Genomic DNA, 57,671 nt, shown 5'->3' with positions numbered 1-57,671 from the left:
TGCTGATTTAGAAAAGAAATTAAAAGAAAATGATAGTGTTAAGATTATTTATGTAATACCTAATTTTCAGAATCCTACTGGAAAGGCATGGTCATATAACAGAAGAAAAGAATTTATGGAAGTAGTCAATAAATATGATGTAGTAGTTGTTGAGGATAATCCTTATGGAGAAATCAGATTTAAGGGAGAATTTATACCAAGTTTAAAATCAATGGATACTCAGAACAAAGTTATGTACCTTGGATCTTTTTCAAAGATTCTATGTCCTGGGCTAAGAGTTGCTTATATATGTGCTGATAAGGCAATTGCAAACTATGCAGAGAAATTAAAAGAAGGTCTAGATTTACAATGTAACCAATTTGCTCAGCTTCAGGTATATGAATATATGACTACATATGATATTGACAAACATGTAGAGAAAATACAGCGTTTATACAAAGAAAAATGTGATGCAATGATTGAACACATAAAAAATGATTTTCCTAAATCAATTAAGTATACAGATCCAGAAGGCGGAATGTTTATGTGGTTAGAACTTCCAGAAGGTATGGATGCAAATTTATTATTAGATGAAGCTATAAAGCGAGGAGTAGCTTTTATTCCTGGTGCTCCATTCTATGCAAATGATGGAGCAAAAAATACTATTAGATTAAATTACACAGTACCATCTATAGAAGAAATTCACAAGGGGATGAAAATATTCTCAGATTTATTAAAAGAAGTCTGTAAATAGTTAACTTAGCGCGACTATGTATAATAAAGTTTACTTTCTTTTCTATGTCGCAAAGATTAAGGGGATGAAAATGGATACTGATACCAAAGTAAACATAAAAACACCATCTTTAATAGTTTCATTAATACCAATATTTGCAGTAATTATTTTATTGCTAAGTTCATTATTTGTATTTCATGTAGATATTCAAATACCATTGATAATAGCTACTGTGGTGGCTTCACTAATATCAGTTGTTTATCTTGGAAATTCGTGGAATGAAATTGAACAGGGGATATTTGATTCAATTCAATCTGCAATGCAGGCTATACTTATAGCTTGTATAATAGGTTTAATTATTGCTTCTTGGATTATTGGCGGTATTGTACCTACGATTATTTACTACGGATTAAAACTGTTATCACCAAATTTCTTTTTAGTTACATGTTTAGTTATAAGTGCAGTTGTTGGTATCTCTACAGGTTCGTCATGGACTACATGCGGTACAATAGGAATTGCTTTAATTGGTATAGGTATGGGATTAGGCATCCCACCAGAAGTAACAGCAGGAGCTGTTATTTCTGGAGCCTTTGTTGGCGATAAAATGTCACCATTTTCAGATACTACCAATCTAGCGCCTGCAGTATCTGGTACAACTTTATTTGTTCATATCAAAAACATGATGTGGACAACTATGACGAGCTTTATACTAGCTGGAATAATATTTCAAATTATAAATTTTCGATATACTGCAAGTAAGATAGATCAAGGCACAGTCGATTTGATTACAAGAGCTTTAGATAAGAGTTTCAATATTAATGTATTTTTAATGTTACCTGTAGTAATTATTATAATAATCATGGTAAAACAAGCACCGGCAATACCTGGATTGTTATTTTCTGTATTACTTGGATTGATATGTGCAGTTATTTTCCAGCATGCTGATATAAGTACTATTGGGAAAGCTCTTCAATATGGATATGTTGCTAATACGGGCAATAAAATGGTAGACAATCTCCTCTCAAGAGGAGGAATGCAGAATATGATGTGGACAGTATCTTTAATATTTTGTTCACTAAGTTTTGGTGGTGTTATGGAAAGGTCAGGCATGTTAAAGTCAATTGCAAAAGGAATAATGAAGCTTGCTAGAAATAATGCATTGTTAATAATTTGTACAATGGTAACATCAATTTGTGTAATATTAACTACTGGGGAACAATATTTATCAATATTAATTACTGGTAAAATGTACAAAAATGAATATCATAATAGGGGATTAGCTCCTCAAAATTTGTCAAGAGCATTAGAAGATGCAGGCACAATAACTTCACCACTTATTCCGTGGAGTACATGTGCTGTAGCAGTTAGTACTTATATGGGAGTTTCTCCATTAAAATATTTACCTTATTGCTTTATGAACTTATTAAATCCAATCGTTGCTTCTATATTTGCTATTGTGGGATTTAAAGTAATTAAATTGAATAAAGATCAAAATCAAAAAATTGGAGGGTATTATGAAAGACGACAAAATTAAGAAAACAGGTTCAATAAAATTAATTATTACTTTGTTGACATTAGGTGCATGCTGGTCGATTGTATATATTATACCGTTTCTTCAATATGTATGGTATGATCCATTTCAAGAATTTTTAGGATCTTCTAATACACAGATGGGTTTACTAATTACTATTTATGGTTTTGGTAATGTGTTCGGCGCACCTGTTGGTGGATGGGTTGCAGATAGATTTAACTACAAGATAGTATATGTATTGTCTGTTTTATTAAACGGAGTATTTTCTTTGGGATTTGTCCTTTATCCATCATACGGTTTTGCTATACTTATGTGGATTGGATTTGCAATAGCAAGTTTGTTTATGAACTATCCAACTCATATTAAAATTGTAAGGAACCTTACAACTGATGAAAATCAAGGTAAAATATTTGGATTTAATGAGACTTGTATTGGTATATTTAATATTGTTTTTAATATGATAATGATGTTCTTCTATGTGAAATTTATGGAAGGCGTTTCTGGAATGAAAGCTGCCATAGTTTCAATTGTTGTATTATCATTTATATTAACTATAATTGCTTGGTTTGTACTTGACAATCCAGTTAAAAAAGAAAAAGACAAATCAGAAAAAACTAATATTATTAAGGATTTCAAAGAAATTGGAGGAAATCCAGCAACTTGGTTAGTTGCAATTTCTATATTTGCAGTATATTCATTTTTAACTACAATGTCATATTTCACACCTTATTTTACAGATGTACTTGGTGTAACAGTTGTATTTACAGGATGGATAGCAATATTAAGGCAACATGGAATGACCTTGTTGGGTGCTCCAATTGGTGGATTTCTAACTGATAAAATAGGTTCACCTTCAAAAGTATTAATGGGTGTATATGTTGTTGGATTTTTAGGATTAGTTTACTTGCTAATAGCTACTAATGTAACAGCAGCAATAATAATTGTATTAACTGTTATACTTTCAGCAGGGGTATATATTGGAAGAGGCGCATATTATGCAACAATTACAGAATGTGGAATTTCACGAGACAAGACAGCTTCTACAATCGGTGTGGCGGCAGCGGTAGGATTTTCTCCTGATTTATTTCAGTTCGTATTATTTGGCCACTGGTTAGATAAGTATGGTAATACGGCATATTCCTATATGTTTATTTTCCAAGCAATAGTACTAGTAATTGGCTTTGTTGCAGCAGTATTAATTTTGAGACTTAAAAAGAAAAATCAACAATTGCAAGTAGCCGCAGGAAATAAATAAGTTACTTTTAGATAATCGATAATGAAAACATTTATGCATAGTTCCTAATTTTAGCTGTTTATAGGAATTATCATAAATGTTTTTTTGTTATGTATCATAATAGTTTTTATCTTCATGAGAGGTATTATAAGTGTTAATTTAGAAGTAATATGACATAATGGCGTCATATTATTAGTGGTATAATTATTTTAAATATATTTTAAGCACCTTATAGGAGGTAAATATGCACTATAAAAAAGCTAAAGCAATATTATCTGCTCAAAATGGTATGAACTTATATAGGGGATGTACACATGGATGTATTTACTGTGATAGTAGAAGTTCATGCTATAATATGAATCATGACTTTGAAGATATAGAGATAAAGTCAAATGCTATAGAATTGTTGGAGATGACACTTAGACGAAAACGAAAAAAGTGTATGATAGGTACAGGTGCTATGTGTGATCCATATATGCATGTTGAAAATGAGATAAAGCAGACGAGAAAGGCTTTGGAGATTATTGATAGATATGGTTTTGGATTAGCTATTCAAACGAAGTCAAATCTTATATTGCGAGATTTGGATATTCTTAAAAGTATCAATGCTAAGTCAAAATGTGTGGTTCAAATGACGCTAACTACATATGACGAAGACCTATGCAAAAAAATTGAGCCGAATGTTTGTAGTACAAAAGAAAGAGTTGAAGTTCTTAAGATAATGAATGAAAATAACATACCTACAGTAGTGTGGCTGTCACCGATATTACCTTATATAAATGATACTGAAGAAAATATTAGAGGACTGCTGGATTATTGCATAAAGGCAAAAGTATATGGAGTCATATGTTTTGGAATGGGATTGACATTAAGAGACGGCAATAGGCAATATTATTACTCAAAGTTAGACGAGCATTTTCCACATTTAAAATCAAAATATATAAAGAAATATGGTTGTAGATACGAAATAAGAAGTGATAGACATAATGAGTTACTAAATATACTTTTTTCGGAATGTAAAAAGCATGGTATAGAGACTGATATTAATAAGATATTTAAATATATGAGGACATTTGAGGAGAAAAATTCAGGGATACAGATGAGTTTGTTTGATAATATAGACGATTGATATGATTGAAAGTAATACTTTAAAGTGAAATTCAAGTGCTTAAAAAACAGGTATTAATAGAAAAATACCTGTTATATTTTACTTAATATTAATTCTTTAGTTGCAATAGCTTTTGGCATATCATCATGTGATATTAAAAAGATTATTTTATCAGAATGAATTATCAAAGGCACTTTCAGTATCGATATTACTAGTTACTTCGTCCAAGATAAGAACATCACTTTTGTTATATATACATCTAGCTAGAGCAATTTTTTGCTTTTCACCTCCAGAAAGATTAGCGCCATTTTCGGTTATTAGGGTATTTATATCTTTATTAACGAAAATGCTTGATAAGAGTTTACTATTTATTAATTCCTTTTCTAATTCTGCATTATAGGATTTATTAAAGAATAAATTATCTCTGAGACTACCTTTGATAATAGGTACATCTTGAGAAAGATAGTCAATTTTTTTTCTAATCGATTTATTTGTTATATTTCTAATGTCGATATTATTAACTAAAATCCTATTGATAGTACGAAATTTAGGAATTAATTTTACTAAAGTGGACTTACCGCATCCGCTGTTTCCTCTAATCCAAACCACATCTCCTTTTTTAAATACTCCTGATATATTATTTGCTAACAATTTATCTTTAATAGTTAATTTAGGAATGTCAAAAGTGATTTAATAAATTGATTCAACTGATAAATCTCCATTTTTTTCGCGATTACATTTCATATCGTTGACAAATTCTTTTGTGTTTATCATATCTCTTTTATTTAAATTAGCTCTTACAAGAGTATTTATGTTTGAGAAATAGAGAGGAAATATTATGCTGTATAGAATTAGGGAAATAGGGCTAGTTTTATTATTTATGAATTTATAGACGATTAAAGCCATAAATATTATTTGAACAATTTGATTAGTATAGGATAAGAGTTTGCTTGTAAGTTGAGCAAAGATATTAACTTCTGCCATTGAATTATAGATTTTATTTAATGGGGTATCTAATTGATTAATAACAGAATCATAGTTATTGCATTGTTTTAGATAATCTACTTGGCCAGTGATGCAGAGAATATCTTGCCATCCACTAGATGTGCAAGTTTGTAGTTTTTTAGAGCGTCGCAATAACTCTTTATTTAATAATTTATAGCCAAAGTAATTAATAGGTATAAGTAGCGCCATTAAAAATGACATTAATACATTTTGTAGAGAAATCAATATTAATATTACAGTGAGAATTAAAAAGGTACACCATATTGTAATAGCATCTCCGGTATAATATTTGTAAAAACTATTCACTGATATAGATATACGTTCAATATAGTTTATCGATCCAATGTCTTGTAGCTTATCATAGTCTATATGAAAAAAATCTAGAAGCATGTCTTTCGCTGTTTTTATATTAAAGTTTTTTGCAAATCTTTCTCTGAAGTATGTTAATCCAAGTTCTATGCAGAGCGTTAGTATTAATACAATAAATAAGACTAAAATTTTATCGAGTGAAAAATCACAGGAGTTTTTCATCCAAATATTAATTAATATTGGGCTAGTTAAAGTAGTAATGCTACTAACTAATACCATAAGTAGCATTACTAAAAAGAATCTACGATAACGCATTGTTAATACCTTCAATTAACCCATTTGCTAAATCTACATTTATTTTATACATTGTACCTTTATGGCTTTTAGTTGTTAATGTGGGACATACTATGCCTGATAACATCAATGTCTTAAGATGGTGATTTATTGTTGGTAGTGTTAACTTTGTAGCTTCTGAAAGCTGAGATGCAGTTTTAGGTGATGCTAGTAGTGTTTTTACAATGGTAAGTCTAGATGTATCACCTAGCGCTTTAAACAGTTTTAAATAATCTTCAAAACCATATTTTGTTCTTTTGTCCAAATCTACCATGTATCCTACATTTACAATAGCTCCGTAATCTCCAAAGAATGTAACTTCAACTTTGTCTTTATTTACTATGTTTATATTAGTGGTAATAGTAACTGAATTATCAAATTTTAAATTTATTAAGCTATTTATTATTTTAGGATCTTGTAGTTTTTTTAATAAAATCTTTTCTTTATCCTTAAAATCATCGGGTATTTGAATGTCAAAGCTATTGATTTCATTAATAATACTACTATCCAAATATAAAAATTCAATAAGTTGTTTTTTTTCAAGGTCGTTAAAATTACACTGAAGAATACTATCCAAAGTATTACTAATCGTGTTGTCTGCAACAAAACAATCAGCATCTTTCAGCATTAGATTAATAAAAGTAGTTTTTGAATCACCACTGAAATTTAGAGGTTCATTTTTTAAGATAAAATATGAAGCATAAGACTTTAAAAGACTTAAATTCTTTTGGAAAGGCTTGCATATACTAAGATTTAAATTTTTATTTTCGTACATACAAATTCTTTCGTAAGTATCTAACATAATATCATCTCCTTTTATGAATATATAATATAATAAATATAATTAGATGTCAATAGAATAATTTTTTAAATATTAGATATGCATGAAATAAAGTTAGATAGACATTAAAGATTTTAGATGATATCTAATAGTTATAGAACAAAGTTAATTAAGTCTGAAAAACTAACTATAAAGAATGTGAAAAATAAAATGAAAGTTAAACATAGAATGAGAAAATTAAAAAATAAAAAATATAAAAATAAAAAATATAGAACTAAAATATAGAACTATCAATTATAAAAAACACTAATCTATAACTCATAAAGTTAGATTAGTGTTTTTTACTTGAATAAACGATTAATTCATATTTTAAAGATTAATTATTAAGCTTATATTATCTTTTTCTAAACTGGCTCTCATGTCTTTTAAAGAAGTCAGATTTAGGTTCTAAGAACTTAAGTTTATGATTTTCTTTATCATCTATGAAACTTTCAACACCATCAAAGATGTAATCCCAATTCCATATATTTTCATTGAAGTTTAAGAAGTCTCTAACACCTTCACAACTTGTTGGTGCAACAAGATGAACTAAAGTAAGTACAAACAAGGGGAGGGTTCATTTGTTTGCATATAAAATCCATTTTAACTACAATAAGGACAGAAATTCTAAGTTCAAAAAATTTAAACATATACCTTTAGTATAGTTATTAAGTTGAACTTTGAGGAAACAGGTTAATAGTAAAAAATCAATAATGAAATACTTATGGAAGACCTCGGTTAATAACTTCTTTGATAGAAACTTGTCTTTTAATATTTTATATTTTATAATGTTGAGAAGGCGGTGATACACTGTGAGTTTATTTTCTAAACAAGCTTTAAGTCAATTTAGTGAGCTAGATTATGAGATTTATAATTTTATATTAAAAAATAGTGAGAAAATTGCCTACATGACCATTAGAGAAATGGCTAATGAAGCTCATGTTTCAACTACTACTATCACTAGATTTTGTAGAAAATTAAATTGCGATGGATTTTCTGAATTCAAAGTGAGATATAAGTTGGAAGCAGAGAAAAGTAAGAACCACCAAAGAAGATATGATTTTTCAATAGTCCTGGATTTTTTGCAAAGAGCAAATACACAAGCCTTTCAAAATCAGCTCGATAAAATTGCAACAATTATAGCATCAAAGAAATAGGTTTAAAATATAGAATTACAATATTAAAAGACTTTAAAAATTAGCAAATAAATTATTCGTAATATTTGAGCGTATTCATAGTATGCTATTGTATTAATTATGGGGGTTAGAACGACTTTTTCATTGTAATTACGCAGGGTAAGTGAGTGTGAGAAAATAGATGTATAAAAATTACATATAATAGTTTGTAGGATTTAATCCAGTAGGAGAATTAACTCTTACTGGGTTTTCTTTTTTAGGTTTAATATTACAAAATAGAACACCCAATAATGCTTTGTCTATATTTTTTTTAGTACTTAAATATTTTACAGCTTCATGTAAATACGTTGTATTCCAAACACTAATAGTATTGATAAGAATATTTAATGCACTAGCTAGTTGTAATTGAGCTTGCATATTCCTTTCTCTTAATTCTCCACGTTTACCAAAGAATATAGCTTATCTCTAATTCGTGGAGCGAATCTAAATCCTAAAAGATAACTAAGTCCAAATATTTGGTCAGTATAACCAGCTGTGTCAGTATAATGTTCTTCTATGTTCAAATCGGTTTCATGATATAAAACACCATTTTCTGAAACTGGATATCCTATGCTAAACCAGCATCCGTGTCATCAGGTGAAAACCCAATGGAAAATATTTGGAATACACATAAGCCATGGCTCTTAGGGTTCTATTTCTAAAACTGCCTTAGCGTTGTAAATCTGCATTTAGTGGTCTATATCCTCTAAAGAAGTATTTTCCAAATTTTTTAACTGAACAAAGTTTTTAAATAAAGCAAAAAGTATACATAAAACAATAAATATTATTATAAAGATTAATGACATAGATATCTGATCTGTTAAGTAACCAAAAAAGCTATAACTTAATGGTCTAAGGATTTCATTCAAGAAAAATATAATCGAGATAACACGTCCATAAAAATCTTTATTAATACTTCGTTGTAGGTATGAAAAAAATGCAACATTTAATGTTGTCAAACCTATTCCGTTTATAAACCCACCTAAAAGTAGAAGAGTAGTAGAGCTTGTAAAACTAAATTGTAGAAAACTTATAGCTATTAAAAAGATTCCATAGCATAGCATCTTTTTTTCTCTAGATGTATTACTATACTCTTTCCATTTTTTATTTTTAGATATAATAAAAGAAATAACCAAGCTTCCTAGCGCAAGTGCTGTTTCAAACATACCGTAATATTCAACACCAATTTCCAACTTATCTAATGAAATTCTTACCAGCATTTCTTGTGGAGCAATAAGAAAATTAAGAATCATAAAAATAAATATGAAATTTAGATAATATCTTCTATCTAAAACATACAAAAAACCATCTTTTATTTTATCAATAAATGATTGGTTTAATTTTTTGATAAATTTATAATTTTGAATTTCAAATGTAAATAATGTAGCTATAAAAAAAGTAAGAGAATTAATTATAAAGCAAATACCTGGATTAAATCGCGCTATTAATAAACCACCAATTGAAGGTAATGCTATTTGCGTAAAATTTTTAACAAAAATATGTATTGAATTCGCTTCTATATAATCATTTTTTTTAACAATATTCTGAATTAATGAGCTACGTGTTGTAGAACCAAGTGAGAACACTACCGATTGAATACTTAGTACAACCAACAAACTAAAAAAACCTAAATTATTTCTCCAAAAAAGAATAGTTAATATCAATATATTTATACCTGAAGCTATATCACAGAGAATTAAAAGTTTTTTTCTATCAAAACTATCTACTATTCCACCTGCGAAAGGCATTAAAATTATTCCAGGGATTATTACCAAACCATATAGTAATCCTGTTTTACTACCACTTCCTATAATTTTATACACTGTCCATATCATTGCTACTCTATGGATTGTATTTCCTAATTCAGAAATCATCTGACCATATATAAAATAAGCATAATCTCGATTAATAATTTTTATATTCATAATTTTTCACCTTTTTGTTATTTTTACAAGACTTTAAATATCTTTAAATCTTATTTTTGTAAAATGATAAGAGTATGAAACTTCTACATTATGCTGCTAGTAGTGTAAACTTTGTTTATAAAATATTAAATGTTTTGCAATTGTTATACTCTCATTTACTGTTTTATTGCAAAATATATTAAATATCCCTTCTTTTTTAAGCCGTGCAGTTGCATGTAACACAGGCTTCACATATCTCCTTATGTACACGCTCTATCTTTGAAATAAGCTCAGTTTCTTTTTTATATTCAGAGGTACCAACAGCATCTCTAGTTTAACTCTACTATATAAAACGATAGACTTCATAGTATTCTATGATGCTCTATCATTTTATATAGCAAAGTTAAGGCGGAAATGTTGACGGAACCCCTTGATTATTCTACAAACTTCTTAATCTAAAAAAGCTCTAATATTTTTGATGGAAATACATTTTTCTTAATTCTACCATCTAGCATAGCTTTATAATATTGTTGACATAAATTGAATCCTCCACAAATATCTTTTTCACGTATATATGAATCTAACCTACAATAACCAAAACAAATATTATTAACAGGACATTCAGCACAAAGACCTTTTAGTTGTTGAACATCATTTTTTCTCAATTTCTTAAATAATTCTGATTCTGTCCATATTTTATAGAATGAAGTGTTTAATATATTTCCTGCTACTAATTCAGGCAAACCAGAAGCTATTCCACAAACAGTAACATCTCCATTATGTAATATACCAGCAACATGATATGCCCAACCACATCCTGGATTGACAACAACATTAATATTTTCAGGGGTTAATAAAGGTGGTAGCGCCATTATTAGATTCTTATTTGTCTTTGCCATATCATTAACTTCATATATTATTTCATCAATTTCCTCAATACTAAGAGGAGCAATTTTCCCTTCACCATCATTAAGCGAATTATAGTAAAAATTTATGCGCGTAATAATGTTTTTTTCTTTAGAAATCTGATTTATATATTTAACCATATCTCGATTGTGTTTGCCAATTACACTGTTAAGTGTTACTTTTAAACCCTCACTTTTCAAAAGATTAATTGACTTGATTATTTTATTAAATGTCTTTGGAACTCTTGTTACAAAATGCATAACATCTTCATTTCCATCTAAACTTATTTGAATATCAGCTTCAAGCATTTTAAGCTTTTTAGCAGAATCTTCTGTGATCAATGTGCCATTTGAACTAAAAGATATTGATATGCCTGCTTCATAAAAAGCTTTTCCTATTTCAAACCAATCTTTATTAACAAAAGGTTCTCCTCCTGTAATACAAATACGTTTTAATCCTAATTTTTTAGAATCACGTGCAATTTCCTGATAGTTCTCTAATGATAAAGATCTCGTGTCCTTAGACACTCTAGATGTTTCATCATAGCAATACCGACATCTTAAATTACATTTATTCGTAATATTTAAATACATAAATGTTAAATTTCCTTTTTTTAGGTCATACTTTGAATAAATATCATGATAATCAGAATACATTTTATCCCCTACCTATCTCTTTATCTTATTAATTGTTAACTAAGTTTACAAAATAATACTATTTAGATAGTCTTCAAGTTATGCTTTGCTATTTTGAAAAAATGTCTATCAAATAAGATTACTTATTCACTTTTAATTTGAAATAAGTGCGTAATTTCTCTTTGAGAAATTACGCGCTCGTAAAAATTTTAGTCTGGGCATGAAGCGCCACAAGCTCCAGAAGCTTCACAATGAATCTTTGCACGTTTAATTAGTTTTCCTAATGCTTCTTGATTTGTTTTTAACATTTGTTTCTCACCTCCATAAGATATTTTATAGTAACGTGTATAATCCAAATACTAACTATAAAAGGGTTATATCACGAAACTTGCAAATTAAAGTTAAATATTCTAAACCAAATATAATAATAATTGTTCAATTTCCATTTTTTCCATTATAAAGTTTAGTTGCAGCATAGTAATTAGCTGCTTTTTTGTAAGGTAAGCTTGTAGTCTTCAACTTATAACCATATTTTTCTAGTGAGATAAAAACATCGTAATTACTGCACTTCTAATGCAATTTTGCAATTTATAAAAGTTATGTTGATATTTAAACGTAAATACAAATTGATTCTATCATATAAATAATGGAAAATTTGTAGAAAATTATTTAAAATAGAAATTGTAATATTAATGTAATTTTACTAAATAATCTGAATAATGTAAAAATTTTATAAAATTTAATTTCAGTAGTTATCAAAACTACTATAGAAATAATATGTAAAATAAATGATTTTGTTACTTTGTCCCAAGATGATTTAGTACCAGCTAAGCTATAAGCAGGGACAAAGTAGATTTTAATATAAGAAATTTTTACTTGAACTATAATTTTACAAAACAACAAATCATATAATTGTTGTTTTAAACCTTAAATTATTCTATACTCATAATTAGAGCTATAATAATAAAGCATAAAGCTACCAAACGAGCAAACTTATGGTTTAAGTCATAAAATCCACTTCGTTTTTTTATGTGCTAACAGTTCCAAAAACGAAGATTTTTCGGACTATTTGTAATAACGCTAAAAATATATGAAAAAGGTTGAAAATCAGTTCAAAAACTTATACTAAAAACAGAGTCCTATAACTTGACTTTCTAATTGAGTTATAGGACAATTTTATTATATTTTAAATAATCTGGAGGGAAATTATGAAATAGGATATGCTAGAGTTTCAACTAGAGAGCAAAATCTAGATTTACAAATAGATGCTCTCAAAAGTTCAGTATGCAAAAAAATTTTTACAGATAAAGTTTCAGGAGCTAAAGAAGAAAAACCGGGACTCAAACAAGCTTTTGAGTATGCAAGAAAAGGAGATATTATTGTTGTTTGGAAATTAGATAGATCTGGAAGATCATTAAAACACCTTATTGAAATTATAAATGAATTGAATGAAAAAGAAATAGGCTTCTTAAGCCTTAAAGAAAACCTAGACACAACTAGCTCAACAGGTAAATTAATGTTTCATATTTTTGCTTCTCTAGCTGAATTTGAAAGAGATATCATTAGAGAGAGAACCTTAGCTGGGCTTTCATCCGCAAGAGCTAGGGGAAGAGTTGTATCCATCAGAAATACATACTTTGGCATTTATTCAAGATAATAACGAAATCAATATGACTACAATTGCGCAAAGATTAGGTGTTACAAAAGGTGCTATTTTTAAGATAATACAAAAATTAGAGAAGAAAGAGTTATTAAGTCGGTATAAGAAACTTGAGAATAATAAAAATACATATTTTAAATTAACGAAAAGAGGATTATTGGCATATCAAGGGCATGAGAAATTTCATGAAGATTTTTTTGGTGAACCATCTGAAGAATTTTTAAATTTTATAAATGATAATGAAAGTATTATATTAGACATGTTTGACTTTACAAAACAATATTTGATAAAGTATATAAAAAAAATAGAGACAGAAAAATAACAGGATGGAGAGGGTGGTAATTATGTTAAAAAATAGTATTGACAACATTGCAAAACCATCAAGTGATATTAGTTCCAATATTAGTTTTAGTTCTTAGGAGGTTTTTAAATGCAGACAGTATCTAATCAGTTAATTAAGTTATTAGAACAAAATCCAGAAAAAACATGTTTTGTTTTGAAACATAATCAGATTGTTTTTACCTCTGAGCAAAAAGGAGTAAAACCAATGATGGATTATTATTCAAGTTATGGGTCTTCAACAGAGCCATTAACTGTTGTAGATAGAATTATTGGTAAAGGTGCAATCATACTTGCAATACTCATTGGAGCAGATCAGGTTATAACACCTATTATTAGTCAAGTAGCTCTTGATTTTGCGACTAAATCCAATATAAAAGTAAAATATTGCAAAATAGTTCCGTTTATTATCAATCGAACTAAAGATGGACAATGTCCTATTGAATGTTCTGTTACACATATAAATGATATACATGAAGGTTATGAGGCAATTCGAAAAACATTATTAAAACTTAATACAAACAAGGGGACGGCAGACTGCGTAAAAACAAACAAAATAAACAAACAAGGGGACGGTTCATTTGTTTGCATAAAAAACATATAACTACAATGATAGAAACTTGTCTTTTAATATTTAATATTTTATAATGTTGAGAAGGCGGTGATACACTGTGAGTTTATTTTCTAAACAAGCTTTAAGTCAATTTAGTGAGCTAGATTATGAGATTTATAATTTTATATTAAAAAATAGCGAGAAAATTGCCTACATGACCATTAGAGAAATGGCTAATGAAGCTCATGTTTCAACTACTACTATCACTAGATTTTGTAGAAAATTAAATTGCGATGGATTTTCTGAATTCAAAGTGAGATATAAGTTGGAAGCAGAGAAGAGTAAGAACCACCAAAAAAGATATGATTTTTCAATAGTCCTGGATTTTTTGCAAAGAGCAAATACACAAGCTTTTCAAAATCAGCTCGATAAAATTGCAACAATTATAGCATCAAAGAAACATGTGATATTTTTAGGTGTAGGCAATTCAGGAATAATTGCTGATTATGCTAGTCGCTATTTTTGTAATGTTGGGATTTTTTCTACAGGGGTTAATAATCCAATGTTTCCAATAAACCTTGAAGTTCCAAGTGAAACAATAATAATTACATTATCTGTTGAAGGAGAGATTGAAGCGCTAGTCAATAATTCAGAAATTTTGAAAAGAAGTAAGGCGACTGTAGTTTCTATCACCAACAGTAAGAATAGCACATTAGCAAAAATGACAGATTATAATATTTCATATTATATACAAAGAGAGTTAGCTTATGAGAATTCATGGGGCAAAGTAGATATAACTTCACAAATTCCCGCAATGTATATAATTGAAGCTTTAGCTAAATTAACCATGCTAAAAAAGCAAAGTATAAAAACAACTTCAGAGTGTTAAGAAACTCCTTTAAAAATTATTAAGGGGGTTTTTTGCTGTTTAAAAAACACTTTGTTTTTTAGGTGGAACATGTAACTAAATAATCCTCTTTGTGACTATAAGCGCTATGAATATTCTAATCATTAATAGTTTAAATTATAATGATTATAGAAACGGAGGGATGAATATGAAAAAGAATTTGAAAATAGTAACTATTGGTGGTGGATCAAGTTATACACCAGAATTAATAGAAGGTTTTATAAAAAGAAAAGATGAATTACCAATCAAAGAACTATGGTTAGTAGATATTGAAGCTGGAAGGGAAAAACTAGAAATTGTTGGTGCTTTGGCAAAGAGAATGGTTAAAGCAGCTGGGTTAGATTGGGAAATTAATTTAACATTAGATCGTCGTAAAGCACTAAAGGATGCAGATTTTGTTTCTACTCAATTTAGAGTAGGTTTATTAGATGCTCGCATTAAGGATGAGAGAATACCTCTATCTCATGGAATTATTGGACAAGAAACAAATGGTGCAGGAGGAATGTTTAAAGCCTTTCGTACAATCCCTGTTATATTAGATATTGTGGAAGAAATGAAGGAACTTTGTCCAAAAGCATGGTTAGTTAACTTCACCAATCCATCTGGAATGGTGACGGAAGCAGTTATGCGTTATGGGCATTGGGATAAAGTAGTAGGTTTATGTAATGTGCCTATTATGTGTAGCAAAATTGCAGCAGGAGCTTTAAAAGAAAAAGAAGAAGATTTATTCTTTCGTTTTGGAGGGTTAAATCATTTCCATTGGCATCGTGTGTGGAATAAAATAGGAGAAGAAAAAACTAAAGATGTAATTGAAGTTGCATATACATCACCTGAAAGATTGGCGAAGGCATTAGAAGAAATCAAGAGACCATTAAATCCAAATAATAATGTTGATGAAGGTGTTGAAGAAAAAGCTGGAGTTCAAAATATTCCTAATATTGGTTTTTTACCAGATCAAGTACGTAATCTAGGTATTATTCCATGTATGTATCATAGATACTACTATATTACAGATGATATGTTAAAAGAACAGTTAGAAGCCTTTGAGAAAGGTGAAACTCGTGCAGAAGTAGTAAAACGTACAGAAGCAGAATTATTTGAGCTTTACAAAGATCCTAACTTAAGCATAAAACCACCACAACTTGCAAAACGAGGAGGAGCTTACTATTCTGATGCAGCATGTGAATTAATTACTTCTATATATAATGATAAGCGTAGTCATATGGTAGTAAGTACGAAAAATAATGGTGCTATCTCTGACCTACCAAATGATGTAGTTGTTGAAGTAAGTTCTATCATTACTTCTAATGGACCAGTTCCACTTTCATGGGGTTCCTTTGACGTTTCAAGTAGAGGATTGTTACAACACATGAAAGACATGGAGTTAACCACTATTAAAGCTGCGGTAACAGGAGATTATAGCACTGCGTTACAAGCATTTACAATTAACCCACTTGTTCCAAGTGGTAAAATAGCACAAACAATTTTAGATGAAATGTTGGTTGCACACAAAGAATACTTACCACAATTTGAGGAAAGAATAAAGTTTTTAGAGAGCAAGAGTAATTAATTTTGCAAACAAGGGGACGGTTCATTTGTTTGCATAAAACAACAGATATACTACAAAAAGGATAAAAATGCTGGATGAAAAAATATCCAACATAAACCTTACAGCATACTTATTAAGGCGGTTCTTCAAATCGTCCCCTTGCAACTTTATTCTATTCTTCATGTAAAGATTTTAATCTATTTTCGTCAGTTACAACTTCCTTTTCAAGAGCTTTTTTATTTTTTTATATCTCTGAGAATGTTACTTATACTTATTTCATAAAACTAAGCTAGAATTAGGACCCAAATATAAGTTGCCATTGAGCATACGTGATGTTATATATTACTGTTTCGACGCTTCATAATAAATAGATTTGTCAAGACCACTAAATTAGTTTTTCTTGCCATATAAAATATGTTAATACATATTCAAATCTATTCTGCCTCTATCTTAACACTTATAGGTTCTTGCATGGAAACTTGTATAGGATTGTTATTGTTTATGTATACAGATCTATTATATTCATCAACTGATACGCTACTAATATCAACTTTCATTTCGTATTCAGTAGATATTGATTTCAAATCAACTTCCACTTCATTAGTATTTCTCTTTATATAAGCATTGGTACCTATAAAGTTTACTGCATTTTCTTTTAGCATTTTATTTAACAGTGTCATAAAATTTTCTTTGTTGAATTTCCCATTTTTTACTGAAATACAAATATAATTGTAAGCATCAATATCACAGATTATTCGTTCACCTGTAAAGTAAAAACTATTAACATCATAAATTCCCGGATTATTCTTTTCATCATTTGCAATAACACGCATAACAAAAAACCTCCATTTAAATAAAATATTTTATACAAAGATTCATATCGAATTCAATTGTCTTCCTGTTTGGTCTATTTTTAAAAAGTTCGATATTAATGTCCATATTATACCATGATTTATACAACGATTCTATAAATTACGACAAAAAGTGTGCTAAATAGCACAGGAAAATTATTTTAAAATTAGTATGTCATTAAATTTAAAGTATATCATGAATACTATGTTTTAAATAAATATGAAATATTTTAAAAACAAAACAATTAATATGATTGACTGAAAAAAATTTATTTCAGGAAAAAATATTTGCAATCAGACAAAAAATATTATATTATTATATTGGATAAAAAATTATCTGAAAAAAAATATTTTTCAGAGCAAAGTTTTACACGAAATATATTTGGATTAATGAGTCATGTAAAAAATCTCATCAAAAAAAGCTCCGATTATTTGAGCTTTTTAGAGTTTAATAAAGGATTTAAATATTTAATTTTTCAGTAATAAAAAAGGAGGTTATCATGGGAAAAAGAAGCAAAGAGGAAGTTCTAAAGGGTTATATCAAAACAACAGATTTCTGGGCCGATTTTCTAGGTAAAGAGTATGAAATAGTAATACATGATGTTGAGAGTGTTGAAAAATCAATTATTTATATTAGAAATAATTTTTCAGGAAGAAAAATTGGAGGATCAATTACAGATTTAGGTTTAAGAATATTAAAGGAAAATGAATATACTGATGATGAATATTTTGTAAATTATACAAGCAAAACAATTGATGGAAAGATTATCAGATCGGCAACTTATTTTATTAAGGATGATGATGATAAAATAATAGCCATGATGTGTGTGAATATAGACGTTACAAAAGCAAAGTTTTTTAGTGATTACTTACAAGAATTTCTTATAGGTCAAAAAGTAATACCGAGTTATAATTTGACATCAGTTCCAAATAAGAAGGATATATCTGAAGCTTTGTATGATTCCATCGAAGATGTTGCACACCATATGATAAATGAAGCTCTTTCACATATAGCTGTACCTGTTAATCGAATGACACTTGATGAGAAAAAGGAAATTATTTCTGAGTTAGATAAAAAAGGCTTTTTCCTAATAAAAGGAAGTGTTAAGGTTGTATCTCAGAAATTAGAAGTTTCAGAAACGACAGTTTATAGAAGCATAGGTTCCTATAAGCCTAATGAACTGTAAAGACAGGAAGAGCTAAATTTATATATTTATTAAATATTGAAATTGATATCAATAATTTACAATAGAATCAAGCTTCAATAAAATTTTTCTCAATAAGTAAACAATGATTTGTTTAAAAGGTAGTTGAGAGGAGGTGATGATTTATGTAAAAGATAAGAAACTGATTTTGTCCAAAAGTAGTAGGACCATATTTTTAATCTGCTAAGGTAAGAGATTTCTATTTACATAAGGTCAGATTGTCATTAATCCAGCAATGAAAAGATTGTAGGTGGGTTATAAAAGATTAGATTAGACAAGTAATTGGAAATCTTAAATTTACGTAGTGTAATAGGGTTTACTCTCAACGAAGTAATAAAATTAACAATATTTATAACAGATATAAATAATATTTCTAAAATAAATGAGTTATAAAGTATTTTAAGGAGAGTCAGTCAACTCGCACTTGTGTAGAAAAATAAGTAGATTACCTAAGACGCTTTAAAGGATTAATAAATTATAGTAATTTTTTTGGAGGTAGAAAAATGGAAAAAAAATTAGAAAACAAAGGGTTTGAAACTAAAATAATACATTGTGGTCATAGAGTAGACCCAACTACTAGAGTACTTGCTTCACCAATTTATCAAACTGCAACATTCGGTTTTGATACAGTGAAGCAAAAGGATGAATTTTGGGATGAAAATAATTATATGTATTCTAGAGAAGGCAACCCAAATTTAATTGAATTAGAGAAAAAGCTTGCTATTATTGAAGGTGGAGAAAGTACATTAACAGCTGCTTCAGGAATGGGAGCAATTTGCTCAACTCTTTTAACTCTTTTGAAGTCTGGAGATCATATAATATGTTCTGAAGGAGTGTTTTTCCATACTGACATTTTAATGAAAGAGTTACTCGTGAAGATTGGTGTGGATGTAACTTTTATTGATGCTACAGATCCAGGTAATGTTGAAAAAAGCATAAAAGAAAACACAAAACTAGTTTACTTTGAAACACCATTAAATCCTTCACTGGATTTAGTAGATATTGAAGCTGTTTCTAAAATTCTTAATGGAAAAGATATTTTATTAGTGGTAGATAGTACCTTTGCACCAGCTCCAATACAACAAGCATTAAAGCTTGGAGCAGACCTTGTTGTTCATAGTCTTACTAAATATATAAATGGTCATGGAGATACATTAGGTGGTGCAGTAATTGGTTCTAAAGAGTTAATTGATAAAATTAAAGATCCAGGTATGACTTGTTTCACTGGTGCTTCATTACCTCCTTTTAATGCATGGCTTATTATGAGAGGCATGATGACTCTAGATATGAGAGTAAGAAAACATTGTGATAGTGCTCTAAAAATTGCTACTTTCTTAGAAGGACATCCAAAGGTAAAAAATGTTATATATCCAGCATTAGAATCTCATCCACAACATGAATTGTTCAAAAAACAAATGAATGGATTGGGTGGAGGAATTGTATCCTTCAATATAAAAGATGGCTTAAATGGTTTGTCACAACATGAGGCTAGCTATAAAGTATTAAACAATTTGGAAATATGCACTATTGGTACTAGTTTGGGTGAAGCTCATACTTTAATTCAAGTAGAAAAAAGTGGATTGACAAGAATAGCAGTTGGTCTTGAAAGAGCTGAAGATTTAATAGAAGATCTTAAAAAAGCTTTAGATCAAATTTAAACAATTAATATCAAAAAAAGGTTGAATATGATCAGTATGTTAAAAATCTAATGGCATAGCAAATGTCAGAAGTTAAAGATAGAGAATGGAGATTGAAGATTGAGCTATAAACCTAAGAAGAAATTAACTATTGAAGAATTCTTAAAACCGCAAGCGTGGTTTAAAAATTTATTCAAAAAAAATGTACATCTGATTAAAGGAATCCAAAAAAAAGCGAATAAAAGATGGGAAAAACCTCTAATCAGATGCAATGTAAAATAAATACTATATGTTGATTGAGTCTGTAAATAATTTTAGGTCAGAGCAAAATTATTTACTGGCTCATACAATAAAAGTGTTGCCATGGTATTATATGCAAAAAATACATTAATATCCATGATTATTTTAACATACTAATTTTTCAAAGTCAAATGTTAAGATGATTTTTATAGAACAAAAATTATTTTTGGTTGGACACAAAGAAAGCTTCAACATAATTGAAACTAGGTTATTAAAGTGACATTATTGTTTACTTAATGACAAAATATAAAAAAGGAGAGAAAATTAATGGAAAATTTCGGAATGTTATCTTTACTTCCCCCAATTGTTGCAATAGCACTTTGTATTATTACTAGACAAGTAATAATATCATTATCAATTGGTGCTTTTGTTGGCATTATTGTTTTAGTTGGAGGAAACCCGATAATAGCCTTTGCAAATATAATAACTACTATAAGCGATACTGTGGGTAATAGCTGGAATGCCAGCATCTTGTTATTTACATTTTTATTGGGAGGATATATTGCTCTTTTAGGTAAATCTGGCGGCATGCAAGCGATAGCTCGTAGCGCTGTTAAGTTTATTACTTCACGTAGTCGTGGAACAATAGTAACTTGTTTATTTAGCTCTTTGTTGTTTTTTAGCGATTATACAAGTATGATTCTAACTGGCGTGGTAATGCGTCCAATTACTGATAGATTAAGAATATCTAGAGAAAAATTGAGCTATATTGTTGCTGGTTGTGGAACTGGAATTACTGCTCTATCACCTATTTCTGGATGGACCGCTTATCAGGTAGCAATTGTTGGTACCGCCGTTACTGCAGTTGGAATGAATGAAGGTGCATATACGTTATTTGTTAAATCTATTCCTTATCGTTTTTATGGTCTTTTCAGTGTTGCTTTCATATACTTTATTTGTATGCAGAATCGTGACTTTGGCAAAATGTATGAAGCTGAAAAACGTGCTATCACTACTGGACATACATTTCGACCAGATTCTACTCCAATGGGTGGTATAGATGATAAAGAATATTGTGCTCCAGAAGGTGCAACTCTGCGTGCTATAAATTTCTTTGTTCCAATGATTACTATGTTTGTAATTATGTTCATCGGGTTCTTTATTACTGGTGGCGGTATGGAAAAAATGGCTGCCGATGGTTTGCTTTCAGTTTTTGCTTCTGCTAGTACTCTTTGGATGATGACTGTTGGCGTACTTGCTGCTACTATTGTTCTTGCTATTATGATGCTTGTTCAAAAAATGATGACTTTTTCTGAAATAAATGATACTTGGATTGGCGGCATGAAGTCTCTCGTATTCACAATTGTATTCATGGTTTTAGCTTGGACACTTGCTAATGTTTGTAAGTCCTTGGGCACTGCTAATTATATTGTTACAGCATTAGTTGAGTCCAATTTCCCTGGTTGGGCTTTACCAACAGTCGTATTTGTTATTTCTGGCCTTATGGGTTTTGCTACTGGTTCATCTTGGGGAACAATGGCTTTGGTTATGCCATTAGCTATACCAGCTGCCACAGGTCTTGGAGCTCCAGTACTTGCGACAATAGGTGCAGTTTTCACTGCTTCTACCATGGGTGATCATATTTCACCTATTTCAGAGTCACTTGTTCTTTCATCTATGGCTTCTGGTGTCGATCATATGGACCATTGTATGACTCAGTTACCATATGCTTTGACCGCCGCTGGGGTTTCCATCATCTTTGGTTGTATACCTGCAGGATTGGGTGTACCAAGTTGGATTAGTATTACTGCTGGTTTAGTTGTTTGTTGGTTAATTATCCGCTTTGTGGGTAAAAGGACTGATGACGCTGCTTTTGGCGTACAACCTGTATCGGTGGAATAAATAGCGTAATATATAACTGACATTATTTTCTTGGTAGTAATAGTCTCTTAGACTATTACTACCATTTAATATCTCAAAAAATGAGAGAACGGTTAATGTTTTTTGTAAATGTCATATTATATACAATAAGGGTGAAAATATTAAATTGAAAAATACCAACACAAAACCTTCTGTTTAGTTGCTTAGTTAATAAGTAGAGACTTGAGAGGTTACTCTAAACCGTTCCCTAGCAATGCAATGTATGAGTATATGAAAAATTAGATTATCGTTTTTTTATTCTCAGATATAAACAAATAGCAAGGATATGATGATTTATAAAAAACTATGACTGTATATATTTCTGGATAAGTCTTACAGCTTTACTCTGATTTATTTTTAATGCTTCTGCAAGTTTTCTTGATGAAGGATTGTTTTTATATTTGGAGATAATTAATTGTCGTTCGAAGTTTTCCATTATATCTTTATGCGACAAGTTTTCTGTATCAATTTCTATTTCATCAGAACTTGGTCCAAAATTATAGATTCCTTTTGGAAGATCTTCTTCAGTAATTAGTACATTCCGTGTCATTATTACAAGTCGTTCAATTACGTGTCTTAGCTGACGGACATTGCCTGGCCATGAGTATTGGGATAATAGTTCTAAAGCTTCATTGGATAATTCATGAGTTACGTTGTAAATTTTGCAAAACTCATTTAGGAAAAAGTAGGTAAGTGCAGAAATATCTTCTTTTCTTTCTCTAAGGGGTGGCACTGTCATTTCTATTACACTGAGTCTAAAATATAAATCTTGTCTGAATCTATTTTGCTTAACCATTAAAGATAAATTTTTGTTGGTAGCTGTAATTATTTTTACATCCACTTTAATTGGTGTATTCCCCCCTATTGGAAGTATTTCTCCCTCCTGTAAAAAATGAAGCAACTTTACCTGTACTCCTTGGCTGATTTCTCCAATTTCATCAAGAAATAAGGTTCCACCATCAGCCGTTTTTATCAATCCCTCTTTTCCAGTAGCATTTGCACCTGTAAATGCACCTTTTACATATCCAAATAACTCACTTTCAATTAGTGTTTCAGGGATGGCAGCGCAATTAATTGCAACAAATTTCTTATCGCTTCTATCACTTCTTTCATGCATGTATTTTGCTAACATAGATTTTCCAACACCTGTTTCTCCGTACAGAATACATGGTGCTTTTACATTGCTAATACGATTGATATCTGCATTAAGAATTTTCATTTTTTTACTTGCACAAATGATTCCCTCAGTATTTATTGCATCATCAAGGTTTTTGATAAATTGTCCAGTTGTGTTGTATAAATTGTTTTCATTTATATCATCTCTTACATTCATTACAACGAATTCTATTTCGCCATTCTTATCAAAAATAGGAACAGCTATAGTAGTAATAGTGACGCCGATTTGTGTAATTGATTTCGATGTGTAAATCTGTTTCTCTTTGTATACTGCTGGCAATACAGCAGGTTCTTTCCAATATCTTGGCATAATATCATAAAAGTTTTTTCCAATAAATTCACTTGATTTTCCACCGTAGTGACGCTGGCAAGCTTTATTGATATATAAAATATTGTAATTGTTATCATAGACTAAAAATTCATCATACATATTATCAAGTATCCTGAAAATGTCGCTTTTATTCATAGTTAACCTCCATACATTGATATTTAAATTACACACTGAAACTTTGCATTAAATAAAATGTTTATGAACTTTGAAATGCAATAATATTTGACAAAAAAAGCATGTAACCTTCACTTTTGATAAAATTGAATCACCACAAAACAACCAAAATGATAATAATATAAAAAATTCAATCAGAAGGTTTTCTAATAATAATTATTATTATTCATTATTAAAAACTTATAATGCTTATAAGTCCAAAGATTATCCTGTAATTCATTTTTCCCTTATTTTTTAGTATGGTATTTAGTAATGGTTCTATGTATATGAACACTACTAATAAACAACTTGATGACTTTTTCAATACATTTCTATCAGCATTACCTAACCACCTGCAAAAAATGCTTATTTGCTAGTGTCTGAATTAAAAAAATATGGTGATTATCAATTGTCAAATATCGAATTTTCAATAATTAATATTTTATGTGCGAAGTTTCATTACACATATATCTCATTTTTGAGTCATTTCAAAAATGATTCGCTTCACTTTATTAAAAAAAATTATTTTGATGCAAAAAAGATTCGATATGCTGAATTATTAATGATTCGACTTCATAAAAATATTATCAATTGATAGAATTTTTGTCAATAACAATATTATTTTTATATTAATTTTGGTAAAACTATGTATTTTTATGTTGTAACAACTGTAATCTATAAGTTGGTACGATAATTGCTTTTATTATTAGTTGGTTAACCAAATAATAAATTAAGGAGATTCTGATATGAAAATAGCAAAAATTGAAGTATTCGCACTTAGGGTTCCTCCTAAAGATGGAAATGTAGAAGTTGAATGGGGAATGGATTGTTCATTGGTAAAGATAACAACAGATAATGGGATAGTTGGATGGGGGGAAACAGACTCAAATCCAGCAATTATCAAGACGATTTTTGATATGCCCACATCACACTATCTGTCATACAGCTTGAAAGATCTGTTAATAGGTGAAAATCCTCTGGATATTGAAAGACTTTGGAATAAGATGTATCTAAAAACTTTACATTATGGACGTTCAGGTGTAGGGATACATGCGATAAGCGCAGTAGATATAGCTTTATGGGATATTGCAGGAAAATACTATAATGTTCCAGTGTATCAGCTTCTTGGAGGAAAGTACAGGGACAAGATTAAGACCTATGGAACCTTTATTCCTTACGAGGATTTAGATAAGACAGTGGAAACTGCAAAACGTTCTCTTATAGATGGTGGGTTCGACACATTGAAATTTGGAGGCACACCATTTGGATTAGAAGAGAAATATGATATTGAAAGTGTAAGAAGATTACGTGAAGCATTAGGTGAAGATGTTGGTTTAGCAGTTGATGTGTCCAAACTTTGGCCTGATTATGGAACTGCACTTTCAAGAATGAAAAAATTGGAGCAATACAATCTAGCATGGGTTGAAGAACCTTGTTTAGCAACAGATTATGAATCCTATAGAAGGCTTGCATCACAGGTAAAGACTAAAATCTCAGGAGGAGAAGCATTGACAACAGTACGTGAATTCAACGATTTTATGAGAATAGCACGTCCTGCAATTGTGCAGCCAGATGTAACAAACTGTGGTGGTATTACTGAGATGAAGAGAATCAATATGCTTGCTGAACTTAATTCATGTAAGTTAATTCCACATAACTATGGATCAGGGGTACTACTTTCAGCTACAATGCATTGCCTTGCATCATTCCAGCATGGAGATACTATGGAGTATTCAAACAGTCTAAGTCCATTCTTCCGAGATCTTGACAGAAATCTAGTTCGTTCGGTTAATGGTTATGTAACTGTTCCTGATAGACCAGGTCTTGGTGTTGATATTGATGAAGATGTAATCAAAGAGTATTCATTTACCTGGGAGTAAATACTATCTACAATTGGAGAGGAGAATTACTTATGGACAAAAACAAAAAGATGTCAAACAGAAGTAATATAGAATGGATAACCCTGATAGTTGGATCGGCAGTTTTACTCACCATAGGTGCCCTAATGGCAATATTTCCTGAACAAGGGGTGTCCCTTTCAAAGAAGATGTTTAGCATTTTAACACATGAAATGGGATGGATCTATCTTTGGATAGGTATGATAACACTTGGTTCTGTAATATATTTTATAACTTCTAAATACGGAAGAATTTATCTTGGAGACAATAAACCTACATTTAAAAAGTCAAGCATACTTTTCATGACAATTGCTGCTGGGTTTGGTTCTGCAACAATGTACTGGTTATTCATGGAAAGTATTAGTTACTACATTGGACCACCTCCGGGATATGCTGCCTTGTCAGCTGAAGCTGGAGAAATAGCTATTACGGCTTCTTTCTTCCATTGGGGATTTGTGCCTTGGTCTTCATATCTTGTATGTGCAGTACTTGTAATGTACGCATTCTATATCAAAGGCAAGAAATCATTCAAATTTAGCGATATACTAAATGACGCTCTTGATAATCGTGTTCCTGTTATAGTTAGAAAGCTCATCGATATTATCTTTGTTGTAGTTACAATGGGAGGACTAAGTGTTACCCTCGGATTATCAATACCAATGATCTCTTCAATAATTTCTGACCTTACAGGATTAACTCGTTCATTCGCTATGGATATGTCTGTTATAGCAGCAATAGCTGTAGTATTTATTGCAAGTTCTTTTGTAGGTCTTGAAAAAGGTATGTCACGTATTAGTAGCTTAAATGTATATGCCTGTATAGCATTTTTATTAGTAGTATTTTTAGCAGAGAATAAGGTTTTTGCACTTAACTATTTTACAAACGGTGTTGGAAAATACATCACGGAATTTTTCAGTTTTGGTTTTAATACAGATCCAATTAACCACGGAGGATTTCCTCAGGGATGGACAATATTCTATTTGGCATACTGGTTTACGTTTGCACCTTTTACAGGAATCTTTATTGCAAAAATAGCAAAAGGTCATCGTTTAAAAGATATCCTTTTACTAACAATGCTTGGTGGTGGATGTGGAAGTATGCTGATGTTCATGATAACAAGTTCTTATTCAATGAATCTTGAACTTACAGGGAAACTAAAATGTGTTGAACTAATGCAGACTACAGATGCAAACAACCTAATAGTACAGGTACTAAGAACACTTCCAATGGCTCCAGTAATGATGACTCTATTTGCAGTAGTTGCAATACTATTTATGGCAACATCACTTGATGGTTCAGCATTTACCCTTGCAGGTGTGACACAGAAGAAACTAGATAAGAACGGCAATCCAAGTACAAAACTAAAAATGTACTGGTGTGTAGCTTTAGTAGTATTCCCTATTATCCTTACCTATGCAAAAGCAGACCTAAATGCAATAAAAAGTATAGCATATGTTGTATCATTCCCAATGGTACTGGTTATCTTAATTTCACTATACGGTACAATAAAGGGTATGAACAAAGTATTTGGTGATATGACAACAAAAGAAATAGATGAATATAATAAAAAGCTTATAAATTCATAATTAATATTATGTGAAGGTGATAATATGATTTTTATAAATGAAGAAATAGAATCAAAAGAAGTGTACAAAGGACTAAGCAGAAAAATATTATCATACGGTGGCAACCTAATGGTAGTAGAATGTCACGCAGAAAAAGGAGTCAAAGTACCAATACATTCTCATATACATGAACAATGCGGATATATCATATCCGGAAAGTTTCAGGGAATAATAGATAATGAAAAAACAACCTTGACCTCAGGAGATAGCTACTACGTGAAGCCAAATCAAGAACATGGACTAGTCTGCTTAGAAGAAGGATCATTTCTCGATATATTTACTCCACAGAGGGAAGATTTTAAATAGTATGATACACAAAAAAATTGGTAATGTAATTTAATCTGTGGTGTTTTGCTTATTATAAATAATTTTGTTAGCATAAAGTTATTGTAGAAAAAAATAAAAAAAGAAAGCACCCTTTTGTGATAATAGTTTTGCAAAAACAAATTTAACAAAAGGATCGTGCTTTCTTATTTTTGATATATGCAGATAATCGAAACGTGTATTTATCAAGTAGGAGCTTTTATGTTTCAGCTATGAAAAAGATTTCTAAATTGTTACCTTATAGCTCTTGCATGGGAACAAGATAATGGTTGTGAAGGTCAGCAATCCAAGAGAATGTTTTTTATTAGTGTTTTTACCATTAATAGCTTTAACGTACTCTGGATTAATAAGGGTAATATAACAAGAATCTTAGATAATATTAAAAACAGGAACTTGATATTTGACAGTATATTTCATATAAACGTGTTAATTTTATGCGAAAAAAAGTATATTTCATAATTATTTGTGCTTTTAGAACAGCTGAAAGGATTGAGTTAAAATGAATATAAAAGAAGTTAGGGAAAATGCGAGAAAAGTTCTTAATGGTTATTGTAAAGTTTGCAGGAACTGTGATGGGGTAGCTTGTGCAGGAGAAATTCCAGGCATTGGTGGAAAAGGTACAGGCAGTTCATTTAAAGCAAATTATACATCACTAGCTAATATTAAATTAAATATGAGAACACTATATAAAGGGAAAACACCAAATTCAAAAGCTGTTATTTTTGGGAAGGAAATGGATATGCCAGTTTTTGCGGCACCTGTAACAGGAGTAAGTATAAATAACGGTAAAGTTTTTAAAGGTGATGAGTATATAAAGTGGATTGTTGAGGGATGTTTAAATAAAAGAATTTATCCAACGATTGGTGATACACCTAAGGAAGAATTTCTTTTATCAAATTTGAATAAATTGAAAAAGTATGGTGGAGAAGGTATAGCTTTTATAAAACCTTGGGATAACGAAAATATAATAAAAAAAATTAAACTTGTTGAAGAAGCAGGATGCTTTGCAGTTGGTGTAGATGTAGATGCTTGTGGTTTGAGGACTATAGCTTTACATGTAAATAGCGTATCACCAAAATCAACAGACGATTTAAAAGAAATAATAAAAAGCACAAAATTACCTTTTATTATAAAAGGAGTAATGACAGTTGACGAGGCTAAACTTGCTGTAGAGGTTGGTGCGAGTGGAATTGTAGTATCGAATCATGGTGGTAGGGTATTAGACTTTACTCCAGGCACTGCTGATGTACTTAAATTGATAGCAGATGAAGTTAAAGGTAAAATCACTATTTTTGTTGATGGAGGAGTAAGGACAGGTGTGGATGTTCTTAAAATGATAAGTCTTGGTGCAGATGCTGTATTTATTGGGAGACCGTTTATTGTTGCTTCTTTTGGTGGAGAAACTGAAGGAGTAAAAACTTATATACAACAAATAAAAGAAGAACTTTTATCAACTATGACGCTTACTGGATGCAATAGTATAAAAGATATAAATCATAGTATAATCAGCAGATAATATCAAATTACTTAAATTTATTTCATACACACCAGATAAACTGTTAATTTTTTTATCTATAATAAGGATAGATATATTAAGTAGAAGGTTCAAATGTTTGCTATATTTTATATATAGTATAATAAATAGTGAAAGATAAAAAACTGAAAGAATAACAAGGTTCAAGGTTATTAAGGTATTAAAATACTAAAAACGTATGAACCGTCTGAAACTGCTGAAAAACACTTCCTATAATATGTAAATTAGAAAATAGAAAATAACTATTTCTATAAATGTCGGATTATATATTATGGAGGTGTTTTTTCTATGATTAAATATATATAATAAAATACCAGAAAATTATTATTGAAACTAAATCAAAAGGGACGGTTCATTTTGACCAGAATAAAAAGGAATGATATACTAAGAGTAGGAGGTGATAAAGTGCCTAGAAAAGCGAGGATAAAAAGTGAAACAGGGTATTATCATATAATAACAAGAGGAAATAATAAGAACTACATATTTAAAGATGAAACAGATAAAGAGTTGATAAAAGAAGAAATAAAGAAGCAAGAAATTGAAAAAAGTATAGAAATAGCAGCATGGTGTATAATGGACAATCATATCCATTTAGTTATAAAGGGAGAACTAGAAGATATTACAACAGCCATGAAGAAGATAAATGTAAAGTATGCAATGAAATATAATGTAAAATATGAGAGATCAGGACATGTATTTCAAGATAGATATATGAGCAAACCGATAGAAACAGATGAATATTTGATATGTGTACTGAGATATGTTCATATGAACCCAGTGAAAGCAAATATAGTAAAAAAGGCAGAAGATTATAGATGGAGCAGCTATAGAGAATATAGTGAGATGAATAAAGAGAAAAGTGGTATGGAAAAGTTTGTTCTGTCATATTTTGATATGGATATAGAAAGCTTTAAGAAATTTCACCAAGAAGAAGATGAAAGAGAATACTTAGAGATAAAAGAAGATAAAGAGAAGTACAGGCTAGATAAAGCACAAAGAATAATAAATAGATGTTGTGAAAAATATGGAGTAAACACATCAAGAGATGTTATTGAAAATAGAGAAATATTTAAGGAATTAATAATAGAATTAAAAGAAAGAAGTGGGTTATCAATAAGAAAGATTAGCAAATTACTAGAGGTATCGTATGGTACAATACAAGCTACTAAAAGAAAGTGCTTTAACGAAAGCATTGGTCAAAAAGAACGTCCCCTACGATATGAAGGAGATATGAATGAGTAAAGAAAAAATAAAAAGCTTTCTAGAAAGTCAGTGTGTTTTGATAATAGCTATATTGTTAGCAGTTATAACATCTTTTTTTTCAACTCCTAGCTGGGATTATTTAAATTTTAAAGTACTTGTTTTATTGTTTAATTTGATGATAGTGGTTGCTGCATTAAATAAATGTAAGGTTTTAGACAAGACGGCAATTACTTTGTTGCAAAAGTGTACAACTTACAAAAAAGTTAGTTTTGCTTTAGTCTTTATTACATTTGTAGCAGCTATGTTTGTCACAAATGATGTAGCTTTAATTACATTTATTCCTTTTACAATTATAGTAGGTAAGAAAGCAAATATAAAAATATTAAATGTAGTGATATTCCAAACATTAGCAGTAAATATTGGAAGTTCATTTACTCCTATGGGAAATCCACAGAATCTGTTCATTTATTCACATTATAATATGGTACCATCAGAATTTTTAAAAATTACATTACCTATGGTATTAGTAGGTGCTATTTTTTTGTGGATTTTAATATTAAAAGAAAAAGACAATCAGTTAGATTTTAAAGTACAGGATATTGTTTTAGTAGATAAGTATAAAATATTCATAACTATAATATTGTTTGCAATAATTATTCTATCTGTTTTTAACATAGTAGATTATAAGATTATTTTTGCCTTAACAGTGCTTATTATCTTGATAATGGACAGAAAATTATTTTTGAAAGTAGATTATTCATTATTGATCATTTTTATAGGGTTCTTTGTTTTTATAGGAAATATTTCGCAAATAGAGATGGTAAAGGAATTTATTGAAAAGATATTTAATAGTAGTGCTAATACTTATTTTGGATCGATATTAATCAGTCAAATTATAAGCAATGTACCTGCCACAGTACTTATATCTGGTTTTACTGAATATTCGAAGGAACTACTTTTGGCTGTTAACATAGGAGGGATGGGAACATTAATAGCTTCATTAGCTAGTTTGATATCTTATAAGCTATACGTAAGAGAATATAAAGAAGAAAGTAATAAATTTTTACAAGTATTCACAATATATAATTTAATAGGATTAATATTATTTGTTCCTATAATATATGTTACAATGGTTAAATAATAAGTGAGTTGAATTAAATTTAGTTTTGTTCTTATTATATATAATAATGTTTTATCTTGTCATTGTAAAATATGTATAGATATATCCAGACAATGAATATACCCTCTTTGTCTGCAGTATAAGGGAAGGTGAAAATATGAAGAATGAGCGAATAAAAGTAAAATGTGTTGGAATGGACGAAGAAGGAAAAGGAATTGTAAAAATAAATGGTAGAGAAATTCATGTTCCTTATTTAATTGAAGGAGAAACTGCCATTGTTGAAGTGTTTAAGAAAAGAAAGTTTACAAACGCCAAGGTAATCCGTATTGTTGAAAAGTCAAAAAAAAGAGTTATGCCTGAGTGTCAGTATTATAATAAGTGTGGAGGTTGTCAATTACAGCATATGTCATATCAGGGGCAACTAGAATTTAAACAGGACGTTATTGAGAAGCTGATGATACATTATCGTAGTGTTAATAAAATATTGGGTATGAAGGATCCATATTTTTATCGAAATAAAATACATTCAACATTATCTTATGATAAAAAAGGGATGGTTATATCAGGAATTTATGAAGGAAATACACATAAAGTAACTCCTATAGAGCAGTGTATTATTCAAGATAGACGTGCTGATGAGATTATCGCATCTATACGTAAAATTATGAAAACTTATAAAATGAAACCATATAATGAAGATACAGGTGAGGGTTTTTTGCGTCATATTTTAGTAAAAACAGGGTTCGTTAGTAATGAAATTATGGTTGTGCTTGTAGTGTCATCGAAAATTTTTATTGGCAAGAAGAATTTCATTAAAATATTGTTGAAAAAACATCCTGAGATTAAGACTATCGTTATGAATGTTAATAATCGCAAAACCAGTGCTGTACTTGGAAATAGAGAGATGGTACTGTATGGGAAAGGATATATTGAAGATACTTTATGCGGATGTGTATTTCAGATTTCACCTAAATCTTTTTATCAGATTAACCCTATACAAACTGAAGTATTATATAATAAAGCAATTGATATGGCAAAATTGAATAAAAATGAAGTGGTTCTTGATGCGTATTGTGGGATTGGTACTATTTCACTGATTGTCAGCAGTAAAGTGAAAAATGTGGTAGGTGTAGAATTGAATAAAGATGCAGTGAAAGATGCAATAAACAATGCAAAGCGAAATAATATCAGAAATACTTATTTTTATAATGATGATGCTGGTGATTTTATGATAAGTCTTGCAAAGGAAAAGAAAGAAATTGATACGGTATTTATGGATCCACCCCGTAGTGGTAGTGATGAAAAATTTTTATCATCCATTATTAAACTTGCACCAAAAAAATTAATCTATATATCTTGCAATCCTGTAACACAAGAGCGAGATCTAAGATATTTAACGAAACATGGTTATATAGTAAAAGAGATACAACCTGTTGACATGTTTCCGCAGACATATCATGTGGAGACGATAGTAGGACTACGTCGCAAAGATACCTTGTAATCCTTGAATTCATGCACTTTACGAACCGTACCATAAATAGGTACGGGTTTTTAACCCTCTAGTATATCACCAAGGTTTCATTGAATAGATGATGTAATAGTAGAGAATGAAGGATTTTATACAATACTACCCAATGGAGAAGTGAAAAAGGAGTATAGTGTAAATGGTGATGTAACTGTAATAATAACAGAAATTAAGAGAATATTGCCTAAACTTACTACATTTAGTGCTGATGAATATCTTGCATCATAACAACCAACAGAATTGTTTTGCATATTTAACAAAAATTCACTATGATAGAATATATAATATAAATTTATTGAGGAGGTACAGGAATGAACAAATATGAATTCAGAACAATTACTGTTGATGATATACCTGCAATGTCTGAGTTGTTAATATGCAGGCAAAACCTTGAGAGTAAGACATTTCCATCCCTGAAAAACAGTTGTCTTAATGCAAAATATATCACGGATTTACTTGAGAATTTGTTTGTTAATAGCAAAGTGATTGGAACTGGAGCGTTTGCTAATGATGAACTAGTAGGTTATATATTTGGTGAGATGAAAATTGACAATTTAAGGGGTAGAGGTAGACATATATGGGTGCCTTATGAGGGTATAGCAATCAGAATGGATCAATCTTCTGAGATTATAAGGGAGCTCTATACAAAAGTTTCTGTTGTATGGCTTGAACAAGGCTGCTTCAGCCACCATACAGTAATACCTCTTGGAAATCAGATGTACTTTGAAGCCTTTCAACGATTAAGCTTTTTTATTGATCATGTATATGGGATAATGAATATGGAGGATTACAAGCCTTTTGAAAGTTTATCTGATGCAGAGATTAGATTTGCTAACAAAAATGATAGTGAAATAATGGGTAATATGTCCAGTATAATCTTCTCATCTCTAAATTCAGCACCTGCATTTTTACCTGTAATACCTGAAATTGTAATGAAAATAAATGCTGGGTATAAAAGTTTAGTAGAGGATAATGATTCAACGATTCTTATTGCGGAAAAGGATACTAAGGAATTAGGATTTCAAGTATATGAGCCTATTACTCCAGATTTGATGGCACCTGATGATGGTGTTGAGCTACATATTGCGGGCACTTACTATTCCCAAAGGGGAAGAGGTGTTGGTAAAAAGTTAATGAATGAAGGCTTCAGGATTATGAAGGAAAAGGGGTATAATAGCATAATATCAGATTGGAAAATAACCAACCTTTCTGCTTCAACCTTTTGGCCTAAGTGCGGATTTAAGCCAATAGCTTACAGAATGGTTAGATCTATTGACAATAATATAGCATGGGCAAACTTTAACAACCCAAGTATTAAGCTATTGTAGCAATTTTTGTTAGTTAACTGTGTGTTGAATCATACATTTCGGATTAATATGTTTTGCTTACAAAATAAAGATATTGTTTCAGAGTTCGTGAAAACAGTTGAGAAAACTATTAACAATACTAATGATGCTAAAGAATTAAAAAGAGTTAAAAGAGAAATTTCTTCTTGTGAAAAAAAGATAGTGGATATGAGAATAGATGAATTAATTGATAAAGGTACTTATGTAATTAAATTCACAGAGCTTTCTACAGCATTAGAAAAGCTTAAGGCTGAAAAAGTTGATTTGGAAGCTTCTAATGAAAAAAATGTTGATATTAAAAAAAGACTAAATAGTTTTAGAAAAGTATTTGATAATAATAAACCAATTAAGGAATTTGACAGAGTAGTTTTTGAAAGTGCAGTTAATAAAATCATATTAGGTGGAACTGATGAAGAAGGTAATACAGATCTATATGTTAACTTTCATATTTAATTCAGGTATGAGTCATTCATTACAATGTAAAGATGTGGTAGAATTAAATAAAGATAAAAATGACAAAAAAGTATGGTCCTATTCCCAACACCCCTCATGTGGAGATGATAGTTAGATTATTGTTGGAATAATCACAACTAATCATGTATTGAATAGTAGAATGATGTATTTGTCAACAATGCGTAAATGGTTTTTATATATGTTTACAAGGTGATATATCTAATACATCATCAAAGCGGCTGATTGTTTCTTGCATATTTTCTGTTAAGTGGGAGTAAGTCAAAGATAGACTCCTGGATATATAAGAATTCTATTTAGATGAAGACGGATTAGATATGCAGGATATAGAAAAACAAATAGAAGAAAAATTATAGACTAGCGCCCGCTAGTCTTTTTAATGCAAAATATGTAATTAGGCTCAAGCTCATATAGTTTAAATGGGTTTAAGCCTAACAAAATTTTAAGTACTTAGTATATAATTACGCAAAATATTCAGCATGAGAGACGTTTTTGTAATCTTCACTACTTCTACAATCACAAGATACGCATGCTTCCCAAAACGTAATGATAGTGCTTGTACTAACTTTCTTTTTAAGTTTTTTCATAATAATCCTCCTTTCTCATGAAAATTCAAGTAATTTCATTTAGCTATATATTAGATGATTTTAAATATAAATATGTTCCAACTATTTTTCTAATGAAAACTAAATAAAGTCAAATACTACGAATATTTTGCCCAGGAACCTTATTAATCAATTAAAGTATTAAAAACACATTCATTCGACACATTCAACAAAATATCAAGGCAAACTTTTCTATTCAAAACAGAATGTTTAAAATATTCAATAGTAAATTATGGAACTATCGATTATCCTAATGACACCATCATATGTCATCAAAGGTATTTGTCTAAAACAATGGTTTGAAGAATTAGAAGTCAAAGTAAACAAGGGGTTGGTTCATTTTGATTACGGACATGTATAAATTTGTATTAGGTAATTTAAATTGACAAAACTGATTTTAAAAGTATATAATAATATAAATTAAACCGTTGAATAAGAGTAGTAAACATAAGAATTTGAATTTAAAGAGAGCTATTGATGGTGAAAATATAGCATTTCAATCTATGTTGAATGGACTTATGAGGGCAACTCGAAAGCTTTGCAAGTAGGTGTTGACGGAAATCCTAACCGTTATGATGGAAGCGTATGTTAGTACGTGTAATTTTAATTTTGGGTGGCTAAACAGAACAATAAACTTCTGTCCTTTTTGGGATAGGGGTTTTTTATTTTAAGGAGATGGTTTTATGGAAGATGGTTGGTGGTATTTATTATAAAATAATATTTTAAGGAGATGTTTAAAATGATGAAACGAATTTTAACAGGCGATAGAACAACTGGCAGACTACATTTAGGACATTATGTAGGCAGTCTTCAAAACAGAGTTAAGTTACAAAATGAATATGATACTTTTATTATATTAGCAGATATTCAGGCATTGACAACTCATTTTCAACGACCTGAGTTAATAAATGAAAGTATTTATGATGTTGCAATTGATAATTTATCAGTGGGGCTAGATCCTAACAATATAACTATGTTTTTACAATCTAAAATAAGTGCAATTGCAGAATTAACTGTATTCTATTCAATGCTTGTTTCTGTAAATTCATTACGTCATAACCCAACTATTAAAACAGAAGCTAAACAATATGGATATGATGACTTAAGTTATGGTTTTTTAGGTTATCCTGTTAGCCAAACAGCTGACATAACTTTTTGTAATGCGGATTTAGTTCCAGTTGGTGACGACCAACTTCCACACATAGAGCAATCAAGAAAAATTGCAAGACGATTTAATAATTTATATGGTAGGGGGCAGGTAGTTATTAAAGAACCACAAGCATTAATTAGTAATACACCAAGACTTATTGGATTAGATGGAAATTCTAAAATGGGTAAGAGTCTTGGTAACGCAATATATTTAGCAGATACTATTGAAGATGTTAATGCGAAAGTAAAATCAGCAGTAACAGATAGAAATAGGATAAGTATAAAAGATAAAGGGAATCCAGATATATGTACAGTTAGCAAATATCATGAAGCATTTAATCATAGTGAATATGAAAATATTTGTGAAATGTGTAAAAATGCAAATATTGGTTGCGTGGCTTGTAAAAATCTTTTGGCAAAAAAAATTAATTGTCTTATTGCTCCATTTAGAGAAAAACGAGCTTATTATGAGGAGCATAAATCTGAAGTACGTGATATAATACTTGCAGGTAGCGAAAAGGCAAATATAGTTGGTAAAAAGACTGTTGAAGAAATTAAAAAAGCAATGAGTATTCAAATAGAATAGAAGCTAAATAGCTATAAAGAGGCTTACTATAGAGGTAAGCCTTCAACAATGTTGTATGCCAAGTGTTTAGCAATGATACAATTATTAGCTTTACTGCTTCTTAAGATAATTTCCAACTGAAGCTAATGCAAGAAGAAAAAAAGATGGAACATAGAGAATAAAGGATTTAATATTCAAAAGAACCATAAATATGAAATACTACATACAAATAGTTTGAATTATAATGCAATGAAAAATCAATACTCTAATCCCAGATAGCACATTTATATTACAACTGTATACAGTAAGGTGTAATATTAGGGTGTGGATAATTTTTTTGAAACCATAAAAATTTATCCAGAAAAGCTGGATTTTATTAAAACAGAGTAGTCTAATAAATTTTATTTTTCAGAGCTGTCATTGAACAATATTTATTGAAGTTTAGTATAAAAAATGCTAGTATTGTATATATAACTAGGTAAACATAGATAATTCATAAAATAATTGTAAAAATTTGAAAGAGGTAATCATAGATGCATGAAAAGTTGTTTTCTATTGGAAAAACCGCTGAAATTCTTAACGTTTCTGTTGCAACCCTCAGACATTATGATAAACTTGGGTTAGTAAAGCCTGAGCAAATTGATGCACAGTCTGGATATAGGTACTACTCTATAGAACAATTTCATTATATTGATAGAATTAAATACTTGCAAAAATTAGGATTTAAACTTTCTGAAATATCATCTGTACTCCAAAACGGAACATCTGAATACCTGCTTCCTCTTTTAGAGCAAAGAAAAAGAGAATATGACAAACAAATTAATGAAATCCAAAAACAAAAAGAAATACTTGAATGGTATATAGATTTTTTTTCATTTAAAGAAACTGATGATTTTATAGAGAAAAATTTATATGAAGTATGTTTACCAGAAAGATATATTTTAGCAGTTCCTTATGAAGAAGGACGTCAAATTTCTAGTTCTGATATAGAGTTATTGAAAATAAAAAATTTACCAGGTCTTAGTGATTTGCACTATAAGCGACAATGGGGTTGTATATTAGATTTCAATCAGATGTTAAGTAAGAAATTATTACCTAAATATTCGTTTTTATACTTAAATGAAAAGCAAAAGTTTGATTTAAAATATTTTAAAGTATTACCTGCAGGGATGTATGTTTGTTTTCGAGTCAGACTATTTCAAGGTAACTTTGGCCCTATAAAAAAATTGCAAAAATATTTTGAAAACGTTAATATTGATAGTGGAATTGTAATTGCAAACGAATATGAAAATAATTTTCATGACTATACAAACTCAATGTACGAAATTCAAATAGAAGTTAAATACAAATAATTACAAAAAACGACGTTTTATTCATATTAAGTAAACGTCGTCTTTCATTTCTATCACTACCTATTGAATTTTATATCTAGCAACCTGCACGTCTTAGAGCTTTACCTGCAAAAATACCATTAGGTTTACCTTGTTCTAAAGCAATCCTACCATTTACTATTACATATTCCATACCTTTAGCCGGAAGACGAGGATTTTTATAATTAGAGCAATCTTCAACCTTATCATAGTTAAATATCATAATATCTGCAGCTTTTCCAACAGCTAAATGTCCTCTATCTGCAAATGAGTATCTATCTGCTACAAATTTTGTTAATTTATATATTGTATGTTCAAGAGACATGTTGTATTCACGTGTTAATCTCATAATCTTTGCAAAAGTACCAAATACACGAGGATGAGGAAAAGTACCAACAATTATGCTGTCACTTGACACTGTATAATATGAACTTTTGAATAATGTCATATAATCATCTTGAATTTGTTTGTAAATAGTTTGATCTTTAATGTCTGATGAAAGTGCGCCAAAACCCAATTTAGTTTCATACATAACATCAAGGATCATCTCTCCCATAGGTTGTTTACGTAATTCACAAATTTCATCAAATGTTATACCTTCATAACTCTCATGGTATCTTGCAAATGAACATATAGCAGGTACGTCATCACCCATTAGGTAATTATAATTTTCTTCTATTTCAGCGGCGAGTCTTTCACGAAGTTTTGGATTTCCTAAACGTTCCATCAAAGCATCATATCCACCTTCAATTGCCCAAAAAGGAATATAGTATAATCCTAATGTCTCCCAACCCGGATATGGATAAAACTCTAATGTTACACTAGCTCCTTCTGCATTTGCTTTATCAAATCTATCTGTTATATATTCTGGATGTCCTGAAGAAGACGGGTGGAATGTTTTTGTGTGTAGAATATGAACCTTAGCACCTGACTCTCTCGCAACAATCTCCATCTCTTCTAATGGATCAATTCCTTTTCCTCCTGGACGTACATGAGAAAACATAAGCGCATTTTCTTCCTTTGCAACTTTACATAAATCAATTAGCTCTTGTGTTGAAACCACATCTGAATGTGCTGGAAAATAATCTAAGCCAATTGAAAATCCTACAGCACCCATACGGAGGTTTTTCCTTAGTTCATCTTTCATTACTTCGGCAATGTCTTCGTATTTAGTTGATTTGAATCCGCCCGCAAAAATTCTTAATGCACAATGATTAACTGATGAAGCAACATTAATTGCAGCACCATCTGCTAATGATAGATACTCATCTACATTAGTATAATAGAAAGGTGAATTTTCCTTATATTCAACTATACCTGCGTACATGCGTAAAATATCAGGAATATCTTCTTTTTTTGAAGGTATCTGTCCTAAGCCACACATACCTGTAACTTCTGTTGTTACGCCTTGATATAATGCAGATGCCATTTGTTTGTTATGTATTACATTATTATCATCATGCGTATGTGCATCTATAATTCCTGGTGCAGCACACAATCCATTTGCATCAATTACTCTGATAGCCTCTCCAGTACAATTACCTATCTCAACAATTTTATCATTTTTTACTAATATGTTGCCTATAAATGCAGATTGTCCTGAACCATCATAAATTTTAGCGTTTTTAATTAAAATATCATACATGACCAAATCTCCTTTGAATTATTTTTCAAGAAGTTACTAAGTAATTTTATTCGATTTCAATTTCAATATACATAATTATAAAGGTTTATGTAGGTGTAGAGTCAAGAGATTTATCAAAAAAGGTTGTTGACTCTTTTGTAGCATTAGGCTTTATAATAACCCTACAAATAATTTGTAAAGGAGCATTAAAATGAATTTATTTTTAAAGAGAGCATGGGCAGAAGTTGACTTGGATGCCATTGAAGCAAACTATTTGACTTTAGCAAACAAATTACCCAAAAACACAAAAATTATGGCAGTAATTAAAGCAAATGCAAATAATTGTGGAGATATATCAATAGTGAAACTATTAGATAAATATGAAAGAGTTAGTTATGCAGTTTCTAACTTAGAAGAGGCAATAACTGTAAGAAAAACTGGAACCGACAAAATGATACTTATTTTAGGGTATACACCACCTCACTTAGCAAAATATTTAAATAAGTATAATATTACACAAGCTATTGTTTCTTACGAATATGCATGTGACCTTATAAGATATTGTAAAGAAACTAATATAATAGTAGATGTAAATATCAAATTGGATACTGGTATGAGCCGTATCGGCTTAATGTGCTATGATGAATATTTAAATCAAGCACTAAATCAATGTAAAAACATTGCATCAAGTAAATATTTAGATATATCTGGCGTTTTTACACACATTGCGACATTCTATGATTTAGATGAAGACTCAACAAACTTTACTAATTTACAATATAAGCGTTTCTGTCATTTTGTTCACGAATTTGAGAAAAGTGGTATAAGTCTAGGAATCAAACATTGTTGTAATTCTCCAGGAACAGTTAATCATCCTGAGATGGCATGTGACATGGTTCGTATAGGAACAGCTTTACTAGGTGGATTAACAGATAACTACATGATTGAAAAAGTTGATTTAAAGCCATCTTTAAATGTTAAAACAGTTGTTGCACATGTAAAATCAGTAAAGAAAGGTACATATTTTGGATATAGCCGAAGTTATTGTGCACCTACTGATATGAAAGTTGCTACACTTCCTATTGGATATTCAGATGTTTGCCGTATCGGCAGTGGTGAAGGTGTTGTACTTATTAACTCTGTCCGTTGCAAAGTTATAGGAGGCGTATGCATGGATCAAATGATAGTTGATGTATCCAATTTACAAAATGTAAAAATGGGGGATGAAGTTATTCTTTTAGGTAAAATGGGAACAGAGGAAATTGGTCTTTCAGAATTTGGAGAGTTTATGGCAGCTTCACCTGAAGAAGTATATTGCCATTTGACAAAGCGCCTGCAAACAGTATATATAAAAAATAAAAAACCATCATATTTTATAAAGTTCAGTGCAGATATTGGTTATTTTGATTAAAAGAATTCAAATTTTATCAATCTTACCGTTGACTCTCAACTTAGAATAGACTTTATAATAGTATATACAAGAAGAGCTTGTGCTGTACAGCAAGTTAGTTACAATTTTATTTTGATTTCAATTTCACAAAATGTAATTAAAAAAATTATTAAAGAATTGATGCAATTACAATTTAAGTAGTAATAACTAATGATTAACTCGTTTTAAAAAAAAGGAGGAAAATACAATGTTAAAAAAAGTAAATAAGCCTGTAACTATTATTGGTTTATCGCTACTATTCTTATTTAGTGGCATAATTATCGTGTGGCCTCAGCAAACAGCCCACTTCATTGATGTATTCTACAAATTTATGACAAGAGATTTAGCTTGGTTATTCATGGGATCAGGTGCTGCATTTGCAATTTTTGCATTATTTATTGCATTTTCAAAATATGGAGATATTAAAATAGGTGGCAAGGATGCTAAACCACATTACACATCATTTGCATGGAATTCAATGATTATAACATCCTGCCTTGCTATTGGTATATTAACTTTCGGTATGATTGAATGGGCTTATTATGTAAATGAATCTCCATTTGGAGTAACACCCGGCTCTGTTCGCTCTTACGAATTAGCATCTGCGTATGGTATGTTCCATTGGGGTCCTATTGCATGGACATTCTATTTGATCCCTGCATTCTCAATTGGATATATGTATTGGAATAAAAAATCAAAATCTCTTGCAATGTCAGATCTTTGCAGTGGTGTTTTAACAGAGGACAGAAACAAGTATAAAGCATTGCGCTGGGCAATCGATGGTATAATTGCATTCTGTTTTGTTGGCAGTATGGCAAGTACAGTTGGTCTTGGAACCCCTATAATTGTTGAACTTTTATCACGTTTATTAAACATACCAACTAGCTTTGGTTTGCAAATGGGTGTCACATTAGCATTCGGTATTTTCTTCTTAGCATCTGTTTCTAAAAATATAAGCAAAGGTATGCAATGGATTAGCACAAACAATGTAAAGCTATGCATTTTATTCTTCATATATGTATTTATTTGCAGTCCAAATAAAAGCTTTGTTCTTAATAATTTAACAATGGCAATCGGGACAAACATAACCGAAACTGTAAGGATGGCATTTTTTACAGATGCTATTGGCAATACTGGTTTTGCTCAGAGCTGGACAGTATTCTACTGGTCTTGGTATGTTGGTCTTGCAATTTCTTGTGGTACATGGATTGCTCGTATTTCTTATGGAAGAACACTCAAAGAAATTATTATGACAACATGTATTTGGACACCTTTAGCTTCATGGGTTACATATGGTATCTTAGGAAACTACTCGATGTCATTGCAATTAAGTGGTGTTTACAAATTAGCAGATAAAATAGGTGGTTTAACTACTGCTGGGGCAGTAGCTGAAACACTTAGCACATTACCACTAGCTGGTTTAGTCTTTGTAGTATATATAATTTTAATGTTCTTCAATTTAGGAACAACATGTACAGCTCACTCAACATCTGTTTCAATTTTAACATCTAAAGATATATCAGGCAATGAAGAACCAAGTTCATCATGGAAATTAATGTGGGGCTTTATGTTCCTTGCAATTCCAATCGGAGTAATGTTTTTAGAAAAAAATGTTCCTGGATTGAATTTGTTGAAAACGCTTCAATCAATTACTTTAATATTTGCAATTCCAATTGTTTTTGTGGCAGTTTTGTTAGCTTGTTCAGCATACAAAGTCTTTAAAAATGATATTGCCAAAGGTAATATACCTGTAGAAGAAAAAAACTTATATAAGTGGACTAATAATTAACTATTAAAAAACTTGTAAAACTTAAAGGAGGATTTACTAGATGAATTTTGAAGAAATAAAACCAAATACAAGTGCAGTATATATAGGGGAGATTCAAAGAAATGATATTACACCGGAAGCACCTCCTATTTATCAGACAAGTTCATATACAATGGAAAATTTGGATATGCTCTATGAAAGATATGATGATAATGGATTCACATATACAAGATTATCAAATCCAAATAGGACAGGACTTGCTGACGCAATCTCTTATATAGAAAATGGAAAATATACTTTGTGCTTCTCATCATGTATGGGTGCAATAAGTGTAGGTTTATTATCAGTATTAAAAAGTGGTGATCATGTCATTGCCAACAGTAAATTATATGGCGAAACCATAATTTTACTTTCGCAAGTATTAAATGATTATAATATTGAAGCAACATTTGTAGATTTTGATAATTTTGAAGAAGTAAAAGCTGCCATTAAACCAAATACAAAACTTTTATATACTGAAATCCTATCAAACCCATTGGTAAGTATCACAGATATAAGAAAGATTGTTGAGATTGCTAAAATTGCAAATATAAAAGTTATGGTGGACAACACATTTACTACTCCTTATCTTATAAAGCCACTAGATTATGGTGTAGATATTGTAGTTAACAGCGTTACAAAAGCATTAAATGGTCACTTTGATGTTACTGGGGGAGTTCTTACAACTAATAGTAAAGAATTATTTGAACGTGGCGAAACACTTATAACATTAATTGGCTCAACAATGGATCCTAATAGTGCATGGCTTGCTTTAAGGGGAATACGAACAGCACCTATTAGAATACGTGAACAAAATAAAAATGCCTCTGATATTGCAAAAGCATTAAGCAAACATCCTAAAATCAGAAAAGTTTTTCATCCAAGTTTAGAAACACACGAAGGTCATCTTTTAGCTAATGAGCTTTTTCAAAAAGATATGTACGGCTCAATATTAAGCATAGAAATCGATGACAGCATGGAATTAATGAATAAGTTTATTTCTAATTTAGAACTTGTTAAATATGCAAATACACTTGGGGGATATCGTACAACAGTTTCACATCCTTGTTCATCTTCTCACCTAGCTATAGATGATGAAGAACGTAGAGCAATCGGTATTCACCCAGGCATATTAAGAATATCCTGTGGTATAGAAGATTCTCAAGATTTAATTAAAGATTTTATATCTGCTTTAGATAAACTTTAATATTTAATATAAAAATTGGCTTAGGAATTCTGGTACACACATGGTCGGTGGTTTATATAAACAATATCAGTGTATCCGTAAGGATACACTGATATTTCGTGTTTTACGTATATGCAGTATAACGATATATGTAGTTAATCTTTTTGATGTACAGAAATTTATACACATCCAAATACCTGAACTGGTATGAGCCCTAAAAAGTAGGCTAAATGTTGACTATAAACACATATAATAAATACAAACAAGTATTTCTCCACATTATTGTACTGAATTTATATAAATTTATATAATATTAAAAAGGATACAAGCTTCGATTTGAAGCCGATATCCTTTTCTTTTATGGAATGTAAACTTGAATTTCAAAAAGTGTAGGATTGCTTTCAATTTTTACATCATATAGCTCCCTACCCAGAACGATTGCGCCATTTGGATATGATTTGTTTTTTATATATTTTTTTTGAGCAATGTCTAGATCTTTATTCAAAAACACTTCGCAGTTATAGTTTCCTTTTGGCAGCTTAATAATACAATCTGTTTCAATGCTGGGTTTTGCTACTTCTATATAGACCATGTTTTTGATCTTATTGCTAGAATAAAAATATATAACGCCTTGATTGTATAAATACGTTACTCCAAGTTCATTACATAATGAGTCGAGTTTTGTCATGATTTCCATAAAAGAGCGAACATTAGAAAGATCTCCATTCCACTCTGATGCAAGAATGTATCGTTCGTCAAAAAAACAATTATATTTGGAAGTATATTTTTTTAAAGTCTGACTATTTTCAAGATGCTTTGAAAGGTTTTCTAAGCTGTTAACGGTAGCGTTGAGTTTTTCGATTTTCTCATCTGCAATTTTCTTTCCATCTGCTAGTATTTTATCTATACTTAAAAGCCCATCTGTAGTTATATAAGAATTAAAGTTTTTAAGTGGAATATCAAGCTCAATACAGATACAGATTAAATCAACAGTTAGCATTTGATCCATAGTATAATATCGGTATCCTGTTTGTGGATTGATATAAGCAGGCTTCAGTATGCCCAATTTATCATAATACCGTAAGGATTTTACGCTGACACCTTTTATTTTAGAAACGTCTCCAATAGATAAAAAGTTTTTCATTTTATCCTCCTTGACTCTACCATAATGGTATAGTTTATAATTAATTATTGTAGTAAAAATAAAGTAAAATGTAAAGGACTAATCGGAGGTAAAAATGGCAAATAATAAAAAATTTTATCAATTTGTAATACCGTCTATCGGCGCTATGTTGGTAACAGGGCTTTATGTTGTGGTGGACGGAATTTTTGTGGGTAGAGGTGTAGGTACAAACGGTCTTGCTGCCGTAAATATTGCTGTTCCGTTTATTTCTATCCTTACAGCAGTAACTATGATGATTACAATGGGTGGTGCAACAATCACATCCATACGCTTTGGCAAAGGTGAGAACACAGAAGCAAACAATGTGTTTAGCACAAGCATTTTTATGGTAATGTGTTTTACACTATTTATGAGCATAATCAGTGTATTATTTCCGCAAGGTATCGCAAAACTACTTGGAGCAAGCGATATACTGTTAGATGATACAGCATCATATCTCAAATATTATGTGTTGTTTGGAACATTCTTTTGCGGTTCAATGACACTTTCAGCCTTTGTAAGAAATGATGGAAATGCTAGTCTAGCTTTTTGGGGTATGATTGTTGGAGCAGTCAGCAATATTTTTCTTGATTGGTTGTTTATTTTTCCGCTTCAAATGGGAATTAAGGGTGCGGCTATTGCATCTGGACTTGGGCAAGTTCTTGCGTGTCTAGTTTTATCTATACATTTCATTAGAAATAAAGGTGTGCTTCATATTGCAAAGCCTAAACAGGAACAAAGGTTAAAATTACAAATAATAAAAGTTGGGACACCAGAATTTATAACACAAATGAGTCAGCCGGTTACCATTCTTTGCTACAACTTAATCGTTATCAAAATGTTTGGTGAAATAGGTGTATCTGCTTTCTCGGTTGTATCGTATCTGATTGTTATTATTCTTGCAGTTTTTATTGGGTTGTCTCAAGGTATACAGCCTCTTTTAAGTCGTAGCGTTGGAGAAGGCAATAAGGAAAAAGAAAAGTACTTTTTCCAAAAAGGGTTACAAGTTAATTTATTTTTGTCTGTAGTGATAAATATTATTATGTTTGTTTTCGGCAGAAATATAATATCAATTTTTAACAGTGATAATGAGCTTGTTCGAATTGCGTATAACTGTATTGTAATTTATGGAATTTCTTTTATTTTTGCATCTCTAAATATTGTTTATACCACATATAACCTTGCAACAAAACGAACAAAAGATGCTCTTATCATTGCTGTTTTGCGAAGTTTTGTATGTAACAGTATTTTTATTTTTCTCATGCCAATACTTTTTGGGGAAAAGGGAGTATGGCTTGGTATGATTGTTGCCGAGTTTGTCGTTATGGTAATTGCAATTGTTTTAAGGAAAAAAGCAAAGGATGAAAATTAATAGAGGTGACATGCAAGAAAGGATAAATAAATAATATTTGAGAAAGTGAAATAGTGACAATAAGTAGTTCTAAATAGAACGCTACCAAATTGAGGAATATATTAAAATTGGTAAGAAACCAAAAAAATTGCATTTCTCATTGGAAAAAATGTACGTAAAATTCAAAGAGAAATTAAAAGAGGTACTGTTGAATTATTGAACAGTGATTTGACTAAGAAATTAGTATACTGTGCTGATGTAGCTCATGAAAAATATCTACGTAATAGATGTAACAAAGGAGCTAATCTTAAAACTAGCGATGATCATAAATTATGTGAGTATATAGAATCTAAGATAATTAAAGAAAAATATTCACTTGACGCTGTAATTGGTGAAATAAAAGCTAATAAACTTAAATTTAAAACAACAATATGTACAAAAACATTGTATAACTATATTGATAAGAGAATATTTCTTAAATTAACAAATAAACATTTACCTGTTAAGTATAAAAAGAAGCGTAGCTACCGTAAAATACGTAAAGTTTCACTAAATAATAAAAAGGGTAGAAGTATTGTAGAAAGACCTAAATCGGTAGATTTAAGAGATACCATAGGTCATTGGGAAATGGATTGTGTAGTTGGACAAAAAAAGGATAAACAAGTATTGCTTGTTTTAACTGAACGTTGTACAAGACTGACTTTAATAAGGAAAATGAAAAGTAAGACTCAGCAAGAAGTTGGTAAAGCATTGAATTCACTTGAGAGAGAATATGGCAGTAAGTTTAAAAAATTTTTAAGACTATAACCATGGATAATGGTAATGAGTTCGTTAATCAAGAAATAATAGAAAAATCATGCAGATTAAAAAGTAAAAGAACTACTGCATATTACGCTCATCCATATAGTTCATGGAAAAGAGGTAGTAACGAAAATGCAAATAAGTTAATGCGTAGATTTATAACCAAAGGGTAAAAAGATAAGTTGTTATACAAAGAAAGAGATAGAAAACATTCAGCATTGGGTAAATAATTATCCAAGAAGAATTTTAGACTACATGAGTTCATCACAATATTATGAACATAAATTATCAAAATAACTCTCTCTCAAGAAAGAATATTTGGTATATATAATTTTGTAAAGGCACCGCTGGTGGCAAAGTCCTTGACAAAGCCATATATACCAAATAAATAGCAATTACGAGAGAGTTAGCATTAATGTATGATAGTATCATCACATACTATTTACAAAATATACATGGTATAACTTGACAAATCTAATGAGACATTTAATATTGCAATTTATAAAAAAATTAATTGCAAATATCTAATACATATGATATACTATAAAGGTTAGTTTATTATTTAGATGAATATGGGTAGCGTATAACCAAATAGTTTTTTACAATAATCTTATCATTATTTGCAAAATTATTACAAAGATGCTTTTCATCCACTATCTAAGGATTACAAGAACTTAGATATCTTTTTTTATAGCAAAAATCCTCAAAAATATTTGAATGATTTAGTAAAATTAGATTTATCCTATTCTTTATTTCCCTATAGAAAGTATTTAAATAAACAATTTCATAATTAAAAACCATATTTCTGTAGTATATTCTGCTATATACCAGTGATAGATGTATTATTTTTTGGGAGAATATCTCTTTTTAATTATAAAATGAGTTAAATAACTGATTATTTGCTAACATTATTGTGTTAGTTTTTTGTTTTGCAATAGATGCCATAAAATCAGATAGTGTTTTTAGATAAATAATATAAGAACAAAAAGAATCTAAAAGGAGGTGTCTTGATGACACAAAGTATAATACTTGCACTTACAGGTGTATTTTTTATAACAGCTTTTACCAATGTTTTAGCTACTTTAAAAACCATATTAATATCAAAAAAAATCATGAATCCCGTTTATCTTTTAGTATTTGTAGATGCTATGATTTTTGCAACAATTATTGCAAAAATGAATAGTTCAAAAGGAATTCATTTTACAGTTGCATATGCATTAGGAAAGACAATGGGAGTTTTTATCGGTGGTAAGATTGAAGACCGTTTAGCACTTGGAATTCTTGAAGTAGATTTATTTTTAAACGATAAAAATAAGATGATCCAAATAGCAGAAAAACTTAGAGAATCAGGCTATACCGTCAATAATTTTTTAGCGCGCGGAAATAACGGAGATAAAAGATATAAAGTTGAAGTCGTAATTAAAAGAAAAGAATACAAAATACTTGAGGAAACTATGAATGCATGTGGTATTGATAATCCAACCTTAAAAATTAAAAATCTTAGCAAAGTAAATGGTAAAATCACTACAACAAGAATGAAAACAGTTTAATCTTTAGAAAATCAAGAAACAAGGAGGTAGTTCGGTTGTAGGGATATTACAAAAATAATCTCTCATGAACAATAAGTAAAATAATAGTAATGTAAAGTAAGAATGACATTTTGTAATAGAAAGGTGTTTGTTTAGTGATGCAATTCGTAGATGAATTTTCAACTTTTTATTCTAAACAATAAATAAAAAAAAATTTACTTCCTACTTTCATTACAGAAATTTATAATATTCAGGCAAGCTTAAGTTCATCTGAAACAAAAAGTATTTATATTGTTTCAGACATAGCTCCAATCAAATGCAAAAAGTGATAAAAGTACATATAAATCCAATTATGTTTTAAGTATTAAAAAAATTAGTTTACAAAACTGGACATCAAAAGAGAGGATTAATAATTTACATTGTGTTAAACTTTTACACAAGGAGGGAGATGGTAAAAGTGAAATGGCTGAAACAACTAAGCCTAGTAATTGATTATATAGAAAGTAATTTGGATGGTGTAATTTCATTTGATGAAGCTGCTAAAATTGCTTGCTGTTCTACTTGTTATTTTCAAAGAATTTTTTCTAACGTTGTAGGTATTTCCTTATCTGAGTATATACGCCGTAGACGTATGACAAAAGCAGCCTTTGAATTACAATCAAGTGATAAGAAAGTGATAGATATTGCTTTAAAATACGGTTATGAATCCCCAACTTCGTTTAATCGAGCATTTCAAAGTGTTCATGGTGTCTCTCCGATTGTTGCACGTACACAGGGAACCTTACTAACTGCTTATCCACCTATTAGTTTTTCAATTTCAGTTATTGGAGGTGAGAATATGAACTATAGAATCGAAACAAAAGAAGCAATTAGAATTGTTGGGGTTAGAAAAGCATTACAAGAGGAAATGAAACAAAACCAAAAAATTGTTCCTATATTTTGGAATGAAATGCTGGGAAGCACATTATTTAATGAAATTTGTGAACTTGTAGATAAAGAGAAGCAAGGCATTTTAGGAGTTACAGCTTATGCAAATCCACAAAATATTTATTACTATATTGCTGCTCCTACTGATAAACCTGTACCTGATGGCATGGTTGAGCTTGAGATACGTCCTGCCACATGGGTAATCTTTGAATGTAATGGTCATTTTAAGGAATCTGTTCAAACTATATTCAAACGATTTTTAACAGAGTGGCTTCCCGTTTCAGGATATGAATACGCTCAGCTTCCTGATATAGAAGTTTATCCTGTCAGCAATAAAGGTTCAAAAGGCGGTCATGCAGAAGTATGGATTGCAATTAAAAAAGAAAGAAGTGGAGAATAAATGGATTGTAAAATTGAAATTAGAGATATCGAACCTATTAGAGTAGCCTTTATGAAATACAAAGGAATTGCCATGGAGGCAAATAAAGTGTTTCCAAATGTGTTTAAATCCATTCAAGGCAGAGCAAATGGTGTACCATTTTTCTGCTACTATGTGATGAATCAGAAATCAAAAATTGGCGAAATGGAATTATGTGTTCCAACTGCACAGACACCAAAGGTCAATGGTGTTACAGTAAAAGAAATGCCTCGAATAAAAGCTGTTTGCGCTACTCATGTTGGCTCTTATGAAACTATGCATTACACATATGATGCAATTGAAAGTTTTGCACGAGAAAACAATCTGACTTTACAGCCTCCATGGAGAGAAGTTTATATTAAGGGACCTGGGATGTTTTTAAAAGGAAACCCCAAAAAGTATATTACAGAAATACTGTTTCCTATTATAGAGGAGGATTAAAATGTCAGCAATTGTAATTGATAAGCTAGTTAAACAGTATAAGAACGGTGTTAGAGCCTTAGACGATTTAAGCTTGGAAGTAAATTGCGGAGAAATTTTTTCATTGTTAGGACCAAATGGTGCGGGGAAATCTTCTCTTATCAATATACTAACAACACTCTACAAGCCTACATCTGGAAATGTAACTATATTAGATAGAAAACTATGCAAGGAACCAGCTTGGGTACGTACACAGATTGCATGTATTGCACAGCATGTTACTATTGATGATCATCTATCTCTTATGGAAAATATGATATTTCAAAGTAGGCTGTATAAGGTGGATAATGCTATAGCGAAAAAAAGGATTAATATGCTTATTGACAATTTTGGACTGTCAAATTATTTGAAATATCCGGTTGCTTCTTATTCAGGCGGAGTTAAGCGTAGATTAGATATTGCAATGAATATGGTATCAATGCCTAAAATACTCTTTTTAGATGAACCAACGGTTGGTATGGATGTTGTTTCCCGAAAAGCTATGTGGAAAATCATGCAAAAAATTCGAAATGATTTTAAAACAACGATTTTTCTAACTACTCATTATATTGAGGAAGCTGATCAACTTAGTGATACAATTTGTATTATAAAAGAAGGTCATGAATTGGTTCAGGGAACTCCTGATAGTTTGAAGCAATATACTAAGAAAAATATACTCCGTATTGGCTTTTATGATAAGAAGAAAGCAGAGGACTGTGCAAAGATACTTACTAAAGCACATATACTTCAGTCTATAAATATCCGTCAACACTCACTTTTTGCTGATGCTGGAAATGATCGAAAGACTATTGAGAATGTGAACAAGTGGCTTCTCGAAAAGAATATTTCTTTTGAGGCTATCGAAATAGTGAAGCCTAGTCTTGAAGATGTGTTTTTAAAGTTAACTAGTACAAGAAGGAGGTAAGAAAATGGAGACAATAAATATTTTGTGGCGCACTATAAAATGGCGCTTTCAAAATCCTATATCAATACTACTTACTATTATACAGCCTCTTATTTGGCTATTATTATACAGTGCAATTGCAAATCAGTCCATGCAGAACATATCAGGTGGTAATTATACTGCTTTTATTCTACCTGGTATCATGGTGCTTGTTACACTTGCATGTTGTAGCAGTGGCGGTTATATAAATTTTATTATGAAATCTAAAGGTAGCTTCTATCGGATATTGATAGCACCTGTAAAACGAAGCTCAGTTATTCTAGGACAAATGCTAGAGGCAGTTTTAGTTTCATTTCTCGAAATAGCCATCATGCTTATTCTCTCGCTACTCTTATCAGTAAAAATTTCATCTGGATTTATTGGATTACTTATGATGTTACCTCTTATTTTTCTCACAGCATTTTTTATGTCAGGATTAGCTTATGCTATTAGCCTGTGTTTACCTAATGAAGCAATTTACGAAACTATCATGAATTTGATTGTACTTTCCATATTTTTTACTAGTACAGCATTATTTCCTTTGGACAATATATCAGGTGGCTTGAAAATTGCTGTAATGATTAATCCATTCACACATATTATAAACTGTCTGAGGAATTTGATTTTGGAGACTTCTATTGATTGGCAAAGTTTATTGCTTGTAACAGTTGTATTTATTTTTCTATGTTGTATAAGTTTTATATTAGCATTTTTAAGACTGAAAAAAGAAACTGTTAATTAATAAAAATGATTAATAACAGAAATAAAAATACCTACAATCAATTATTTATTTTAGTATAAAAGAAACTGAAATTTAATGTTGATAAGCTTTCTTTTAGTAAGCACACTTTCTATTTTAAAAGGAGCAGTTCTTGTTTGGATTTTAATTTTTTAATACTTATTTTCGGGGCTTTATGTAAAATAGAAATATATTTGCCTGTTTATAGCAAAATAATAGTTGACAAATAAAGATTAACATCTTATAATAATATACGACCGGTCGGTCTAAAAAATAATGATTTTAGGAGGATACTATGAAAAATAAAATAAAAAATATTCTTGAAACACATGAATTATTAAGAATGGCTACTTTAGATAGTGAGGGTTTCCCTAACGTAAGATCTGTAGATTATGCTATTGATCCAGAGAATGAAAGATATATTTATTTTACTACTTTTAATAATACAAACAAGGTTAAAGAATTAGAAAAAAATAACAAAGTTTACTTAGTTGTGGATAAGGCAGCATCAAGTATAGAAGCATTAGCACAGGTAAAATATATAAGAGCTACTGGAAAAGCCTTCAAAGTAGAAAAACCGGAGGAGGCTCAGCAAGCTATGGGGTTCATATTTAATAAATATCCTTTCTTGAAAGATTTACCAGGAGACCCATCGATGATGAGCATATATAAAATAGAACTTGATGAAGTAAAAGTAACAGATAATACTCTTGGTTTTGGTCACGTTGACATATATAAATATTAGAAAATTGACAAATGTAAATAAAATTAGTTATAATAACACCTGAAAGATATGGTGATAATATGAATAAGAAAGAACTAATCGTTATTACTGCAGCTCGGTTGATTCATGAGCGTGGCTACCATCATGTGGGTATTAAAAGAATATTAGATGAATTAAGTATTCCAAAGGGATCTTTTTATCATTATTTTAAAAGTAAGGAAGACTTAGGCATTGCTATTATTGAACTTTACATTAAAGATACCATAGAATGTCTTAGGCAGAGTGAAAAAAACCTGAATGGACTAAAGAATTTCTTCAACACTTTTTTCAACCGTTTGATTGAATTGAAGTTGAAGAGAGGGTGCCCTATGGGAAATTTGATTTTAGAGTTAGCTGATGAGAATGAGTTATTTAGATTAAAGCTAATGGAATGGTATAAAGCTATCAAATGCTGGATTATAGAGGTACTTATAGTTGAAAATATTGATAATCCAGAGGAAAAAGCAAAGGCATTATTTGCTGCTTTTGAAGGTACTATGCTCGTATCAAAACTTGAAAAGGACGCAGTTCATTTTGAAATATTTAACAAATACACTTTCGATGCAATTATTCATACGAAAGTAATGGATAGTATAAATTAGAAATATGATTATAATAATTAATATGAAATGATAAAGAGGTCTATACATTAGTGTATATACCTCTTTATTAATTTTATAAAAATAAATATCAGAGAACAGTAATAAGATAGAGATAATAAATTAGATAGCCTAAAAATAACATGACAAAAACAAGAAAAAAAAAGATATATAGATAATAAGATGGAAAAGTAATATAATGACAATAAGAAGTACTAAATAAAATTTTTAGAAATTAACAACGTATCGATATAAAAAAACTAAAATATTGAAATATCTAAAAAGTAAAAGTATAGTTAAAATAAACTGCAAATATCAGGGTCGGTAATAAGGCATTAAAGTACAATAATCTCGAGCTGTCATCTTTCATATGTTCTTGCATGTGAAAAATTCAAGGAGGCTTATTAATGAAGGAAAACAATTATTATGCACAAAAACTTAACTCACAAAAGCTTTTTAAGGCGTATGAAACAAAAATTCCTAGAGTAAAACAGTATTTGGATGCTGAAATCTCTTTTGTTGGAGATAATCTGACAGGCAGTGAAAGAGTTTTGGAATTAGGTGCAGGTTATGGACGTATTGTAAAGGAATTGGCAGGTAATTGTAAATCAATTGTTGGTATTGATATTTCCGATGAAAGTGTTTCGTTAGGTAAGAAATATTTGAAAGATAGTCCCAATGCGGAAATCTTGACTATGGACGTAAATAATCTTACATTCGAAGAAAAGTTCGATGTAATACTTTGTCTGCAAAATGGTTTGTCTGCAATGAAGTTCACATCGTCGGATTTGATTGAAAAGATTATGGGAATGGTTGTGAGTGGTGGAAAAGTTTATTTTAGTACTTATAGTGAAAAATTTTGGGAGTATAGGCTAATATGGTTTAAAGAGCAGGCTGAGAAGGGGTTACTAGGTGAGATTGATTTAGATAAAACAAAGGATGGGGTTATAATTTGTAAAGACGGTTTTAAAGCAATTACGTATACTCCAAAAGATTTGAAAATGATAGGATATTTATCAAGGTATGAATACCAAATTCAAGAGGTAGATGAGTCAAGTGTTTTTCTTATTATTCATAAAAAATAGACTGAAAATATTGGTTCATTCCTTTGCTATGGTACTGATACCATCCACATTATAGGATAATACTTGTATATAAACAAATTAATAACAAATTTGAAATATCAAAATAACTAGGGGGAGAATACTATGAAAATCGAAGCGTTAAAAGGTGAAAAAATATTAAATTTTATTGATTATTGTAAAAAATATAGAAGAGAGGTTGATGATTCTTATTTATATGATGAAGATTTAAGAGAATTTCAACCTAATGAAGAGAATCCAACTTATATCTTAATAAATGATGAAAATATAATTGTAGGTGCAGTATCATTAATTATTGATTCGTATTATAAAAATGGCAAAAGAGGGCGTTTTAGAATATTTCATACAGTGTTGCAGAAAAAAGAAGCTTATGAACTAATGTTAAATGCAATATTACAGCATACTGATGAGATAGATAAAGTTTTTCTTTTTATTAAAGAAGAAAATGACAAAACGGCAACAATACTTAAGTCATTAAATTTCTACATAGAAAGATATTCATTTACCCTTGTAAGGGATAGTATAGATACTTGTCAGCCAGTATTTCCACAAGGATTTTGTATTAGAGAATTTCAGCTAGGAAAGGATGAAGATGATTGGTGTGAGGTTAGAAATGAAGCCTTTGCAAAGCTTGCAGGAAGTGAAACTCCTAAAACACCAGAAATGATCAGAAAAATGGCAAAGAGTGAGGATTTGTTAGAAGGTGGTATGAGGCTTTTATATCATGATAAAAAGGCAGTTGGACAGGTGTGTATATCAAAGGAATTTGATAATGGTACAGTGTACACATTTATTTCTTCACTTTCTGTAAAACCTGAATACCATGGTATGGGACTTGGAAGAAATCTTTTAAGAGAAGCCATTTGTTATGGAAAAGGTAAAGGAATTTCAAAGTCAATGCTTACTGTAAATGCAGAAAATGATAAAGCAGTTGAATTATATATTAAGGAAGGATTTAAAAAAGCTGAGACAGTAGTTTGTTATAATTACCAATTAAAAAAAGAGGAAGAATAAATGAAGGAGATAGTCCGGTCGGCAGGCATAGAGAAAGGTTTAGTGCCTGCCGATTTATTCCTTTTAATATTATATGTTTATGACTGTTTATTTTTTTTTCCTCGATTATCTTGGCACCTCTTTCACCCCACATCAATAATATTATACATGAACTTTATAGTAATGTATCTGTCTTTCGTCCTTCTCCTTATCACTTTTGGAAGTGTTGTTCATATAATAAAAGTAAGGTTGCCAATTACTTTTCGCTTGAAAAAAAACATACAAAATAGAAAGGAGGCGATTAGGTGGCTAAACCTTTAGATCCTAGCATAATTCCTAAATATGTTAATCAATTAGTTATTCCTCCTGTATATAAACCAACGATAGTAACTGACCCAGTTACAGATGAAGAAATAAGTCATAATTATACAATTACAGTGACGGAATTTAAGCAACAAATTCTTCCATCTAAATTTCCTAAAACAACTGTATGGGGGTATGAAGGTATTATTGAAGATTCCAATACTGGTGAACCAGTTTGTTTCCGTAATTCTCCTGGTGCCACGTTTGAAGCTATTCGGGATATCCCTGTTAATGTGCAGTGGGTAAATAATCTTATAGAACCACATTTGCTAGCAGTAGACCCTACTATACATTGGGCAAATCCCAATAATATACCAAGACCTCTACCACCATTTCCGCCATTTCCCCCTGGATTCCCCTTAGCACAGAGTCCGGTTCCTATTGTTACTCATCTTCATGGTGGAGAAGTTCGGTCTGATTCTGATGGTGGACCAGATTCGTGGTTTACTGCTGGAGAGGAAAAGAAAGGTCCTGCGTTTTCTACCTCGCGTACGAATTATCCTAATCAACAGGAACCTACTACTCTCTGGTATCATGACCATTCACT

At 30.3% G+C, this 57,671-nt stretch carries 50 protein-coding genes and 3 pseudogenes (2 of these 53 cut by a window edge); 41 read left to right on the top strand and 12 right to left on the bottom strand.

Annotated features, from left to right (window positions below):
- The 4 genes from AYC61_RS05390 to AYC61_RS05375 form a co-directional block, all read left to right on the top strand.
- Positions 1–733 carry the 3' portion of an aminotransferase-like domain-containing protein gene (locus tag AYC61_RS05390; RefSeq protein ID WP_066497910.1) on the top strand. Its footprint begins 452 nt before the window's first position, so the window shows 733 of its 1,185 coding nt (coding positions 453–1,185); the start codon falls outside the window, past its left edge; its stop codon occupies positions 731–733.
- A 70-nt stretch (positions 734–803) separates the two neighbouring features.
- The gene (gene nhaC, locus AYC61_RS05385; protein ID WP_242866745.1) at positions 804–2,246 is read left to right on the top strand and encodes a Na+/H+ antiporter NhaC; all 1,443 of its coding nucleotides are present in this window, start codon (positions 804–806) and stop codon (positions 2,244–2,246) included.
- Positions 2,227–3,498, top strand: a complete 1,272-nt coding sequence (locus AYC61_RS05380; protein WP_066497907.1) for an MFS transporter — start codon at positions 2,227–2,229, stop codon at positions 3,496–3,498. Before nhaC ends, AYC61_RS05380 begins: the two co-directional genes overlap by 20 nt.
- 223 nt (positions 3,499–3,721) lie before the next feature.
- Entirely contained in the window at positions 3,722–4,606 is an 885-nt protein-coding gene (locus tag AYC61_RS05375; RefSeq protein ID WP_066497905.1) for an SPL family radical SAM protein, read from the top strand.
- A 150-nt stretch (positions 4,607–4,756) separates the two neighbouring features.
- On the opposite strand, the gene AYC61_RS05370 is transcribed toward AYC61_RS05375, so the two are convergent.
- The 4 genes from AYC61_RS05370 to AYC61_RS05355 form a co-directional block, all read right to left on the bottom strand.
- Positions 4,757–5,236 carry an ATP-binding cassette domain-containing protein gene (locus tag AYC61_RS05370; protein ID WP_162265440.1) on the bottom strand — a complete coding sequence of 160 codons (480 nt, stop codon included), beginning with the start codon at positions 5,234–5,236 and terminating at the stop codon, positions 4,757–4,759.
- A gap of 39 nt (positions 5,237–5,275) precedes the next feature.
- Positions 5,276–6,214: an ABC transporter ATP-binding protein gene (locus tag AYC61_RS05365; RefSeq protein ID WP_066497899.1), complete on the bottom strand. Its 939-nt coding sequence runs from the start codon at positions 6,212–6,214 to the stop codon at positions 5,276–5,278.
- Positions 6,201–7,034 (bottom strand): ArsR/SmtB family transcription factor, encoded by an 834-nt coding sequence (locus AYC61_RS05360; RefSeq protein WP_066497897.1) that lies wholly within the window; start codon positions 7,032–7,034, stop codon positions 6,201–6,203. The genes AYC61_RS05365 and AYC61_RS05360 overlap by 14 nt, the downstream gene beginning before the upstream one ends.
- 373 nt (positions 7,035–7,407) lie before the next feature.
- Complete coding sequence (locus AYC61_RS05355; RefSeq protein WP_066497895.1) at positions 7,408–7,620, bottom strand: hypothetical protein; 213 nt, start codon at positions 7,618–7,620, stop codon at positions 7,408–7,410.
- Between the two features lie 244 nt (positions 7,621–7,864).
- Between AYC61_RS05355 and AYC61_RS05350 the strand changes: the two genes are divergently transcribed.
- Complete coding sequence (locus AYC61_RS05350) at positions 7,865–8,209, top strand: MurR/RpiR family transcriptional regulator (protein ID WP_066497893.1); 345 nt, start codon at positions 7,865–7,867, stop codon at positions 8,207–8,209.
- A gap of 171 nt (positions 8,210–8,380) precedes the next feature.
- Here AYC61_RS05350 and AYC61_RS22275 read toward each other — a convergent pair whose 3' ends face one another.
- The 4 genes and pseudogenes from AYC61_RS22275 to AYC61_RS05335 all read right to left on the bottom strand — a co-directional run bounded on the left by AYC61_RS22275 (position 8,381) and on the right by AYC61_RS05335 (position 11,693).
- Entirely contained in the window at positions 8,381–8,605 is a 225-nt protein-coding gene (locus AYC61_RS22275) for a Tn3 family transposase (RefSeq protein WP_066497890.1), read from the bottom strand.
- 35 nt (positions 8,606–8,640) lie between these two features.
- A pseudogene (locus tag AYC61_RS22270) lies at positions 8,641–8,778 on the bottom strand (Tn3 family transposase); the annotation flags it as partial.
- Positions 8,779–8,916: 138 nt separating this feature from the next.
- Complete coding sequence (locus AYC61_RS05340) at positions 8,917–10,152, bottom strand: MFS transporter (RefSeq protein WP_066497889.1); 1,236 nt, start codon at positions 10,150–10,152, stop codon at positions 8,917–8,919.
- 434 nt (positions 10,153–10,586) lie between these two features.
- Positions 10,587–11,693 carry a radical SAM/SPASM domain-containing protein gene (locus tag AYC61_RS05335; RefSeq protein WP_066497888.1) on the bottom strand — a complete coding sequence of 369 codons (1,107 nt, stop codon included), beginning with the start codon at positions 11,691–11,693 and terminating at the stop codon, positions 10,587–10,589.
- A gap of 1,144 nt (positions 11,694–12,837) precedes the next feature.
- On the opposite strand from AYC61_RS05335, the gene AYC61_RS05330 reads away from it, so the two are divergent.
- The 5 genes from AYC61_RS05330 to AYC61_RS05315 all read left to right on the top strand — a co-directional run bounded on the left by AYC61_RS05330 (position 12,838) and on the right by AYC61_RS05315 (position 16,701).
- The gene (locus AYC61_RS05330; RefSeq protein WP_338026021.1) at positions 12,838–13,329 is read left to right on the top strand and encodes a recombinase family protein; all 492 of its coding nucleotides are present in this window, start codon (positions 12,838–12,840) and stop codon (positions 13,327–13,329) included.
- 13 nt (positions 13,330–13,342) lie between these two features.
- Positions 13,343–13,654: a MarR family transcriptional regulator gene (locus AYC61_RS20595; RefSeq protein ID WP_162265439.1), complete on the top strand. Its 312-nt coding sequence runs from the start codon at positions 13,343–13,345 to the stop codon at positions 13,652–13,654.
- A 108-nt stretch (positions 13,655–13,762) separates the two neighbouring features.
- On the top strand, positions 13,763–14,275 hold the full coding sequence (locus AYC61_RS05325; protein WP_066497887.1) for a DUF1893 domain-containing protein: 513 nt from the start codon (positions 13,763–13,765) through the stop codon (positions 14,273–14,275).
- A gap of 67 nt (positions 14,276–14,342) precedes the next feature.
- Positions 14,343–15,113, top strand: coding sequence for a MurR/RpiR family transcriptional regulator (locus AYC61_RS05320; RefSeq protein WP_066497885.1), 771 nt, complete (start codon positions 14,343–14,345; stop codon positions 15,111–15,113).
- A gap of 166 nt (positions 15,114–15,279) precedes the next feature.
- The gene (locus AYC61_RS05315) at positions 15,280–16,701 is read left to right on the top strand and encodes a 6-phospho-beta-glucosidase (RefSeq protein WP_066497881.1); all 1,422 of its coding nucleotides are present in this window, start codon (positions 15,280–15,282) and stop codon (positions 16,699–16,701) included.
- Positions 16,702–17,114: 413 nt separating this feature from the next.
- Here AYC61_RS05315 and AYC61_RS05310 read toward each other — a convergent pair whose 3' ends face one another.
- Positions 17,115–17,513, bottom strand: coding sequence for a hypothetical protein (locus tag AYC61_RS05310; RefSeq protein ID WP_066497880.1), 399 nt, complete (start codon positions 17,511–17,513; stop codon positions 17,115–17,117).
- Between the two features lie 518 nt (positions 17,514–18,031).
- Here AYC61_RS05310 and AYC61_RS05300 point away from each other — a divergent pair.
- From AYC61_RS05300 to AYC61_RS05290, 4 genes are all read left to right on the top strand, one after another.
- Positions 18,032–18,718 (top strand): helix-turn-helix transcriptional regulator, encoded by a 687-nt coding sequence (locus AYC61_RS05300; RefSeq protein WP_066497874.1) that lies wholly within the window; start codon positions 18,032–18,034, stop codon positions 18,716–18,718.
- Between the two features lie 521 nt (positions 18,719–19,239).
- Entirely contained in the window at positions 19,240–20,394 is a 1,155-nt protein-coding gene (locus tag AYC61_RS05295) for a trans-sulfuration enzyme family protein (RefSeq protein ID WP_066497872.1), read from the top strand.
- 99 nt (positions 20,395–20,493) lie between these two features.
- A complete protein-coding gene (locus tag AYC61_RS21065; RefSeq protein ID WP_156456359.1) occupies positions 20,494–20,655 on the top strand; it encodes a hypothetical protein in 162 nt (53 codons plus the stop codon).
- Positions 20,656–20,940: 285 nt separating this feature from the next.
- Positions 20,941–22,515: a Na+/H+ antiporter NhaC family protein gene (locus AYC61_RS05290; RefSeq protein ID WP_066497870.1), complete on the top strand. Its 1,575-nt coding sequence runs from the start codon at positions 20,941–20,943 to the stop codon at positions 22,513–22,515.
- Positions 22,516–22,837: 322 nt separating this feature from the next.
- Here the strand turns inward: AYC61_RS05290 and AYC61_RS05285 are convergent, their stop codons facing one another.
- On the bottom strand, positions 22,838–24,175 hold the full coding sequence (locus AYC61_RS05285) for a sigma-54 interaction domain-containing protein (RefSeq protein WP_066497869.1): 1,338 nt from the start codon (positions 24,173–24,175) through the stop codon (positions 22,838–22,840).
- Positions 24,176–24,939: 764 nt separating this feature from the next.
- On the opposite strand from AYC61_RS05285, the gene AYC61_RS05280 reads away from it, so the two are divergent.
- The 12 genes from AYC61_RS05280 (at position 24,940) to AYC61_RS05230 (ending at position 38,910) form a co-directional block, all read left to right on the top strand.
- Entirely contained in the window at positions 24,940–26,073 is a 1,134-nt protein-coding gene (locus tag AYC61_RS05280) for a mandelate racemase/muconate lactonizing enzyme family protein (RefSeq protein ID WP_066497866.1), read from the top strand.
- Positions 26,074–26,105: 32 nt separating this feature from the next.
- Positions 26,106–27,677 carry a BCCT family transporter gene (locus AYC61_RS05275; protein ID WP_066497860.1) on the top strand — a complete coding sequence of 524 codons (1,572 nt, stop codon included), beginning with the start codon at positions 26,106–26,108 and terminating at the stop codon, positions 27,675–27,677.
- A gap of 24 nt (positions 27,678–27,701) precedes the next feature.
- A complete protein-coding gene (locus tag AYC61_RS05270) occupies positions 27,702–28,022 on the top strand; it encodes a cupin domain-containing protein (RefSeq protein ID WP_066497858.1) in 321 nt (106 codons plus the stop codon).
- 517 nt (positions 28,023–28,539) lie between these two features.
- Entirely contained in the window at positions 28,540–29,556 is a 1,017-nt protein-coding gene (locus tag AYC61_RS05265; protein ID WP_066497856.1) for an alpha-hydroxy-acid oxidizing protein, read from the top strand.
- A 375-nt stretch (positions 29,557–29,931) separates the two neighbouring features.
- Positions 29,932–30,816 carry an REP-associated tyrosine transposase gene (locus AYC61_RS05260; RefSeq protein WP_162265438.1) on the top strand — a complete coding sequence of 295 codons (885 nt, stop codon included), beginning with the start codon at positions 29,932–29,934 and terminating at the stop codon, positions 30,814–30,816.
- Positions 30,809–31,918 (top strand): SLC13 family permease, encoded by a 1,110-nt coding sequence (locus tag AYC61_RS05255; protein WP_066497852.1) that lies wholly within the window; start codon positions 30,809–30,811, stop codon positions 31,916–31,918. Before AYC61_RS05260 ends, AYC61_RS05255 begins: the two co-directional genes overlap by 8 nt.
- A 136-nt stretch (positions 31,919–32,054) precedes the next feature.
- Positions 32,055–33,398 carry a 23S rRNA (uracil(1939)-C(5))-methyltransferase RlmD gene (gene rlmD / locus AYC61_RS05250; protein WP_242866744.1) on the top strand — a complete coding sequence of 448 codons (1,344 nt, stop codon included), beginning with the start codon at positions 32,055–32,057 and terminating at the stop codon, positions 33,396–33,398.
- Between the two features lie 335 nt (positions 33,399–33,733).
- Positions 33,734–34,750: a GNAT family N-acetyltransferase gene (locus AYC61_RS05245; RefSeq protein ID WP_066497850.1), complete on the top strand. Its 1,017-nt coding sequence runs from the start codon at positions 33,734–33,736 to the stop codon at positions 34,748–34,750.
- Between the two features lie 48 nt (positions 34,751–34,798).
- Positions 34,799–35,221: a hypothetical protein gene (locus AYC61_RS05240; RefSeq protein WP_066497848.1), complete on the top strand. Its 423-nt coding sequence runs from the start codon at positions 34,799–34,801 to the stop codon at positions 35,219–35,221.
- An 855-nt stretch (positions 35,222–36,076) separates the two neighbouring features.
- Positions 36,077–36,205, top strand: a complete 129-nt coding sequence (locus AYC61_RS21980; RefSeq protein ID WP_275935217.1) for a hypothetical protein — start codon at positions 36,077–36,079, stop codon at positions 36,203–36,205.
- A 378-nt stretch (positions 36,206–36,583) separates the two neighbouring features.
- Positions 36,584–37,579, top strand: a complete 996-nt coding sequence (gene trpS, locus AYC61_RS05235; RefSeq protein ID WP_242866743.1) for a tryptophan--tRNA ligase — start codon at positions 36,584–36,586, stop codon at positions 37,577–37,579.
- A 512-nt stretch (positions 37,580–38,091) separates the two neighbouring features.
- Positions 38,092–38,910 carry a MerR family transcriptional regulator gene (locus tag AYC61_RS05230; protein WP_066497844.1) on the top strand — a complete coding sequence of 273 codons (819 nt, stop codon included), beginning with the start codon at positions 38,092–38,094 and terminating at the stop codon, positions 38,908–38,910.
- A gap of 76 nt (positions 38,911–38,986) precedes the next feature.
- On the opposite strand, the gene AYC61_RS05225 is transcribed toward AYC61_RS05230, so the two are convergent.
- The gene (locus AYC61_RS05225; RefSeq protein ID WP_066497840.1) at positions 38,987–40,573 is read right to left on the bottom strand and encodes an N-acyl-D-amino-acid deacylase family protein; all 1,587 of its coding nucleotides are present in this window, start codon (positions 40,571–40,573) and stop codon (positions 38,987–38,989) included.
- 190 nt (positions 40,574–40,763) lie between these two features.
- Between AYC61_RS05225 and alr the strand changes: the two genes are divergently transcribed.
- From alr to AYC61_RS05210, 3 genes are all read left to right on the top strand, one after another.
- The gene (gene alr, locus AYC61_RS05220) at positions 40,764–41,963 is read left to right on the top strand and encodes an alanine racemase (RefSeq protein ID WP_066497834.1); all 1,200 of its coding nucleotides are present in this window, start codon (positions 40,764–40,766) and stop codon (positions 41,961–41,963) included.
- Between the two features lie 226 nt (positions 41,964–42,189).
- Positions 42,190–43,770: a BCCT family transporter gene (locus tag AYC61_RS05215; RefSeq protein WP_066497833.1), complete on the top strand. Its 1,581-nt coding sequence runs from the start codon at positions 42,190–42,192 to the stop codon at positions 43,768–43,770.
- Between the two features lie 40 nt (positions 43,771–43,810).
- Positions 43,811–44,995 (top strand): trans-sulfuration enzyme family protein, encoded by a 1,185-nt coding sequence (locus tag AYC61_RS05210; RefSeq protein WP_066497828.1) that lies wholly within the window; start codon positions 43,811–43,813, stop codon positions 44,993–44,995.
- A 337-nt stretch (positions 44,996–45,332) separates the two neighbouring features.
- On the opposite strand, the gene AYC61_RS05205 is transcribed toward AYC61_RS05210, so the two are convergent.
- Positions 45,333–46,118 carry a MerR family DNA-binding transcriptional regulator gene (locus tag AYC61_RS05205; protein WP_066497826.1) on the bottom strand — a complete coding sequence of 262 codons (786 nt, stop codon included), beginning with the start codon at positions 46,116–46,118 and terminating at the stop codon, positions 45,333–45,335.
- Between the two features lie 94 nt (positions 46,119–46,212).
- On the opposite strand from AYC61_RS05205, the gene AYC61_RS05200 reads away from it, so the two are divergent.
- From AYC61_RS05200 to AYC61_RS05140, 12 genes and pseudogenes are all read left to right on the top strand, one after another.
- Complete coding sequence (locus AYC61_RS05200; protein ID WP_066497821.1) at positions 46,213–47,508, top strand: MATE family efflux transporter; 1,296 nt, start codon at positions 46,213–46,215, stop codon at positions 47,506–47,508.
- Between the two features lie 73 nt (positions 47,509–47,581).
- Positions 47,582–48,585 (top strand): annotated as a pseudogene (locus tag AYC61_RS22265) (IS30 family transposase).
- Between the two features lie 713 nt (positions 48,586–49,298).
- Positions 49,299–49,838, top strand: a complete 540-nt coding sequence (locus tag AYC61_RS05190) for a DUF5698 domain-containing protein (RefSeq protein ID WP_066497820.1) — start codon at positions 49,299–49,301, stop codon at positions 49,836–49,838.
- A gap of 436 nt (positions 49,839–50,274) precedes the next feature.
- Positions 50,275–51,144: an AraC family transcriptional regulator gene (locus tag AYC61_RS05185; protein WP_066498071.1), complete on the top strand. Its 870-nt coding sequence runs from the start codon at positions 50,275–50,277 to the stop codon at positions 51,142–51,144.
- Positions 51,145–51,603 (top strand): GyrI-like domain-containing protein, encoded by a 459-nt coding sequence (locus AYC61_RS05180; RefSeq protein WP_066497819.1) that lies wholly within the window; start codon positions 51,145–51,147, stop codon positions 51,601–51,603.
- A 1-nt stretch (position 51,604) separates the two neighbouring features.
- A complete protein-coding gene (locus tag AYC61_RS05175) occupies positions 51,605–52,546 on the top strand; it encodes an ABC transporter ATP-binding protein (RefSeq protein WP_066497816.1) in 942 nt (313 codons plus the stop codon).
- A 4-nt stretch (positions 52,547–52,550) separates the two neighbouring features.
- Positions 52,551–53,306 (top strand): ABC transporter permease, encoded by a 756-nt coding sequence (locus tag AYC61_RS05170; protein ID WP_066497815.1) that lies wholly within the window; start codon positions 52,551–52,553, stop codon positions 53,304–53,306.
- 292 nt (positions 53,307–53,598) lie between these two features.
- On the top strand, positions 53,599–54,048 hold the full coding sequence (locus AYC61_RS05165) for a pyridoxamine 5'-phosphate oxidase family protein (protein ID WP_066497814.1): 450 nt from the start codon (positions 53,599–53,601) through the stop codon (positions 54,046–54,048).
- A gap of 59 nt (positions 54,049–54,107) precedes the next feature.
- A complete protein-coding gene (locus tag AYC61_RS05160; RefSeq protein WP_066497810.1) occupies positions 54,108–54,668 on the top strand; it encodes a TetR/AcrR family transcriptional regulator in 561 nt (186 codons plus the stop codon).
- A 404-nt stretch (positions 54,669–55,072) separates the two neighbouring features.
- Positions 55,073–55,750, top strand: coding sequence for a class I SAM-dependent methyltransferase (locus tag AYC61_RS05155; RefSeq protein WP_066497808.1), 678 nt, complete (start codon positions 55,073–55,075; stop codon positions 55,748–55,750).
- Positions 55,751–55,873: 123 nt separating this feature from the next.
- Complete coding sequence (locus tag AYC61_RS05150) at positions 55,874–56,782, top strand: GNAT family N-acetyltransferase (protein WP_066497807.1); 909 nt, start codon at positions 55,874–55,876, stop codon at positions 56,780–56,782.
- A 284-nt stretch (positions 56,783–57,066) separates the two neighbouring features.
- Positions 57,067–57,671: pseudogene (locus tag AYC61_RS05140) on the top strand (multicopper oxidase family protein); its annotated part runs 1,168 nt beyond the window's last position; the annotation flags it as partial.

The sequence above is a fragment of the Abyssisolibacter fermentans genome (assembly GCF_001559865.1).
Classification (GTDB): domain Bacteria; phylum Bacillota; class Clostridia; order Tissierellales; family MCWD3; genus Abyssisolibacter; species Abyssisolibacter fermentans.
This window is presented reverse-complemented; position numbering and strand designations above follow the sequence as displayed.

Coding starts and splice junctions, on each gene's coding strand:
- nhaC (WP_242866745.1), top strand. CDS start 804: ATGGATACTGATACCAAAGTAAACATAAAAACACCATCTTTAATAGTT.
- AYC61_RS05380 (WP_066497907.1), top strand. CDS start 2,227: ATGAAAGACGACAAAATTAAGAAAACAGGTTCAATAAAATTAATTATT.
- AYC61_RS05375 (WP_066497905.1), top strand. CDS start 3,722: ATGCACTATAAAAAAGCTAAAGCAATATTATCTGCTCAAAATGGTATG.
- AYC61_RS05365 (WP_066497899.1), bottom strand. CDS start 6,214: ATGCGTTATCGTAGATTCTTTTTAGTAATGCTACTTATGGTATTAGTT.
- AYC61_RS05360 (WP_066497897.1), bottom strand. CDS start 7,034: ATGTTAGATACTTACGAAAGAATTTGTATGTACGAAAATAAAAATTTA.
- AYC61_RS22275 (WP_066497890.1), bottom strand. CDS start 8,605: ATGCAAGCTCAATTACAACTAGCTAGTGCATTAAATATTCTTATCAAT.
- AYC61_RS05340 (WP_066497889.1), bottom strand. CDS start 10,152: ATGAATATAAAAATTATTAATCGAGATTATGCTTATTTTATATATGGT.
- AYC61_RS05335 (WP_066497888.1), bottom strand. CDS start 11,693: ATGTATTCTGATTATCATGATATTTATTCAAAGTATGACCTAAAAAAA.
- AYC61_RS20595 (WP_162265439.1), top strand. CDS start 13,343: ATGACTACAATTGCGCAAAGATTAGGTGTTACAAAAGGTGCTATTTTT.
- AYC61_RS05325 (WP_066497887.1), top strand. CDS start 13,763: ATGCAGACAGTATCTAATCAGTTAATTAAGTTATTAGAACAAAATCCA.
- AYC61_RS05315 (WP_066497881.1), top strand. CDS start 15,280: ATGAAAAAGAATTTGAAAATAGTAACTATTGGTGGTGGATCAAGTTAT.
- AYC61_RS05310 (WP_066497880.1), bottom strand. CDS start 17,513: ATGCGTGTTATTGCAAATGATGAAAAGAATAATCCGGGAATTTATGAT.
- AYC61_RS05300 (WP_066497874.1), top strand. CDS start 18,032: ATGGGAAAAAGAAGCAAAGAGGAAGTTCTAAAGGGTTATATCAAAACA.
- AYC61_RS05295 (WP_066497872.1), top strand. CDS start 19,240: ATGGAAAAAAAATTAGAAAACAAAGGGTTTGAAACTAAAATAATACAT.
- AYC61_RS05290 (WP_066497870.1), top strand. CDS start 20,941: ATGGAAAATTTCGGAATGTTATCTTTACTTCCCCCAATTGTTGCAATA.
- AYC61_RS05285 (WP_066497869.1), bottom strand. CDS start 24,175: ATGAATAAAAGCGACATTTTCAGGATACTTGATAATATGTATGATGAA.
- AYC61_RS05280 (WP_066497866.1), top strand. CDS start 24,940: ATGAAAATAGCAAAAATTGAAGTATTCGCACTTAGGGTTCCTCCTAAA.
- AYC61_RS05275 (WP_066497860.1), top strand. CDS start 26,106: ATGGACAAAAACAAAAAGATGTCAAACAGAAGTAATATAGAATGGATA.
- AYC61_RS05270 (WP_066497858.1), top strand. CDS start 27,702: ATGATTTTTATAAATGAAGAAATAGAATCAAAAGAAGTGTACAAAGGA.
- AYC61_RS05265 (WP_066497856.1), top strand. CDS start 28,540: ATGAATATAAAAGAAGTTAGGGAAAATGCGAGAAAAGTTCTTAATGGT.
- AYC61_RS05255 (WP_066497852.1), top strand. CDS start 30,809: ATGAGTAAAGAAAAAATAAAAAGCTTTCTAGAAAGTCAGTGTGTTTTG.
- rlmD (WP_242866744.1), top strand. CDS start 32,055: ATGAAGAATGAGCGAATAAAAGTAAAATGTGTTGGAATGGACGAAGAA.
- AYC61_RS05245 (WP_066497850.1), top strand. CDS start 33,734: ATGAACAAATATGAATTCAGAACAATTACTGTTGATGATATACCTGCA.
- AYC61_RS05240 (WP_066497848.1), top strand. CDS start 34,799: ATGTTTTGCTTACAAAATAAAGATATTGTTTCAGAGTTCGTGAAAACA.
- AYC61_RS21980 (WP_275935217.1), top strand. CDS start 36,077: ATGGAACTATCGATTATCCTAATGACACCATCATATGTCATCAAAGGT.
- trpS (WP_242866743.1), top strand. CDS start 36,584: ATGATGAAACGAATTTTAACAGGCGATAGAACAACTGGCAGACTACAT.
- AYC61_RS05230 (WP_066497844.1), top strand. CDS start 38,092: ATGCATGAAAAGTTGTTTTCTATTGGAAAAACCGCTGAAATTCTTAAC.
- AYC61_RS05225 (WP_066497840.1), bottom strand. CDS start 40,573: ATGTATGATATTTTAATTAAAAACGCTAAAATTTATGATGGTTCAGGA.
- alr (WP_066497834.1), top strand. CDS start 40,764: ATGAATTTATTTTTAAAGAGAGCATGGGCAGAAGTTGACTTGGATGCC.
- AYC61_RS05215 (WP_066497833.1), top strand. CDS start 42,190: ATGTTAAAAAAAGTAAATAAGCCTGTAACTATTATTGGTTTATCGCTA.
- AYC61_RS05210 (WP_066497828.1), top strand. CDS start 43,811: ATGAATTTTGAAGAAATAAAACCAAATACAAGTGCAGTATATATAGGG.
- AYC61_RS05205 (WP_066497826.1), bottom strand. CDS start 46,118: ATGAAAAACTTTTTATCTATTGGAGACGTTTCTAAAATAAAAGGTGTC.
- AYC61_RS05200 (WP_066497821.1), top strand. CDS start 46,213: ATGGCAAATAATAAAAAATTTTATCAATTTGTAATACCGTCTATCGGC.
- AYC61_RS05190 (WP_066497820.1), top strand. CDS start 49,299: ATGACACAAAGTATAATACTTGCACTTACAGGTGTATTTTTTATAACA.
- AYC61_RS05180 (WP_066497819.1), top strand. CDS start 51,145: ATGGATTGTAAAATTGAAATTAGAGATATCGAACCTATTAGAGTAGCC.
- AYC61_RS05175 (WP_066497816.1), top strand. CDS start 51,605: ATGTCAGCAATTGTAATTGATAAGCTAGTTAAACAGTATAAGAACGGT.
- AYC61_RS05170 (WP_066497815.1), top strand. CDS start 52,551: ATGGAGACAATAAATATTTTGTGGCGCACTATAAAATGGCGCTTTCAA.
- AYC61_RS05165 (WP_066497814.1), top strand. CDS start 53,599: ATGAAAAATAAAATAAAAAATATTCTTGAAACACATGAATTATTAAGA.
- AYC61_RS05160 (WP_066497810.1), top strand. CDS start 54,108: ATGAATAAGAAAGAACTAATCGTTATTACTGCAGCTCGGTTGATTCAT.
- AYC61_RS05155 (WP_066497808.1), top strand. CDS start 55,073: ATGAAGGAAAACAATTATTATGCACAAAAACTTAACTCACAAAAGCTT.
- AYC61_RS05150 (WP_066497807.1), top strand. CDS start 55,874: ATGAAAATCGAAGCGTTAAAAGGTGAAAAAATATTAAATTTTATTGAT.